The sequence below is a fragment of the Streptomyces sp. NPDC055400 genome (assembly GCF_053644375.1).
Genome location: NZ_JBSHLM010000002.1, coordinates 736,076 through 791,663 on the forward strand (window position 1 = coordinate 736,076; position 55,588 = coordinate 791,663).

Here is a 55,588-nt window from a genome sequence, read left to right on the forward strand (position 1 = left end):
GCATCCGGCTGAGTCCCACCGCGCCCGTGGAGTAGATCTTCCGGCCGGTCAGCAGCCAGTTCTCGCCGTCACGGCGGGCGGTGGTGGCGGGCAGGCCGCCGCGGACGGGGCTGCCGAGCTCGGGTTCGACGCGCAGCGCGTTCACGAGGGCCGGGCCGTCGGCGGATGCGCGGAGCAGGTCGGTGTAGTGGGCAGCCGGCCAGCCGGGGGTGCGAGCCTCGGTGGCGTGCGTGAACAGGGTCATGGCGGTGATGAGGGCGACGGCGGGGTCGCCTGCGCCGAGGGCGCCCAGGATGTGGACGGTGTCGGCGAGCCCGGCTCCGGGGCCGCCGTGCCGGGTGGCGACGGTGGCGGTGAGCAGGCCGGCCTCGTGGGCGAGTGCGAAGCCCTCGGCCGGGAAGGTGGCGTCGCGGTCGTGCTCCTCGGCACGCGCGGCGAGCGCGCGGGTGACTGCCGGGAGCCGGTCGAGGTCGAGCGGCGGCAGGATGCCGGAGCGGTCGCCGGTGTCAGGCGGTTGCGGGCTTCTCGTGCTGGGGACGGTGCGGGTCACGGGGTCTCCGGCCGGTCGGTGTGTGCGGTGCGGGCAGTGCGTTCGAGCAGTGGCGGTGGGTTGCGCACCGTGACCGGCGGCGGCTCCCCCTCGTACCTCTCCATCTCGACCAGTGCTTGCTGCCCGGTGCACCCCTGGGTGAGGCGTGAGGTGGGGAGGTCGGCGGTCAGGGTGTTGGGGTTGCCGTGCACACACAGCGGCCGGCTGTCCGGGGTGTCCGGTGCGGGGTCGAACCACGCCCCGGTGGGCAGCCGCAGTACACCTCGGCGCAGGCCCTCGGTCCGTACGGCTCCGGCGAGTACCGCACCACGGTCGTTGAAGATCCGTACGAGATCGCCGTCGGCGATGCCCCGGGCGGCCGCGTCGGCGGGGTGCATCTCTACGGGTTCGCGGTCGGCGACCTTGGCGCCGAGGCTGAGTGCGCCCATGTCGTACTGACTGTGCAGGCGGGTGGTGGGCTGGTTGGCGATCAGGAGCAGGGGGTGACGTTCCGACGTGGGTGAGCCCGGCCATTCATCGGGTTCGAGCCAGGTGGGGTGTCCGGGGCAGTCGTCCAGACGCAGTGCGTCGAGGGTGGCCGAGGCGATCTCGATGCGGCCGCTCGGGGTGTCCAGCGGGTGGCGTTGCGGGTCGCGACGGAAGTCCTCGAAGAGGGTGAAGTGGCTCGGCCCGGAGGGGAGTCGGAGTTGACCGGTCGTCCAGAACGCGTCGAAGGCGGGCACGTCCGCCCCGTCGGCGCGCAGAGTGTCGCGCCAGTCGTCGTAGAGGTGCTCCAGCCACTGGCGGGGGGTGCGGCCCTCGGTGAAGCGTTCGGCGAAGCCGAGGCGTGCGGCGAGCCCGGCGAGGATCGCGTGGTCGTCGCGGGCCTCCCCCACCGGGTCGATGGCCTGGTGCATGGCGATCAGGTGGGTGTCGCGACGGCCGCCGCCGATGTCCTCGCGTTCGAGCGTGGTCGTGACGGGCAACACGATGTCGGCGTGCCGGGCCGTGGCTGTCCAGTGCGGTTCATGGACGACGACTGTGTCGGGGCGGCCGAACGCGTGGCGCAGCCGGCCGAGGTCCTGGTGGTGGTGGAAAGGATTGCCGCCGGCCCAGTGGACGAGCCTGATGTCGGGGTAGGTGCGGCGTTCCCCGTCGTAGTCGTAGCTCGCACCGGGGTGCAGCAGCAGATCGGCGATCCGGGCGCAGGGTATGAACTCGGATACGGGGTTGGGGCCTTGGGGAAGATGGGGCAGCCGTACCTGCGGGCCGTGGTCGCCCACGTCGCCCATCGAACCGTAGCCGTGGCCGAAGCCGCCGCCGGGCAGTCCGATCTGGCCGAGCAGCGCGGCGAGAGCGAGTCCGGCCCACACGGTCTGCTCGCCGTGCTGGACCCGTTGCAGGGACCAGGTCACGGTGATCAGGGTGCGGGAGGCCGCCATCCGGCGGGCAAGGTCACGGATGGACTGCGCGTCGATTCCGCAGATCGCGGTCGCCCAGTCGGCGTCCTTCGTGATGCCGTCGTGGCGTCCTTCCAGGTAGTGGGCGAAGGTCTCGAAACCGGTGGTGCAGCGGTCGAGGAAGGCACGGTCGTGCAGGTTCTCGGAGAGCAGGGTGTGGGCGAGGCCGAGCATGAGTGCGGTGTCGGTGGCGGGCACGACCGGGTACCAGGTGGTGTCGGGTCCCGGTGGCAGGTCGGCTCGGAGCGGGCTGACGAGGGCGACATGCGTGCCCGCGGCAGCCAGCGCGTCGAGATGCCCCGGGGTGGTGTGCCGCGTCACCCCGCCGGGTGTGACGTGCACGTTCTTGGCCGGTATGCCGCCGAACGCAACGATCAGCTCGGTGTGTTCGGCGATCGTCGGCCAGCTGGAAGCGGATCGCAGGACGGCGTCCGCTCCTGTCGCTCCGACCAGATGGGGCAGCAGAACGAGTGAGGCCCCGAGGCTGTAGGAATTGCGGGACGCGGTGTATCCGCCGTACTGGGAGAGAAAGCGGTGGAGTTGGCTCTGGGCGTGGTGGAACCGTCCGGCCGAAGCCCAGCCGTACGAGCCGCCGAAGACGGCCTGAGGTCCGTGTTCGTCCCGTACGCGGGCAAGTTCGGCGGCCACCAGGTCGAGGGCCTCGTCCCAGCCGACCTCGACGAACGGTTCGCGGCCACGCCGGTCCGTGGGACCGGGCCCGTGGTCGAGCCAGCCGCGCCGCACGGCGGGGCGACGTACCCGCGTGGGGTGGCGCAGTGCACCCTCGATGTTGCGCAACAGCGGGGACGGTGACGGGTCCTCGGGGTGTGGCAGGATCCCGAGCGAGCCGTCGTCGCCCGGGTGGACGCTGTAGGCGCCCCAGTGCGAGGTCGTCGTCCGGGCCGCCGCGGGGGGAGTTCTGCGGGACTCCCCGGGTACGGTGCGGACCGAAGGGGCGGGGCTCATGCGGGGACCGCGGCTTCCGCGGTGTCGAGGGCCGCCGTCCGGTCCGCGCCGGCGCGCACCAGATCGATCAGGGTGCCGTAGTCACGGGCATCGGCGAGCGGTGAGAAGCCGCGGATCAGGAGTGTGCTCACACCGAGGGAGACATAGTCGAGCAGGGATTCGGCGACCTGCTCGTAACTGCCCACCAATGCAGTGGAGTTGCCTGCGGCGCCGGTGGTCTTGGCGATGGCGGTCCAGAGCCGCTTGTCGTGCACCTCTCCCTGGGCCGCGTACTCCAGGAGCCGCTGGGAACCGCGCTGTTCGGCGTGGTCGAGGTTGAACACCTTGCGGGCCTCTTCTGCGCGCTCCTTGGTCAGCCGCAGGATCTCGCGGGCCCGGTCCCAGGCCTCGGCCTCGGTCGCGGCCGGGATCGGTCGGAGGCTGACGCTGAAGCGGGGGTCGCGGCCGTACGGCGCCGCCGCGGCCCGTACCTCCCGGATACGTTCGGCGATTCCTGCGAGGGGTTCGCCCCAAAAAGCGTAGACGTCGGCGTGTTTGCCGCCGACGCGAACGGCGTCCTCGGAGGCACCGCCGAAGTAGACGGGGATGGGCGAGGCCGGGCGCACGGCGGACAGACCGCCTGCGACCCGGTAGAAGTCGCCTTCGTGGTCGAAGGGTTCGGCGGCGGTCCACTCCTTGCGCACGACGTCCAGGAAGTCGTCGGTGCGGCGGTAGCGGGTCGGCTTGTCACTGAAGTCACCGTCGCGTGCCTGGTCGGCGTCGTCGCCACCGGTGATGACATGGAGCGCGACGCGGCCGGGATGGAATGCGTCGAGCGTGGCGAACTTCCGGGCCGCCAGGGTCGGGGCGACGAAGCCGGGGCGGTGTGCGAGAAGGACGCCGAGGCGGTCGGTGTGGCTGAGGATCTGGTCGGCGACGGTGAATCCGTCCGGGCTGGCGGAGGAGTGCGCGACCAGGACCCGGTCGAAGCCGGAGGCCTCGTGGGCCTGGGCGAGCGCCCGCAGGTAGGCGGGCTGGACAACGGGGCCGCGGGCGCTGCCCGCTTCGGTCTGAGCGGAGATGGCGTCACGCGTGGTGGCGGCGGGGGCCGGGGTGCTTGAGCCGCTCTCGCTGGTCTCCTGTGTCGCGGCGATGCCGATGAACTCGATGCTCATGGGTGGTTCTCCAAGAAGAAGTGGGAGGTGGCGGACGGGGCGGTCAGCCGAGCTGGTCGCGCCAGGTAGCGGTGTGGTGGCAGGCGACGGCATACGCGGCCGAGGCCGGTGTGTCCGTGACGGCGCCGGGCCGGGGTTCCGCACGGCAGGCGTCGTCGGCGAATCGGCAGTGCTGCGCGAAGACACAACCCTCGTCGTCCGGCCATGACCGTGTGCCGCCGGCACCGGCGGGCACGCGCAACTGGGACGGAAGCAGCCGGCTTTCGCGGCGGACGCTGGGCGCCGACGCGGTGAGCAGAGCGGTGTACGGGTGCCGGGGGTGGTCCAGCACCTCACCGATGGGGCCCTGTTCGACGAGCCGTCCGCGATAGAGGACAGCCACCCGGTCGGCGATGCCGGCCAGCGAGCTGAGGTCGTGCGAGATGACGACGACCGCGAGTCCGAGTTCACGGCGGAGCCGGTCGAGGAGGCTCAGCACGAGGTTCCGGTTGGATGCGTCGAGGGCGCTCACCGGTTCGTCGCTGAGCAGCAGACGCGGCCGGGTGACGATGGCGCGGGCCAGAGAGACGCGCTGGCGCTGTCCGCCGGAGATCTGGCCTGAAGTGCGCCCGCCCCATGCCTCGGCATCGAGCCCCACAAGGGTCAGCGCCTGGTCGGCCCGCTCGGCACGCCCCTGCCGGGTGAGCGCACCGACCGCGGCGAGTGGCTCGGCAACGATCTGCCGCACGGTCAGTTCCGGGTCCTGAGAGCGCAGCGGGTCCTGAAACATGTACTGCACGCGTCCCGAGCGCCGGAACTCCCGCAGGCCCGACCGGTCGAGCTGCGTCAGATCCTGGCCGTCGAAGACGATCCGCCCGGCGTCGGGCCGTACGAGGCCGACGGTGGCCCGGGCCAGGGTCGTCTTGCCGGATCCGGTCTCGCCAATGATGCCAAGGATCTCTCCGGGCCCGAGGGTGAGATCGATGCCGGCCAGAACTCGGGTCCGGCCGGCGCGGCGCAGGGAGGTGGCCCGGCGGCCGAAGGAGACGTTGAGACCCGCGAGTTCCAGGAGGGGTGCCGGTCCCTCGCTCTCGGGGGCGAGGCCCGGTGCCGCGGCGGGTGTTGTGTGAGTAGCGGCGCTCGGAGCCGTACGCGGAGCCGTAGGGGAACTCATGCGTGGGCCTCTTCCTTGACCTGCTCGTCGAGCAGTCCGGCGGGCCGCAGGCAGCGGGCCCGGCGATGGTCTCCCAGGGCGTGCAGGGCGACGGGGCCCGCTGTGCACTGCTGGGCGGCGTACGCGCAGCGGTCGGCGAACCGGCAGCCGGGCAGTTCCGCACCGGTCTCGGGCGGGCGTCCGGGGATGATCTCCAGGTCGCGTCGTTCCCAGGCGCCGATCGACGCGACGCGCAGCAGCGCCTCGGTGTACGGGTGGGCGGGTGTGGCGAGGACCTCGGCTGTGGGTCCGTCCTCGACGATCTCCCCCGCGTACATCACGAGAATCCGGTCGCAGCTCTCGGCGACGACGGCGAGGTCATGGGTGACCAGGAGCAGGGCCAGGCCCTGTTCCGTCCTGAGGCGGTTGAGGAGTTCGAGGATCTCGGCCTGGATGACGACGTCGAGGGCAGTGGTGGCCTCGTCGGCGATGAGCAGTTCGGGCGCGCAGGACACGGCGATGGCGATGAGGACCCGTTGGAGCATTCCGCCGGACAGCTCGTAGGGGTACTGGTGGTAGACCTCGTCGGGGCGGTGGAGTCCGACGGCCGTGAACAGCTCGATCGCGCGGCTGCGCGCTTCGGAGCGGGGCAGTCCGCTCCCGACCCGGAGCTGCTCGGAGAGCTGCCTGCCGACGGTGAGGGAGGGGTTGAGGTACGAGGCGGGGTCCTGGAATACGGCGCCGACGCGCTTGCCCCGTACAGCGTCCCACTGGGTACGGGTGAACGTGGTGAGGTCGTCCTGCTCACCCGTGACGCCGCCCAGGGTGATGCGGCCGGCCGGTATCTCGCATCCCGCGGCCAGCACGCCCAGTACGGAGCGGCAGGTCAGGCTCTTGCCGCTGCCCGACTCTCCGACCAGGCCGACGGCTTCGCCGCGCTCGAGGGTGAAAGACACCTCGCGGACGGCCCGGATTCCGGGGCCGACGGTGACGTCGAGCCCTTCGACGGTGAGGACCGCCGTGCGGGGTGCCGCCTTCGCGGATTCAGCCGGTTGTGACACGGTCCTCGACCTCCTTGGGGGCGACGGCAGGAGCAAGTGCGCTGCCGAGGGCGGCGGGCGGACTGAGCGCGGGGAGCGGTGCCTCGGCCGGGGAGGCTTGTTCCTGCCCGCCGGAGCTGTCACGGATCGCGTCCGCGAGGATGTTCAGCGCCCCGACGGTGATCATGATGGCGACGCCCGGGATCAGGGGGGCCCATGGCTGCTGGGCGAGATAGCCGAGGTCGGAGGCGAGCATGCCGCCCCAGGTCGGCGCGGGTGGCTGCACCCCTAGCCCGAGGAAGGTGAGGGAGGCGACGACGAGGAGCGCCTGTCCCACCGCCTGGGCGGTGGTGACGGCCACGGTCGGCAAGATCTTGCTCCAGACGTGGGTGCGCAGGATCCACCGGCGCGATGCCCCCATGAGCTCGGCGGCCTCCACGTACTGCGCCTGCTTGAGACCGAGGGCAGCAGCCCGCGTGACCCGGAAGTACAAGGGTGCGAAGAGCACGCCGAGAGCGAGCATCGCCTGGTGCATTCCGTTGCCGAGCGCGCCTACGACGGCAATGGCGAACACCGTGAACGGCATGATCATCAAGGTGTCGGCGGCGCGCTGGGCAGTCCACTCGACGGTCCTGCCGAGCCAGACGGACGCGACGCCGGGCACGATCCCGAGCAGCATCGCTGAGCCGACGGCCTCGATCGCGCCCGCGACCGAGAGTCCGGTGCCGGCCAGCAGTCGGCTGAGGACGTCGCGCCCCAGGTAGTCGGTGCCGAACGGATGTCGGCCACTGGGCCCTTGGAGCATGTCGGCCGGGTGCTGGGCGAGCGGGTCGTGCGGGGCGAGAGCGCCACCGGCGACGGCCAGCAGAGCGACCAGAGCGAGGACGGCGAGGGCGATGCGAGCCGATCGCAGCCGCCACGCGCGGCGCAGGGTCCTCATCGCGTGCCCCCCTCACCCGAGGACGCCGTGACGTCCCCGGCTCCGGTACGTGTTCCGGCCGGCCGTCGGGCCGCCGGATTCAGGGCGGCGAGTGCCGCGTTGACGGCGATGTTGGCCACGAGGACGACACAGATGGTAACGAGCAACGTGCCCTGGATAACCGGAATGTCGTGCTGCTCGGCTGATTGGAGGGAGAGCTGGGCTATCCCCGGCAGATTGAAGATCTTCTCGGTGACTACAGCGCCGCCGAGGATCAGAGGAACGCTCATGCCGAGGACGGAGAGCGCGGGGCCGGCGGCATTGCGCAGCACATGTCCGAACAGCACCCGCCGGGCCGAGAAGCCGCGCATCTGTGCGCCGGTCACGTAGTTCTCGCGCAAGGCGCCGACGAGCGAGGTACGCAGCTGGCGGGCGAGGGAGGCGGCGGCGTCCAGGCTGAGAGCGAACGCGGGAAGAATCGCATAACGCAGCCACTGCCCCGGGTTCTCGCCGATCGGGATGTACCCCCCGGTGGGCAGGGCGCCGAGCTGGACGGCGAACACGACGATGAGCACGATGCCGATGAGGAACGGCGGCAGGGTGGCAAGGACCGAGCAGATCAGTGTGACCGTACGGTCGATGCGCCCGCCGTTGTTGAGTGCGGCGGCGATGCCCGCGCCACCGCCGATGAACACGGCGAGCAGCAGCGCGAGCCCGGCGATGGACAGATCGACGGGCAGGGCCTCGGCGACGCTGTCGGCGACTGGTACGCCGGTGAACCAGGACACTCCCAGATCCCCGCCGATCGCATGGCTGAGCCAGCTCAGATACTGGGCGTACAGGGGGCGGTCCAGGCCGAACTGTGCCTCCATGCGGGCGATGTCGGCCGGTGTGGCAAGGTCGCCGAGGACGGCGGCCGCCGGGTTGGCCTCGGACAGGGCTCCGAGCGCGAAGGTGAGGAGCGAGGCCAGGAGGAAGACCGTGACGGTAGTGGTGAGTACCCGGCCGAGGGGGCGGGGTGCGGCGCCCAGCCGTCGGGTCAGCGGGTTGAGCCACGCCCCCTTGCGCGGTGGAGGCAGTACGGAGGTGGAGGCGGGGGCGGTCATGAGACCGTGACCCCCTCGAACCGCTGGACGACGGTGTAGGCGGGGATCGCCGAGACCTTGGGGTTGCGCGCGAGGATGCGCGGCACGGTGTAGAGAAAGACGTTCGGCATGGTTCTGACTGCGATACCGGTGGCCTTCTGGAGTGCTGCCGGGTACTCGGGGGCGTCGAGGGGGGTGCGGCGCACCTCGTCGAGTGCCTTCTCCAGTTCGGGAGACGTGGTGCGTCCGGGGTTCATCAGCCCTTCCTTGCCGAACAGCACCTGGAAGGCCTGGGTCGCGGCGTCGCGGCCCGCGAACTGGTCGACGTACAGCGCCTTGCTGCGCTGGACGTAGACGATCTGGGTGGCCTGGGCGGCGGGAATGGACTCGATCTTCGCGGTGATCCCGACCTTCCTCAGCTGGGCCTGGATCAGTTCCGGTACGCCTTCGGCCTTCTGGGCGGACAGGGTGATCTCCAGGCCGTTCGCGTGACCGGCCTTGGCGAGGAGTTCCTTCGCCTTCTCGGGGTCGTACGGGAAGAGTTTGTCGAGCGCGTCGTCATGGCCCGCGTATCCCTTGGGGAAGGGCTGGCGGGTGACTTCGCCGTGCCCGAACGCGGCGGTCTTGAGGAGTTCCTCGCGGTCGATGGCGTATTTGAGGGCGAGCGCGACATCGGGATCCGTGAAGGGCTCCTTGCCGATGTGCACATCGAGGACGGCCACCACCATCGATGGGATGACCTGTACCTCCAGGCCCGCGGCACGCGCCGCCTCGACCTGGCTACCGGGTATCTGCGCCACGTTGTACTGCCCGGACTTGAGCGAGGCGACGACCGTGGACGGCTCGGGCAGCGGATAGAGCTCGAAGTGCTCGACCTTGATCCGGTCCGCGTCCCAGTAGTTCGGGTTACGGCGCAGGACGGCCTTGGAGTTCTGGACGTAACTGACGAGCGTGTATGGGCCCGAGCCGGCGGGTTTCGTGGCGATGCTCGCGGCATCATTTTCGAAGACCTTGGGGTTGACGACCATGCCGGTCTTCCCCGCGAGGAGGGCGGGTATCTGGAAGTCCGGTTCCGTGAGCCGTAGTTCAACGGTCTGTGGATCGACGGCGGTGACCTGCCGCACGCCGGTGAGCTGGGAGGCGATGAGCGACTTCGGGTCGTCGCGGCCGCGCTCGATGCTCTTCTTCACGGCGGTGGCGTCGATCGATGTGCCGTCGCTGAACGTCGCTCCCTTGCGCAGGGTGAAGGTGACGAGCGTGCCTTCGGTGTTGTAGCGCCACGCAGTGGCGAGTGCGGGGACCGCGTCGCCCTGCTCGTCGAGTTTGGTCAGCCCGGCGTAGACGAGCGAGAGCGAGTGCACGTCCCAGCCGGCGGACGAGGTGAGCGGGTCCCAGGACGTGGGCAGTGCCCAGCCCCACTTGAGGGTGGAGGTGGCACCACCGGCCGCGGACGAGGAGCCGCCGCACGCGGAGAGGGTGAGTGCTGCGCCCGCACCGAGCGACAGTCCGAGGAAGGACCGCCGGTCCAGTGCGGTGCGAAGGGGTACGGTCCGGCGTTCGGCGTCAGGGGTACGAAGGTTCGACATCGGTGTACGCCACCTTTCTCGGCCGTGCCGGACCTCGGCGGGTACGCGGACGGGGCGGCCGTAAGCGCCAGGTCGAGGCAGGACGACCGGGCGAACGTGGTGTGGAAGGAAGGAAGTTGAGCAACCGGGGGAAAGTCCGGCTGGTCGGGCGACCGCTGGGCGGGCCATGGCGGCGTGCGGCGCTGCACGGGAAGCCGAGGCGCCGCGGGACACGGCGGAGAACGAGGTGCCATACGCCCGGTGCAGCCGTCAGGACGTCGCAAAGACTGCCCGGCACCGGGAAGGGATCGGCGTGTCAGCGGCTCAGGCTCAGTGGCTGGTCCGCCACCGGGCCAGGCCTGACTGGGCACCATGCGTCCGGCGGCATTTCACCGTGATTGACGACGCCGAAGTCACCTGCCGAGCCGGAGCGCCGCGGGCCCCACGAGGGGCCGCGTCGGCGGTCGGGTCAGCGACAGAGTGCGCTGGAGGTGCGTCGATAGTCCACGTAACGGCAGACCACGCCGGGGTGCATCAGATGCATGCCCGTCATCTTCTTGCCCCCGCCTCCCCCTGTCAATGGACACCTCAAGGTGTCTCATTCGTCGAGACCCTGCCGACCTGCACTTTCACTCAGACTGATGGCTCAACTCGGCGATGGCCGGGTAAGAGTTGGCCTCATCGGGGTGCAACCACAGCGGTCCGTTTCCTGTGTCGAGCCGGGCGGCTCCGGCCGGTGGCTGCGACGCCCCGGTGAGCACGGCGAGTTCGGGTCCGGTCAGGGTCCGCCACTGTTCCAGTGCGTCTCGGGCGGACATCCGGGCCGGACCCGGCAGCGGCGCAGCCGCCGCCGTACGGGCCGCTTCGAAGTAGGACTCCACCGGCTGCCAGCCCGGGACGCAGATCTGACCGCCCGGGCCGTCGAACAGGACCGTCGGCAGGGCGTAACGCCGCCCGTCGCTCAGCTCCTTGGCCCGTCCCGGGTGGGGACCGGTCCCTTCAAGTTCCAGCACCTGCGCGATCGGCCGGCGCGTCTGTGCCCGGTCGGCGCGTACCGCGTCCCAGGTGCTGGCAGCCGCCATGCCGTCGAGGAGCCGGTCGAGGTCGAGGCCGGGGACCCCGAGTACGACATCGCGCACACCGGCGTACGAGTCGGCGGGCGTCCCGAGGACGAAGGTGCTCTCGCGCAGCCGACGCAGGACATGCTCCGCCAGGTCAGCACCCTGTTCGGACGAGGCTTTCGCAGCGAGCGAGGCGGGCCAGCTGGAACGGGTCAGCCGGTGCAGCCGCCGGGCGTACGGGGCACGGGTGTGCACCGCGACGTCGGCGATGAACCGCTCGTACCAGCGGGCCTCGGCGTCAGGATCTGGAGCCGGGTCGTCGTTGTCGTCGAAAAGGATCCCGAACACCCTGCGCCAGCGCACACGCGGGCCGAGGGAGTACCGCAGGAGGCGGAAGGCAGGCTCGGAACCCCAGGCCCAGGGGCAGGCAGGATCGGTGAATTCGGTGACGGCGAGATGGGCGGCGGGATCGGTGGCCTCCTGGACGCCGACATGGGCGCCGGCTTTGGTGGTGTCCTGGCCGCCGGCATGGACAACGCAGCCATCGGGGCCGAACGGTCCCCTCGCGCCCGTCATGCCGAGACCACCGAAGCAGGCGCCGACGTCTGGGCCGCCTCGGCCAACTCGGCGATGGTCATCCGCCCGAGCACCGCCTGCGCCGCGGCCTCCAGCGACCGCCACAGCTCCGGCACCAGACGCGCGGAGCCAGGGTAGTCGAGCGAGTCGGGCCGCTCTCCCCGCAGCGTCAGGAACTCGCCGTCGACCGCGGTCATGACCTGCGCGACCGTGATCGTCGTCGCGTCGCGGCCTATCCAGTAGCCGCCCTCGCAGCCACGCTGACTGCGCACAAGGCCGGCCTGACGCATGTCCCGGAACACCGATTTGAGGAACCGGAAGGGGATGTCCTGTGCGGACGCAATGCCTTCACAGGTAAGCGGCCTACCGCTGTCCGCGGCCAGTTCGACGAGCGCCCGCACCGCGTAGTCCGCCTTCGCCGAGATCTGCATCTGCACCGTCTCCCCGAGGATTGCATTCAGCATCATGGGCCGCCGGCAGCCGCGAACGGGCTGCTCGGCCGCAATGGACACATCTTGACATCCATTCGCCGGGCTCTCTACGGTCGGCGCCAGAACCTGGTGCCCGCCGCCGTGGCGATCCTCCGGCGGAACCCGGCCTCCGCATCGACGAGCAGGATTCTCATGGCCCCGCACACCACGCCGCAGCCCGACGACGCTCCAGCCGCCAAGCACGACGCCTTCCACCCCAACCTCCCCGATCACGGCCACGGTCCCGGCGACGCGGACAGCAAACTCCCCCTGCACGCCCGGCTCCACCACATCCGGGCCGACGCGCTCGACGGTGACACGGCACAGACGGGCGGGATGCGGCGCTTCGCCGCGATCAGCGGATCGAGCGTGGGATCCCAGCGGATCTGGATGGGACAGACCCATGTCGCGGCGCAGACCGCCTCGTCCAATCATCACCACGGGGCGTCCGAGACCGCGATCCATGTGGTGAAAGGCCACCCGGAATTCGTGTTCCTGGACGACTCGAGCGGTACGCCACAGGAGATCCGCATCCGCACGTCCCCGGGCGACTACATCTTCGTACCGCCGTTCGTCCCCCACCGTGAGGAGAACCCGAGCCCCGGCGAGGAGGCGGTCGTGGTGATCGCACGCTCCACCCAAGAGGCGATCGTGGTCAATCTGCCAGAGCTGTACGTACTCAGCGACGAGCCCGGAGAGGAATGACCGGACCGGCACGCGGCCAACCTCCGCCCGACCAACTGGTCTGAGTCTTCCGGCTCGTCCACTTCTGGGTCCATGGGTCGCAGCATCACGCCGTTCCATGCGGCCCACCCCACGCCACCCGCCCTCTGATTGGCCAGCCCTCTGCAGGCAGTGCGGCATCGAGCTGAAGCACCTGGCGGCGAATCCCTCCGACACCTCAACGGGTCGCCCCTGCACATCGGCGACCCGGTGGTGCCGGCCGCTGTGCGTTGGGAACAGGTGAAGACACTCCGTGAGGGCGGTATGAGCCGTCCGTCTGCCTGGAACTCGGATCCGCTTCCCGGCGCTGCCGAACCGCGGTCGGCGCGCTCATCAACACCGTACTCATGTAGGACGACTGGCGCTGGGTTCCTCAAAGGCAATACACATAACGGCCGCGTACGCGTTGCGGCAACCAGGCCAGCAGGTCCCGCCTTCGACCGGGAGCCCAGGCCTGAGTCGGGATCACGCACGGACGGCGACGGCAGGAGGTCCGGCGACGGCCAGCCGAACCACCTCAGCATCGACTTGTGCCCGCAGTGTGGCCGCCAGGGAATCCCGCTCGGTATCAGCAAGATGCCCCTGACACCCGGTGTAGCCGAGCACGTGAATGCTGCGACAGCCCACAGAATCGTCCGGGACAGCTCCGTGACCGCAGTGAGGCCCAAACGGCGGCTCCGGCGATGCTGTGGTCACACACCAAAGGACGATCAAGTACGGCCGACAGTTGCCGTTCCCGGACCCCTGTCGGCGACAGGCGACCACGGTCGGCGGGCCGGGGCCCGGCTATCGCGCCCCGCATCATGTCTGGCCTCCGGATAACCTGTGTCAACAGTGAGGCGAGAGGCTGGCCTTGGCGAAAGAGTGCAGGCCGCACGGATCCCTGCACTCTGATGCGCACCCGCCCGCCGATGCCGTCTTGCCCCTCGCGGCGGGCGGGAGTTCAGCCCCGCGGCTTGGGCGGGCAGACGACGTGGCTGTGGTTGATGACGCCGGCGCCGGATGCGGCGTGATGGCTCTGGGTGCGGTACGGCTCGTCAGCCTTGATGGCTTGCTGGCAGCGGCAGCAGATCACAGCTTGCCCTTCCATCGGTTCCAGAGGGCGCGGCCGTCGGCACACAGGGGGTGCTCATGGCAGTCGCGGCAGATCTGCATGTGCTTCATGAGGAGCACATAGGCCTGCTGACAGCGGGCCTCCATTGCGGCGATCGCCGCGGACACGGGATCGGGGGTGCTCACCAGGCGGGCCCGAGGCCGTACCGGTGGGTGACCGCCCGGGGGCAGTCGTACAGGCCGCGTTCCGGACCGCTGACCGAGAACGCGACGCCGACGCGGATGGGCGCATGCGCGAGGTCGCCGCACGGGCAGACAAGTGGTTCGGGTTCGGGGCCTTCGCTGGAAGGCTGGTCCGTAGGCTGTGTCATAGCGACGCCCCTGCGGCGTGGTCCGTTCCCCGAGTCGTGACAGCGGCTGCGGGGGCTTTGTGTGTGGCAAGCCAGTCCACCATGCCATAGAAAGCTATAGCTTGCCTGGTGTACTACCGATCGCCGCGGAGGATCATGGCTGTCTATGGTGCGCGGTATGGAGTTCGCTGTAGATCGCCCCAGGTGGAGGCAGGTCCACGAGGTGATCGTGGAGCGGATCGAGTCAGGCGTGTACGCGCCGCGCACACGGGTGCCGTCGACCGTCGCACTGACCGAGGAGTTCGGTGTCGCCAACGTGACCGCGCAGAAGGTGCTGCGGCAGCTGCGCGAGGACGGACTGATCTACACGGAGGTCGGCATGGGGTCATTCGTCGCCGACCGGCAGCCTTGATAGAACTATGCCGCTTCCGCTGACTCCTGGGCTCTGTCAGACCCGGATCCCAGAATTGATCCATGCCTGCCGCTCCCCCAGCCCGCGGTGTATCGCGGTCTGCTGACGAGCTGAACGAGGCGGTCCGGCGCCTGTGCCCGCACCCGGCGATGCGCCTCACCCGCGAGCAGCGCGCCGAGTACGAGCGGCTCGTCACTTCATGTCGTCGATCATGTTCTTCGTGGTGTCGTGCTTCTTCTCCTATCACGCCGGCGCTGGGTTCTCCTCGCTTGACACCATTGCGACGGCCTTGCTCGACGCGGTACGTCAGCCGGGCCTTCGCCAATGTCTGCCGCCGGCACGGCATCCGCTGCAGCATGGGGCGCGTCGGCTCAAGTTACGACAACGCCCCGGCCGAATCGTTCTTCCAGGGCCTGATCCGGGAGTTGCTCTACGAGCGACGCCTCACCTCGAAGGCTCAGCCACGGCTGGAGCTGTTCCGCTGGCTGGCCTACTACAACCGGCGCCGCCGCCACTCCGCCCTCGGCTACCTCACACCAGCCGAGTTCGAACAACAACTGACCTCGTCACGTATGCGGTCACTCGTCGCATGAAACTCGGTGTCCACTCCCGAGGTTGAGCCTCAGTCCCGCTCGGCGGCGATGAATGCGTTGTTGTCCCGTCCTGCGAAACGACCGATGGGGATGTGAACGATGCGGGCGGTGCGGTGGCCGATGCACCGGCCGACGGCCAGCGCGAGGACGCGGCAAGGACGGTGATCACAGGTAGCTCCCATTGGGGGTGTGGATGTCGGTGGCGTGGGCGCCGACGACGCGGCGGTGCAGGCGCGGGCGGTGTGGAGGCTGGGTGCCATCGGTGCTGTCCTTCCGGAGCGCCCCCCGCCCCGCCGTGGGTCAGCGGAAGCTCAGCGCGAGACAGAAGTCGACGCGGTCGTGCAGGGTGGCGAGGCTGTGCCCGGTGAGCTCTTCGACGCGCCGTAGCCGGTAGCGCAACGTATTGACGTGGACGTGGAGTTGCTCGGCACAGCGCTGCCAGGAGCCCGAGGCGTCGAGGAACGTGGCGAGCGTCGTCACCAGGTCGCTGCCGTGCTCGGCGTCGTAGCGTTCGAGGACGCCGAGCAGGCGGTCGCGGTAGAGGCGGCGGACGTCCTCGGGGACCGCGGCGATCAGCAGTAGGTGCGAGGAGAGCTCGCCACTGCCCGCGGTGCGCACGGTGCCGGTGCCGAGCGTGGCGACGCGGTGCGCGTGCCGGGCTTCCTCGACCGAGCGGCGCAGCCCGGCCCCGCCGGTCGCTGAGGGGCCGGTACCAAGGGCGGCACGACCAGAGCCGAGGAGCGGCGCGAGGCGTTCAGCGGCGTCGACCGCGCCCGGGTCGCCGTCCGGTACGAGCATCAGGTAAGCCCCGTCGTCGACGGGGATCGGCACCGAGCAGCCGGGGATCCGATCGGCAACGTCCTCCAGGACGGTGGCGGCGAGTTCGGGCCCGTAAGGGCTGCCAGTGGTACTCATACACAGGGCACTCAAGGGAGCGCCGGTATCGAGGCCGAGGCTGCTGAGGCGAGCCTCGGCGGGCTCCTCCTTTCCGGCGGCTAGCAGGTCGATCGCCTCGCGCAGGAAGCGGGCCTCGATGCGTCGGCGTTCTTGGACGGCGGCCTTGTCGAGGGCGAGCAGGGCGCACACCTCGCCCGCGGCGTCGGCCACGCCGGGCGCCCAGTCGCGCCAGTCGCCGGACGCGGCCAGGTATCCGGCGGGCGGGCGGTGCGCGGCGGGTGACTGGACGGGGAAGAGGCTGAGCCGGCCGCCGCCGGTGAGGGTGGGCACTGCGGGGAAGCCGCCCGCGGCCAGTGCGTCCCGGTGGGCGCGCGCGAGCTGTTCCGGTCGCACGCCGGGGACGCCGCCCGCGAGGAGCCGGCCGGTCGCCGACAGCACGGCGCACCACACGCCGGTGGCGCGGGCGAACACGTCGATGAGGCCGGCGGCGCCCTCGCCCGAGGCCATGCTGGTGACGAGGCCGCGGTGCAGCCCGGCAGACGGGATGCGGTGCTCTCCACCGCCGAGCACCGTCTCGGTGAGCGCCGCGAACGACACTTCGTCGTCGACCGTGAGCAGCGGCAGACCCTGCCGGGCGCAGGCCTCGCCGAGTGCGTCGGGCAGCACGCCGACCCCCGCCGTGCCCGCGACGAGGGCGGCGACGCCCGCAGCGGACAGCGCGGCGACGAAGACATCGGCGTCGCGCGGCTCGCGATACCAGGTGGTGCTGGTCAGGACAAGTTCGCCGCCGTCGAGATAGCGCCCCGGGTCGGGCAGATCGGTGGTGTAGACGCCGCGGATGCGCAGCCCTTCCGAGGCTGGGACAACGACGGGGCACAGCCCGAGGCGCGGCATCGCAAGGAGATCGTTCAGCTGCACCGGTCGGCCTCCTCGGCTCCGCCCGGCGGCTGCGCGGGCGGCATTTGTTACAGGCATGCACGCCGGTGTGCACGGGGTTTGGAGAATAGTACGGGCCGCTGCCGCGCAGGTGGGGCGCCGTCTGGAGACGCGTGCAATCCCAGTGGGGGCACGTCGGCGGTTCACTGGGTTCCACGCGCAGCCCATGGCGCCGTCGAGGCCCCGGGAGCGCGGATCGAGCCGCATGAACCTTCCTGTACCGCCGTCTTTCCCTCCGCTCCCTCCGTTCCCTCCGTGAGGAGTCCGTCATGCGCGCCGACCCCGAACGTCCCCTCTACATCGAGGAGTTGGGTGCCGAACCGGTACCCCTCAACCGTCGTCATGGCCACCCGTGGTCTCTGTTCACGCTGTGGTTCGGCGCGAATGTGCAGTTCACGACGCTGAGCGTGGGCGCGCTGTCGACGTCGGTGTTCGGCCTGGACTTCGGCCCCGCCGTCCTGGCGATCGTCACGGGTACGCTGCTCAGCTCGGCACTCGTCGGCCTGTTCTCCACGCGGGGCCCGCTGACCGGAGTGCTCCAACTCGTGCAGTCCCGCAGCCCGTTCGGGCGGCTGGGCAATCTGCCGTCGGCCGCGTTCACGGTCGTCAACGGTGTCGGCTGGTGCGTCGTCGACTCCCTCCTCGGCATCTTCATCCTGCGCGATCTGACCGGGATGGGGTTCGGCCCGGCGCTCGCGGTGATGGCGCTCGCGCAGATGGGCGTGGCGGTGGTCGGCTACCGGCTGATCCACACGGTGGAGCGGGGTCTCGCCGTCCTCCTGGTGATCGTGTTCGCGGTGATGTCGGTGTACGGCTTCGGCGAGGTGCGGGCGCAGGCGCCCATCGCGCCCGCCGACGGCTCGACTGCCGCCTTCGTCCTGGTGGTTGCGGTGACGGCAGCACGGGTCCTCGGCTGGTCCGCGTACGCCTCCGACTACAGCCGCTATCTGTCAGCGACGAGCCGCCCGCGACGGGTGTTCCTCGCAGCAGGCGGCGGCAGCGCGGTGGCCGGGGTGTGGATCGGTACGCTCGGCGCCGCCCTCGGCACGGCGGGGGCGCTTGACGACCCGAGCGGCATGGTGAGCGGCCTGCTGCCGCATGCGCTCGGCACGGTCGTTCTGCTCTCCCTGCTCCTGTCCACGCTCGCGTCGACGGTGATCGACCTGTACTCGGGCGCGATGGCCGCGCTCGTCGCCGGGTTCACGATCCCGCGCTGGGTGTCGGTCCTCGTCGTCGGCGGCCTGGGCACGGCGCTCGCCTGGTACGCGGGGCACGGCGACTTCGCGACCCACCTCAACGACTTCCTGCTGATGACGGGTTACTGGCTCGCGCCGTGGGCCGCCGTGATGATCGCGGCGTACTGGGGTCCGGGGCGGCACACCGTCGCAGACCCGTACGACACCGGGCACCGCTTCGGATGGGGCCTGCCGTGTGTGCTGCTGGCGCTCGCTGTCGAGATCCCGTTCATGAACCAGTCGCTGTACACAGGCCCGCTGGCGGCGGCACATCCGGCGCTCGGACCGTTCGGGCTGTTCGTGGGGTTCATGGTGGCGGGTCTCGCGTACGCGGTGCTCTGCACCGTCCGTACCCCCGCACACCCCACCGCGAAGATCGGACACCCCTTCGTTTCCGATGAGTTGAGGAGTGACGCATGACCTTGACGACCGCACCCGACGTACCCACCGCCGAGGACGAGGCCTTCCTGCGCCGGGCGATCGTGCGGGCCGCTGCGGCCCGCGCCGCCGGCAACCACCCGTTCGGCGCGCTCCTCGTCCTCAACGGCGAGGAGGTCCTGGAGGCGGGCAACACGGTTGTCTCCGACCAGGACGCGACCGGACATGCCGAGACGAACCTGGTGCGGCTCGCCTCAGGCACGTACGACCGCACGGACCTGGCACGCGCCACGCTGTACACGTCGACGGAGCCGTGCGCGATGTGCGCCGGCGCCGTCTACTGGAGCGGCATCGGCCGGATCGCGTACGCCCTCGGCGAGGACGAACTCCTCGCGCTGACCGGGGCGAACCCCGAGAACCCGACGATGGCGCTCCCCTGCCGCGAGGTGCTGGCGCGGGGCCAGCGCCCGGTAGAGGTGGTCGGCCCGTGCCTCCACGAGGAGGCGACGGGAGTGCATGTCGGGTTCTGGAGCTGACCCTCCCTGTTTCGCGGTGCGGCCGCACATCTCAGGGGCGCGGGGAACTGCGCGCCCAGCCACAACGCACCCTCACCACACCACAAGGAGCCACCCCACCATGCCAAGCCAGCGCACGCTCATCGCCAACGGCATCGTCATCCCCTGTGACGGCACCCGAACCGTCCACGACCCCGGATCCGTTCTCGTCGAAGACACTCGCATCGTGGCGATCGGCCACCCCGACACCTTCACCGGCATCGACGCCCACGTCGTCGACGCCACGGGCCACGCCGTCATTCCCGGCCTGCACAACACCCACCTCCACTCGGGCCTGCTGCGCGGCACCGCCGAGTCCAAGTCGCTGTGGGACTGGCTGCGCGACTACGTCGACCCGGCCCACAAGGCACTCACCCCAGAGATCGCCGAGGCCGCCTCCCGGCTCTGCTACACCGAGTCGCTGCGCGCGGGCACGACGTCCGTGATGGACATGTGGCGCCACATGGAGGGCTCGGCGCACGCTGCCGCGCAGATCGGGATCCGCGCGACCCTCGTTCCGTACGTCGCCGACCTGCCCGGCTACGACTACTTCGAGACGCTCGACACGAACCGCCGGCTCCTCACCGACTACCGCGCCTACGCCCACGACCGGGTCCGCTCCTGGGTGGGCCTGGAGCACCTCTTCTACTGCAGCGAGGACGCGTTCCGAGCGGCCGCCGCGCTCGCCGAGGAGTTCGACACAGGACTGCACACACACTCCTCCGAGACGACATGGGAAGTCGAGGAATCCATAAGGCAGTTCGGGCGACGACCCATCGAGGAGTTCCACCACCGCGGCGTCCTCGGCCCACGCACAGTGGTCGCCCACTGCGTCTGGCTCGACGACGCCGAGATCGGCCTCCTCGCCTCGACCGGTACGAGCGTCGCACATTGCCCGTGCTCGAACATGAAGCTGTCGTCGGGCCCGGCCCGGGTCGCCGAAATGCGCGCCAAGGGCATCGCAGTGGGCCTCGGCAGCGACGGCGAGAAGGAGAACAACAACCTCGACCTGCTGGAGGAGATGAAGTTCGCCTCGCTCCTGCAGAAGGTGACGTCCCTCGACCCGACGACGGGCGACCCGTGGGACATCCTGGCGATGGCCACGCTCGACGGTGCGCGCGCCCTCGGCCTGGACGCCGTCACCGGTTCGCTGGAGCCGGGCAAGAAGGCGGACGTCGTCACCGTGGACCTGCGCAAGCTGCACACCACACCCCTCCTCCACGGCGATGACTTCAACGCCGTCGCCCACCTGGTCTTCTCTGCCGCTTCGGCCGACGTCGACCACGTGTGGGTGGACGGCGAACTGCTCGTGGACGGCGGCAAGGTGCTCAGCGTGGACCCGGAGAAGGTGCGCCTGGAGGCGCAGCGTGCTGCGGAGGACCTGTTCCGGCGCCGTGCATCTCTCACGCAGTGAGACGTCTGTCGCCGGACCTCAATCTGTCGAGCCCCGGGTTGCGAGCGCGTACGAGGAGCTGCTGCTGCGGGAGTCGGCGCGCGGGGTGTTCGCCGCCGTCGACCCGAACATCCGCCCCGGCCTCATCCCCGACCCCGCGGCCTACCGCGCTCGCTTCGAGGGCTGGCTGCCGCACCTGGACCTGCTCAAGCTCTCGGAGGAGGACGCCAGCTGGCTCGGCGGCTCGGTGGAGAAGTGGCTGAGCCAGGTCCCGGCTGCGGTGGTGGTCACCCGTGGCGGGGACGGGCTCACGGCCTACACCCGTGACGGCGGCGAGCACTCCGTACCCGGTGAGCGAGTCGCCGTCGTGGACACGATCGGCGCCGGCGACACCGTTTTTCGGTGCCTTGGCCACCCGGCCCCCGTTGGACCCTGAGCTCGCGCTCGACGAGGAGGCGCGGGGAGCTGCTTTTCCGGCCCTGTCGGACGAGACCCTGCCGGAGATCCGACGGCAGATCGCCGAGGGTTCCCCCGGGTTGGATTCGAAGGCTCTGACGGCGGGCGGCAGAGTGCGGGTGGAGGAGCGCCAGGTACCCGGGCCGGACGGCGCGCCGGACATCACTGTGCTGATTCTCAGCCCTGTCGAGGACCGAGGTCCCAAGGGAGGCATCCTCAGCCTCCACGGCGGCGGGATGATCAAGGGGGGAGCCTCGCGAAGCGCTGTGCCTGTGCGGCTCCGCGAGGCCTACGGGCCGGACGCCCTACAGGGCCCGGGTGACGAGCAGGGCAACATCGTCGTGGTCGTCGGGGTGGCGCAGGCCGTGCAGCAGGAGGTCGCAGGTTTCTTCGAGGGGTCGATCGGGAGTGTCGAGGAAGCTGAGGAGGAAGTTCAGGCGGTCGTCTATGGGGTGATGCCGGGTTTCGACGAGGCCGTCGGTGTAGAGGACCAGCAGGTCGTCGGTGCTGAGTTCGACGGTGGTGGTCTCGAAGGGGATGCCGCCGACGCCGAGGGGGGCTCCGGGGGGCAGTTCGAGCAGTGCGGGGGTGTGGCCCGGGCGGGCCAGGGCGGGCGGCATGTGTCCCGCGTTGGCGATGTGGCACTCCTTTGTATGGGGGTCGTACACGGCGTAGATGCAGGTGACGATGTAGTGCTCCAGGTCGCAGGTGATCTTGTCCAGGTGCTGGAGCAGGACGCCCGGGGCGAGGTCGAGTTCCGCGTAGGCGCAGGTGGCGGTGCGCAGTCGGCCCATGGTGGCCGCGGCGTCGATGCCGTTGCCCATGACGTCGCCGATGACCAGGGCGGTCCTGTCGCCGGTCAGGGGAATGATGTCGTACCAATCGCCGCCGACCTCGCTGGTGGCCTGGGCGGGTTGGTAGCGGGAGGCAATCTTCAGGCCGGTGTGGTGAGGTGGGTGGTCGGGCAGCAGGCTGCGCTGGAGCGTGAGGGCGGTGTTGCGCACGCTCTGGAACCAGCGGGCGTTGTCGATGGCCACGGCGGCACGGCCGGCCAGCTCACTGGCCAGGGTGACGTCGTCCTCCTCGAAGGGACGCGGGTTGCGGGTGCGCTTGAGGTCGAGGGCGCCGAGCACCTCGCCGTGGGCGATCAGTGGCACGGCGAGGTAGGAATGGACGCCGGCGCGGGCCAGAAGCGAGGTGGCCTCGGCGTTACGGGCGATGCGCGGCAGATCGTGGTCGCCGACATGGCTCACCAGGATCGGCCGACCGGTGTGGACGCACAGGGTGACCAGGCGGTCACTGTCATAGGCCGCGAGGTCACCGGGCGGGTCGGCGGCGCGCAGTGCCACGGTGGGGTGGGCCGCCTTGAGTGCAAGGGCGCGGAAGAGCTCCGGGCCGTCGCCGTGTCTGCGTGCGCGGCAGGCCAGGGCGGAGTCCAGGATGTCCACGGCGACCACGTCGGCGAGTTCGGGGGTGGCGATTTCGGCCAGTTCCTGGGCGGTCTGCTCCACCTCCAAGGTGGTTCCCACGCGGGTGGAGGCGTCAGCGATGAGGGCCAGGCGTCGTCGGGCCTGGTCGGCCTGGGCAGCCACACGGTGCCGCTCGGTGACGTCGACGACCGAGGTGGCCGCTCCCAGGACCCGCCCGCCGGGGTCCTCCAGCCGGTAGAAGGACAGGGACCAGGCGTGCTCGCGGTCGGGGTCGGCCGGGGGACGGCCCACGTGGTACTGGTCGAGCAGCGGAGTGCCGGTGGCGAGCACCTGACGTAGCGCGGACTCGATGGTGTCGACGTCAGGGAAGGGCAGGGTCTCTCTCAGACCGCGGCCGATGTGGTCATCGGCGGGGATGCCGTCGATACGCTCCAGAGCCGGGTTGACCAGGAGATAGTGCAGGTCGGGGTCCATGAGGGCGATGCCGATCGGTGACTGGCTGATCAACCGCTCACACAGCGCCAGGTCGGTCTCGACGCGCTGGAGCAGGTTGTGGTCGGCTGCGATGCCCAGAGCGTGGAGACCTCCGCGATCGTCCAGGAGCCGCATGTTCCGGAACTCCGTCAGCCGGATGCTGCCGTCCTTGTGACGGATGGGGAAGGTACCGGCCCAGCTCCGGCCGGTCTCCAGCACCTCCGCGAACAGGCGCGTGACAGCCTGCAGGTGCTCGGGATGGATGAACAGCCGTGCCGCGTACTTGCCGAGGGCCTCTTCCGAGGTGTAGCCGAAGAGTTCCTCGGCCTGTGGGGTCCAGAACACGAGGCGCCCGTCGGCGTCGACGACCAACGCGGCCACGCTCAGCACGTCCAGCAGTCCGGTCGGTCGAGGCGGCTCGGGTCCGTGCTCGTCGCCGTTGGACGGGAAGGGTTCGGCTGCCATCCCAGACCTCCTTGACCAGCCGGCAGGCCGTGCCCACCCGCATCGGCATCACCGCGCGCTCGGGGTACCGACCACCTGCACTTCCATGTTGCCCCCGGGCCAGCGCGTTGCCCAATGCGTGGTGCTCGTCGGCGGCGGAGGGCCGCGCCGGGCCCGGCCACCCTCTCGCCGGGATCGTGCACATCGGGCGGAGTAGCAGGAACATGGTCGTGTAGGGGATGAGGCCCATGGCTTCTGCGCGAAACGGTTCCGATGCGCCCACGCCCGCGGGACCGCTCGATCACTTCGACGCGTCCACCGACGCGGCCGCGGTGGTGTCCACGGACGGCGTCGTGGTCGGCTGGACCCGGGGCGCCGAAGAACTCCTCGGCCGCCCGGCACGAGAGGTGGTCGGCGGCTCGGCCGCGCGTCTGCTGGCGATGCCCGGAGACCCGGCACGGGTGGCCGGCATCGCGGAGCGATGCCGCGGCGGCATGGGGTGGAGCGGTCTCATCCCTGTACGACACCGCGACGGCAGCAGCATCGACGTCGATCTGCGTGTCTCCGCGTCCTTCCGTGTCGGCTCGGACGAGTGCTTCCTGATCTCGGCACGGGAGCGGAAGCAGCACTGGACGGTGAGCCAGTCCGTCCTCGACGGCTTCCAGACCCGCTCGCCGGTCGGCATGGCCGTGATGGATATGGACCTGCGCTACGTGTGGCTGAACGACACCTTGGAACGCTTCGGCGGTGTGCCCCGAGAGCAGCGGCTGGGTCGTCGGCTGAGCGACCTTTTTCCCGGGCTGCAGGCGGACACCATCGAGGGACTGATGCGCAAAGTCCTGACGACCGGCGTCCCGGTGACCGACTACGAGTACGCGGGATGGAGTTGGGCCGATCCACACCGCCAACACGCCTACTCCACGTCCTTCTTCCCCCTGCTGGACGCCGACAACTCCGTCACGGGTGTCGGCTACATGGTCTCGGACGTCACCGAGCGGTGGAACGCCCGCCAGCTTCTGTCGCTGGTCAACGAAGCGGGGACCAGGATCGGCAGGACTCTCGACGTCATGGAGACGGCTCAGGAACTCGCCGACTTCGCCGTTCCCTACTTCGCGGACTTCGTCATCGTCGATCTCCTGGAGCCCGTCCTCAGCACCGAGGGGCACGGAGCGTGGCTGACCGATGCGGGACCGGCCTCCGCCACGCCGGTGCTGCGCCGCGCCGGAATGAGCTCGGTACGAGAGGGCTGCCCGGAGGCCGTGGCGCGGATCGGGGAGAGGGCGGACTTCCTCCCCCCGCCGCACGACGCGGATCTGCTCGTCAACGGCGAGCCGATCCTCATCCCGGTTCTCGCCCCCTCCGAGGACCTGTGGGTCGCCGAACAGTCCGAGAGGGCGGCAAAAATCCGCGAGTTCGGACTGCACTCCCTCATCTGCGTGCCGATGCGGGCCCGGAACACCGCCCTGGGCCTCACCACGTTCGTACGGTCGCTCAATACCATCTCGTTCCAGCCCGACGACGTCCTGCTGGCACAGGATCTGGTGGCACGAGCGGCGCTGTGCGTCGACAACGCCCGCCGATACACCAGGGAACACACGGCAGCGATCACTCTTCAGCGCAGTCTGCTGCCCCATGCCCTGACAGGAGGAACGGCGCTGGAAGTGGCCTCCTCGTATCTGCCGGCGGACCCCACCGACGGGGTCGGCGGCGACTGGTTCGACGTGATCCCGCTGTCCGGCGCTCGTGCGGCCCTCGTCGTCGGCGATGTGGTGGGTCACGGCATCACCGCGGCGGCAGCCATGGGCCGAATACGCACCGCGGTGCAGACACTCGCGGACATGGAATTGCCCCCCGACGAACTGCTGGCCCATCTCGACGACCTCGTACTCCGGTTGAGCGAGGAGCAGCCCGTCGGCGAGGGGGCCGAGGCGGCCAACCGGAGTTCGACCGCCTTCCTCGGAGCGACCTGCCTGTACGCCGTCTACGATCCGGTCACCAGGCGCTGCACGATGGCCCGGGCCGGACATCCGCCACCCGTCGTCGTCGGACCCGACGGGCACGTCTCCTTCCCGGAACCCCCCGCCGGCCCTCCGCTCGGACTGGGCGGCGTGGCGTTCGAGGCCACCGAGATCGAACTCGCCGAGAACAGCCTGCTCGGTCTCTACACCAACGGCCTCATCGAGGGAGTCGACCACGACATGGAGCTGGGCATGTCCCGGCTCGGCGACGTGCTGGCCCAGCCGGACTGCGACCTCGCCGGCCTGTGCACGTCCGCGGTACAGCACCTCGTGCCCGTGCCTCAACCCGACGACATCGCCCTCCTCCTGACACGCACGCACTCACTGGGTGCCGACCACGTCGTCTCATGGGACGTTCCCGTGGACCCCGCCGCCGTCGCCGATGTCCGAGCCCGGGCGACTCGCCAGGTGGCAGCCTGGGGTCTCGGGGAACTGGCCATGACCACGGAACTCATCGTGAGCGAGCTCGTCACCAACGCGATTCGCTACGCCGAACCGCCTATACGCCTGCGGCTCCTCCGCGACGCCCGCCTGTCCTGCGAGGTCGCCGACGGAAGCAGCACCGCTCCGCGGCTGAGACATGCGCGAAGCACGGACGAAGGCGGCCGCGGTCTCTTCCTGGTGGCCCAGCTCGCCCATCGCTGGGGTGCCCGGTACACGAAGGGCGGAAAGATCATCTGGGCTGAACAGGAAATCCCGTTGGGCTGAACAGGAAATCCCGTGAAGAACGCAAGGAGAGACATGCCGTGCCGGGACGTGAGTCCGCCCGACCGACCGGATCTCCGGACGCCCATGACCACCGGGCCCGGGCATTCTCCACACGGTCATCGCAGTGTGCCGCACACCGGTGATCTGCGTGTCGAGGCCTGGGCACCGACCCGCGAGGAGTGCATCGCCGAGGCAGTGCGAGGCATGGTCGGCAGCTTCGCCGAACTGCCCGCGGATGCCTCCTGCGTGGCGCGGGAGTGTGTGGTGGCGGCCGGAGACGACGGCCGGCTCCTGGTCGCCGTGCTTGAGGAGGTCATCTACCGCATGGATGCGTCGGGCGAACTCCCTGTGGACGTCACGGTGACGCCGGAGCCCGGTGACGTACGCGTGCGATTCACGATGGCCGACAGCTCGACGGCCATGCAGACCGGTGCCGTACCCAAGGCCGTCGCGCTGCACGGCCTGCGACTGGCCCATCACGCGCACGGGTGGGCGTGCCGAGTGACGCTCGATGTGTGACCCCGTCCCGGCGTCTCGCGCCGGAACGCCTCGCAGAGGAGGCCGAACCGACATGGACATCCGGCTTGTGGCAGACGGACCCTGGCGGTTCCGCATCGAACAGACCGGCGCCATGCGCGTACCCGGAGTCGTCCTCGCTCCACGGGAGCTGCTGCCGGACGAGCCCGGCGACCAGGCCCTTCAGCAGGTGGCTCATGTGGCTACGCTCCCCGGCATCGTCCGTGCCTCGTACGCCATGCCCGACATCCACTGGGGCTACGGCTTCCCCATCGGCGGCGTGGCCGCCACCGAAGTCGCGGGCGGCGGCGTCATTTCGCCGGGCGGGGTGGGCTTCGACATCTCCTGCGGGGTACGCCTGCTCACCGCGCACGTCGACCACACCACCCTGCTGCACAGGCTGCCCGCGCTGATGGACCGGCTGGACGGACTGATCCCACGCGGGCTCGGGCCCGGCGGACTGTGGCACCTGACGGGCCGGGCACAGCTGCACGAGATCCTGAGCGGCGGATCCCGTTACGCGGTCGAGCAGGGCCACGGGGTGCCACGCGACCTGGAGCGGTGCGAGGACTACGGAGCCGTCGGCGACGCCGATCCCACCCAGGTCGGCGAACGCGCGCTGGACCGCGGCGCCGGGCAGGTCGGCAGTCTGGGCTCGGCCAATCACTTCCTGGAGATCCAGGCAGTCGACACCGTCTACGACGAGACATGCGCGCGGGCGTTCGGCCTGCGCCCAGGCCTGGTGTGCGTCATGATCCACTGCGGCTCACGCGGCCTGGGCCACCAGATCTGCTCCGACCACGTACGGGCCATGGACTCCGTGATGCGGCACTACGGCATCGACGTACCCGACCCGCAACTGGCCTGCGCACCCGTCGACTCGGCCGAAGGCCGCGCCTACCTCGGCGCGATGGCCGCCGCCGCGAACTACGCCCGCGCCAACCGCCAGCTGCTCGCCGACGCCGCCCGCCGTGCCTTCCTGCAGCTGACCGGCTCGGACCTGGATCTGCTGTACGACGTCTCGCACAACCTGGCCAAGCTGGAAACCCACCCCCACCATGACGGTGCCCGGGCGCTGCTGTGCGTCCATCGCAAAGGCGCCACCCGGGCCCTGCCGCCGGGCCACGCCGACCTGCCGGACGCCCTGCGCCGCTTCGGTCAGCCGGTGTTCGTGCCCGGCACGATGGGTACCGCCTCGTACGTCATGACCGGCAGCACCGGCAACCGGGCGTATGACTCCTGCTGCCACGGCGCGGGCCGCGTCTGGAGCCGGCACCGTGCCCACCGCGAGACGTCCGTCCGGCAGCTGCGCCACGAGCTGGCCGGTGCGGGGGTCGCGGTGCGCCCCGCTTCCTGGCGCAGCGTGATCGAGGAAGCGCCCGAGGCGTACAAGGACGTCGACACCGTTGTCCGGGCAAGCGAACACAACGACATGGGCCGCCTTGTAGCGCGCCTGGTGCCGCTGGGCGTGCTCAAGGGCTAGCAGAGGGCCGCCTCGCACATGGCCGACAGGCGGGCCGCTCGCCGTCGGAGAAGTGCACAGCACGTGTTCTCGGGTCGCGGTCCTTGCGGCGAGCGGTCACCTCAAGCCGGGCCGGGCCCTCGTGCACGACTCGATCGTCGGTACCCGCTTCCACGCCCGGATCGTCGCGGAAGCGACCGTCCACGGCCGTCCCGCCGTCGTACCGGAGGTCACAGGTCGGTCTCGGTCAGCCGTCGATGGTCACCAGCACCCGGCCACGTCCACCCGCATCGACTCGATCGTGAGCCTCGGCGATGTGGTCGAGCGGATACCTGTCTCCCACGTGCACCGTCAGGGCGCCTGCCGCTGCCGCCACGGTGAGATCACGTGCGGCCCGTCGTTTGGCTTCGGCGGGAAAGTCGTCGCTGCCGAGCAGGCGCAGGGTGACATTGTTGAACAGCAGGGGCCAGAAGGGGAGTTCGGTGCGGTCGGCATGGGTGCCGTAGGCGGCGATGACTCCGCCGAGGGCTACCACAGCGTTGTCCAGGTCGGCGTTGGCGGAGAGCGACACCTCGATGATCCTGTCCACGCCGTCGGGCGCGTACGAGCGAATGGCGGACGCCGCATCGTCGGTGTCCAGGGCCACCGTGTGGGGGACGACAGCCGGGTCGACGTGGTGGAGATCGCTGCTGCGGCGCACGGTGCCGATCACGGTGGCGCCTGCCCAGTGGGCGAGTTGAGCAGCCATCGAGCCGACGCCACCGAGGACACCGTGGACGAGGACCAGTTGGCCGTCGACCGGGCCGTCGGAGAACACAGCGCGGTGGGCGGTGATGCCGGGGACACCAAGGCTGGCGCCGAGCTCGTCGCCGACGTGATCAGGCAGAGGGACGGCCAACTGCTCGGGCACGACGGCGTATTGGGCGGCCGTGCCGAAGGGGCCTATGTACACCCGGTCCTTCAGTTCAAAGTCCATGATTCCTGTCTTCTCTTCTCTTCGTTCGTGCTGGCCGCGCTGTCTACAACATGGCTTTCTGGGGTTGTGTGGCGACCACGATGACGGTGGTGGTGCCGGCGGCCAGGGCGGCCTTGAACTCCCGCTCCAGGTCTTCGGTGGTCTTCACGTCGACCGCGTGGCATCCGAATCCGCGGGCGACGGAGGCGATGTCGAGCCCGGGCAGGTCGAGTCCGGGGACGCCCGGGGTTTCCTCGAGTACGGCGAACGATTTGACTGCACGGAGTACTGGAATGAGCCGTCGCCGATCAGACCGACCACCGGCCGTTCGCCCCCCCCCGGTCCCGGTCGCCCAGTGCGACACCCACGGCGGCGGGGGTGCCCCAGCCGATGCCTCCGCCGGCGGTGGCGAAGAACGATCCGCTTCGAGTGGTGGGGAGCCACTCGATCTGCTGCGCCATCGTGGAAGTCGATTCGTTCACGATGACCGCGTCGGTCGGCCGGACCCTGCTCAGCGCGGCGTAGACCTCCGGCGGAGTGAGCGGGCTGTTCGGCGCCTGCGGCAGCTCACGGGGGCGCGGCATCGGCTGCGGAGCGGTCCGCGCCGATCCCTCCGTGACCATGTCCACCAACAGCTCGATCGCCGTCGCGGGGTCGCCCAGGAGGCTGTCGCCGACGCGCGCCGCGGCGGCAACCGCCGGGTTGCCGCTGATCTGCAGCAGCTCGGTGCCTGCGGGGAGGTAGTCGCCAGGCACGTAGGGGTAGTACCGGAACACCTCGGCACCGATCACGATCACCAGGTCGTGACCGGTCAGCCGGTCGCTGATGGTCTTGACCGACATGCCGAGCGGGCCCGCGAAGAGGGGGTGGTTTTCGGGGAAGGAAGCGCTGTCCAGCAGCGGGGATCCGTACACGGTCGCACGCAGTTTCTCCGCCAGGGCGACGGCCCCGTCCCATCCGCCGGCGCGTAGCCGTCGACGGCCATGAGCAAGTCGGCCTCGGCGAGCAGGGCCCGCAGGACGTGGACGACTCCGGCCTCGCCGCCGTAATCGAGGCCGTATGCGTAGGGGCGGCCGACGCTGACGGCGGTGGCACCCAGGGCGATGGCCTTGATGATGTCGGCTCCCGTGCGGACACCGGAGTCGAAGAGGACGGGCGTGCCGTCGGCGGCTTCGACCACGCCCGGCAGGGCGTCGAGGGCGGGCAGGCCGCCGTTGGCCTGGCGTCCGCCGTGGTTGGAGCAGTAGATGCCGTCCACGCCGGCGTCCTTGGCGCGACGGGCATCGTCAGGGTGGCAGATGCCCTTCAGGATCAGCGGCAGGCCGGTGATCGAGCGCAGCCAGGGCAGATCGTTCCACGTGAGCGGGTTGCCGAAGACCCTCACCCATTCGGCGACCACGGCCTTCGGGTCGTCCTCCGGGCTTCGGGCGAGGCGGGAGCGGAAGACGGGGTCGCTGGTGTAGTTGGTCAGACAGTTCCCGCGTAGCTGAGGGAAGTTGCTGGTGGCGAGATCGCGGGGGCGCCACCCGGTGATCCAGGCGTCCAGGGTGACCACGATGCCCTTGAACCCGGCCTTCTCGGCACGGTGGACCAGGCTCTCGGCCAGCTCGCGGTCGGTCGGGGTGTAGATGGCGACGCTATGGGGCAGCAGCCCTTTTTAGCCCTCCGGGCTCGGCCATGCCGCTGACCAGGAATCCGGCCTGGCCACAACAGGGCTCGTATCGCGGGGCCGTCGACGCGCGTGCTCGGCGCACCGTTCCGGGCCGAGCGCCCTGAGCCATCGGCACGACGTCCCGCCTGAGCGGGTTGCGCGATTCACCAATACATGCCCCGTACACGGCCCACCAAGGTGAGTGGCTCCATCACGTACCCCACTATGGGAAGAGACGCATGTGCACGGACCGGAGCGGAGGTGTGCTGCGATGTCGAGCGGTGCCTTGCTCGCGCGGATCACCGACGACGGGCGGATCGTCGAGTGGTCCACGCGGGCGGCGGACCTGCTAGGCCGGTCCGGGGTGGAGGCTGAGGGCCGCACTGTGGCCGAGCTGATGGGCGGGGAGGTCGGTGCCACGGGACGCGGGGCCTTGCTGACCGCTCTCGGCGCGGTGTCCGTGCAGCCGATGATCTCCGGGAACTCACTCATCTGGGAGGTACACGACGAGCAGGACGACACCGCGGCCCGGGACCGGGCGGTCCTGCGGTCGCTGTTCGTCCACTCTCCGGTCGACCTGAACGTCCTGGACCGGGATCTGCGCATTGTGTGGTCCCAGAGCGGCACGCGCGAAGCGCCGCAGAGGGCGGATGGTGCCCCGACCGGCCAGGACTTTCCTGAAGCCCTGGGCCTTGAGGATCCCGAGAAGGAGCGCGCGGTGGCACGCCGGGTCCTCATGACCGGAGAGCCGGCGCTCCGGCGCATCGTGCGGGCCACGCCAGGCAACGGCACGAGCCGCCCCCTGAACTACTCCCTGTCGTACGTGCGCCTCGAGAGAGAGGGAGGGGACGCCGAGGTGCTGGGGCTCGTCGCCTCGACGCTCGACGTGACCGAGCACGAGCGGGCATTGCAGCGGCTCAAGCTCCTGAAGAAGGTACGCAACACCGTGGGCGAGCGGCTCGAAGTGGTCGCCGTGTGCCAGGAGTTGGTGGACGCGGTCGTACCGGCGTTCACGGGCATCGTGGTGGTCGAGGTCATCGAGGACGTCATTCGGGGCGAGGAGCCGCCGCTGGCTCCGGTGGACCACGACGTGCCGCTGCGACGAGCCGCGTTCAAGGGGCTGGTGTCGGCACACGCGGTGGGAGACGTGCGCCGACTGCCGGAGGGCACCCCCTACTCCCTCGTTTTGAACGACCTGCGGCCCAGGCTCGTCACCGTCACGAAGGACAGCCCCTGGTTGTCGGCGGACCCTGCACGGGCCGGCGCCATCGCCCAGTCGGACGCGCACTCCCTGATCGTCGCGCCGCTCAGCGTGCGCGGCCAAGCGCTGGGTGTAGTGAGTTTCTACCGACACCGGGACGAGGAACCCTTCGATGAGGACGATGTGGCGCTGACGTCGGACCTCTGCGCCCACGCGGCGCTATGCATCGACAACGCCCGCCGCTTCACCCGGGAGCGGACCATCGCCGCGACCGTGAAGCGCAGACTTCTGCCGCAACTGACTTCGACACCGTCCTCGATGGACGTGGCGTCCATGCACATCCCGGGGCCAGGGGGCGGAGGCGCGTGGTTCGACGTGATCGAGATGGCCGGCGGCCGCACCGCATTGGTGCTCGGGGACGTGGCCGGCCGAGGTGTCGCCACCGCGACCACGATGGGACAACTCCGGACGGTCATCCACGCCCTGGCCGCGCTCGACCTCGAGCCGAACGAACTGATGGCACGGCTCAGCGACACCGCCACGCAACTGGCCTCCGAGCGGGCGGCGCTCCCCGCCGGGGACCCACTGCACCGTGAGCCACTGACCGCCGGCTGCCTCATCGCGGTCTACGACTCGGTCGACCACACCTGCACCCTCGTACGCGCCGGCCTGCCCGAGCCGTACCTGGTCCGCCCTGAGGGCGGCGCGGAGCCCGTGTCCGTGCCGGGAGGCCCGGTGCTGGCCGGCACCGACCAGGCGCCCTTTCCCGCGACGGAGCTTCCCCTGCCGGCCGGCAGCGTCCTCGCGGTCGGCAACGAGGAGGTGCTGCACAGCGAGCCGCACTTGCGTGCCGTGCTGAGCGAGGGAGCGGAGCTGCCGCTGCACGAACTGAGCGACGCGCTCGCCTACACGCTGCGGGACCACCACGAGACCGAGAAACTGCTCCTCCTGGCGCGCGCCAGAGGCCTGCCCCCCGACCGCGTGTTGACGCTACCCCTGGTCGAGGACCTCGCGTCCGTACCAGAGGCCCGTGCGGCGGTACGCCGCCAACTCGACGCATGGGGCATCGGCGCGGATGATGCGTTCACGACGGAGCTCATCGCGAGCGAGCTGGTCGCCAACGCACTTCGCTACGGCGCCCCACCGTATCGGTTGCGCCTCATTCTCGACGGGCATCTGACCTGCGAAGTTCGCGACGCGGGTGACAGTGTGCCCCACCTGAAGCACGCCCGCGCCATCGACGAGGGCGGCCGCGGCCTCTTCATCGTCGCGAGCGTCGCCGACGGTTGGGGAATCCGGTACCACGCCCAGGGCAAGACGGTCTGGGCACAGCAGAGCATGGCTGTGGCGGGCTAGCTTGCCGAAAAAACATCCGACCTGATGGGAGCCGGTGTGGGGGGCAGATGACCTCGGTGAAGGTCACCAGACTGCGCCTGGTGGTCCATCCCGACACCGTATTGCGCCGGCACCCCACCCTGGTCGCTCGCCGCCACGCGGCGGCCTCCCGCCCCAAGCGTCGGGGAAGGCCGCGCACCGTGCGCTCTGTCCGGGACCTGGTCTTGCGTCTGGCGAAGGAGAATCCCCATTGGGGCTACAGGAGAGTGCACGGTGAACTCGTCGTCCTGGGCGTGCAAGTCGCCGCGTCCACCGTCTGGCAGATCCTCAAAGAGGCCGGAATCGACCCGGCACCCGAACGGGCCTGCAACACCTGGGCCGACTTCCTGCGCTCCCAGGAATCCATGACCAGGTCCGGAAGTTGGTTGCCCTGTTCGACTCCGTCCTTGCTGATGCGGGGATTGAGGTCGTGCTCAGCGTGTTCGGTTGCCGAGGATGAACTCGGTCATGGAGCGGTGTGTGCAGACCTGCCGGCGCGAACTGCTGGAACGGGACCTTGATTTGGAACCAGCGACACCTTCCCCACGCGCAGCGGGAGTTCGAGCAGGTCTACATCGCTCATCGGCCACATCAAGTCATCGCGAACGCCCGCCCGCTGCACCCGTTACCCGCGCCGATCACCGATCCAGACCAGATTGCCAGCCCGGACATACGAAGACGCGAGCGCCTCGGCGGCATCTTCCACGAGTACCGACATGTCGCACGACCTGGACGGATGAGATTTCCGGCAAGCGCACCGTCGAGCGCGCGGCGGCGAGAACACCCCTGTGGCGTGGACGGATCTTGCGGATGCACTCGGTTTGCCCGGCATCCGCGGTTGATCAGGCCCGCGGTCTCCGCATCCTCCGGATTCGGCGGATCCCAACCACAGGAATGCCCACACCCCAGTGGACCGTCGTCCGCGCCCGCGGCCCCGGGGCGACGTTCGCACATCGGGGGGCTGTGTCGCTCGAACGCTCCACCTGGGTAGCGCACAGGCGCCACCACGTGCTTGCTGGGAGCGAGCTAAGTGATGTGGGAGTCCCAGGAGTGGAGAGGTAATGCGGTCTCGGTTCAAGCTGCCCGAACTGGCCACTGCCTTCGTTGTCGTCATCGCCCTCCTGGTCGGTGGCTGTTCCGGCGAGCAGCCGCCGGAACGGGAACCGGCGCAGCCGATGGCCGTCCCCCTGCAGTCGCCTGCGGTTGCGCAGGGCGCGCCGCTGAAGGAGCCGGCGCAAATCGTGAGCCGCAACGGGGTCCTGCGGGTGGAACTCGTCGTGGAGAGGCGAAAGGTCGAGGTGGGCGGCCACAAGCTGTGGGCCCTCACCTACAACGGCAGTTACATGCCTCCCACGCTGCGCATCCGGCCCGGGGACAAGGTGGACCTGTCGATGAAGAACTCGCTGAACGAGTTCACCAATCTGCATGTTCATGGACTTCATGTGTCACCGAGCGGCAACTCCGACAACATCTTCGTCCACATCCATCCCGGCCAGACGTTTCACTACGCTTACCAGTTTCCGAACACCCTGCGGCCCGGCACCTACTGGTACCACTCACATGCACACTCGATCTCGGCACCGCAGGTAGCCGGGGGCATGTCGGGCGTCCTGATCGTCGACGGGCTGCAGCAGTACCTGCCGGCGAAGTTGCGCCACATCACCGAGCACGTCATCGGGCTCAAGGACTTCCAGGTCCAGGGTGATGCGGTCAGGACCCAGAACCTGCACATCGGCACGTCCACCAATCGCACCGTCAACGGACAGCTGAACCCGACCATCCGCATCCGGCCGGGTGAGACCCAGCTGTGGCGACTGGCCAACATCAGCGCCAACATCTACTACAACATCCGCCTGCAGGGTCAGCGGTTCCATGTGATCGCCCACGACGGCACCCCCGTCGACCGGATCTGGACGTCCGACTCGCTCCTGCTCGCGGCAGGCGCGCGCTTCGACGTGCTCGTACAAGGCGGTCCGACCGGGCGTACCCAGCTGCAGACGCTCGCGTACAACACCGGGCCGGCCGGCAACAAGTTCCCGCAGGCGACCCTGGCAACCCTGGTCTCCGAAGGACCTTCCGCGCACCCGGCAGCCCTGCCCACCTCAGCCTTCGCGCCGGTCGCGGACCTGAGCCACTCGGCGATCGCCGCCCGGCGCACCCTCGTGTTCTCCGAGAACAAGGACGGCAGCAAGTTCTACATCAACGGCAAGCAGTTCGATCCGAACCGGGTGGACGTCCGGGCCAAGCTGAACACGGTCGAGGAGTGGACCGTGCGCAACGACAGCAACGAGGAACACTCGTTCCACGTACACGTCAACAAATTCCAGTTGATGAGCATCAACGGCCGACCGCACAACGGCCACGGCTTGCAGGACACGGCGAGCGTGCCCGCCAAGGGGAAGATCGTCGTCCGGACCCACTTCAGGGACTACACCGGCAAGACCGTGCTTCACTGCCACATCCTCAACCATGAGGACGCGGGCATGATGGCGGTGCTGGAGATCGTCAAGTGACGTGCCGACGCCCGTAGCGCCGGGGCGAAGCGGTCAGCATCGGCGCCGAAGTCGGGGGGCGAGATCTCCGTGACGACGGCCCGCCACAACGTCAGGCGCGCGCCCGTCATTTACGGGCTCGCCTCGTCCCGCATCGCGCGTTCGGTGCCCCTCGGAACGTAAGCATCGTGCACCGTTCGGAAACTCATCACCCCTGGTCAAGCTGTATATCTGTACTCGTTGATCACGCCACCGAGCATTCGGGTGCGTAGAACCCGACGAGGGGACGGGACGACCATGGGCGTCGAGTGCGCCCGAGCAAGGGGAGTGAGCTGCCGGCGAGCCTGGTGGGGCCGATGACCGTTGCGATGCCGGGCGTACGCATCGAGGACATGCCAGGCATGGAACTCATTCCTGATCAAGAGGTGGTCGAGGACCTCGCGCCGCAGGGTGCCGATGACCCGTTCACAGTGGGCGTTCATCCGAGGAGCCCGCGGCGTGCTCCGCACAGCTTGGATGTCGGCGGCCGAGAAGACCGCGTCCAAGAAGCCGGTGTACTTCGCGTCCCAGTCTCAAAGCAAGCGCCAGGACGGCATCCTCCACGAGTACGAACATGCCACTTGACCTGGACGGACAAGGTTTTCGGCAAGGGCAGGGTGTCGCCCTGACGGACACATTGGCGGTCTGCGGCTGCGCTATACCGAGGTAGACCCGGCCGGAGCAGTGCTGGGGTATCCAGTCGCCCTCGCTACCGAACCAGCCCAGGGAAAACAGCACACGCAGGCCATCCTCTGCCGCACACGTGACCAGGACTCCGCGAGAGCCGATACTGCCGTGAGTGCGCGGTTGAGAGCGCCGGTCCACAACTACACGCCCACCTGATACTCCGTTACTAGAGTCAGCAGCAAGTCAGCAACAGCCCCGCCAGAACCCGCTTCCAGCCGCCACGGACCGCCAAGATCGAAAACCTTCCAAACTCACCTTGACCAGGGAAAACACTGGTCAGCGGCTCAGACGATACGCTCACTTGGAGGCACCCATGAAGATGCTCATCAACGTGGCCGAGACCGTGGTCGCCGACGCGTTGCGGGGAATGGCCGCGGCCCATCCGGAGCTGCTCGTCGATGTCGACAACCGGGTGATCGCGCGCCGGGACGCTCCCGTCGAGGGGAAGGTCGCGATCGTCTCCGGTGGCGGGTCGGGGCACGAGCCCTTGCACGGGGGGTTCGTGGGGCACGGGATGCTGTCGGCCGCCTGTCCCGGCGAGGTGTTCACGTCGCCGGTGCCCGACCAGATGGTGCGGGCCGCGGCCGCCGTGGACAGCGGCGCCGGGGTGCTCTTCGTGGTGAAGAACTACACGGGTGACGTGCTGAACTTCGACATGGCCGCGGAACTCGCCGAGGACGAGGGGATCCAGGTCGCCAAGGTCCTCGTCAACGACGACGTGGCCGTCACCGACAGCCTGTACACCGCGGGCCGGCGCGGCACGGGCGCGACCCTGTTCGTCGAGAAGATCGCGGGCGCGGCGGCCGAGGAGGGACAGCCGCTGGAGCGCGTGGAGGCGATCGCACGCCAGGTCAACGCGAATGCGCGCAGCTTCGGCGTGGCCCTCAGCGCCTGCGCCACGCCCGCCAAGGGCAGCCCGACCTTCGATCTGCCGCCCGGCGAGCTGGAGATGGGCGTCGGCATCCACGGTGAGCCGGGCCGCGAGCGGCGCGCCATGATGACGTCCGGCGAGATCGCCGACTTCTCCGTGGACGCCGTTCTCGAAGACCTGCAGCCGAGCGACCCGGTACTCGTCCTCGTCAACGGCATGGGCGCGACCCCGCTGCTCGAGCTGTACGGGTTCAACGCCGAGGTCCAGCGCGTGCTGACCGAGCGCGGTGTGCCGGTGGCGCGCACGCTCGTCGGGAACTACGTCACGTCGCTCGACATGGCCGGTGCCTCCGTCACCCTGTGCCAGGTCGACGAGGAGATGCTGCGCCTGTGGGACGCGCCCGTGAGCACGGCGGGCCTGCGCTGGGGCATGTGAGGCAGCCTGTCGTCCGAACCATCACCACCACGCAAGGAGATGACGTGCTCGACGCCGATTTCTTCCGACGCTGGCTCGACGCGGCCACCGCGGCCGTCGACCGGGAGGCGGCCCGGCTCACCGAACTCGACTCGCCGATCGGCGACGCCGACCACGGCAGCAATCTGCAGCGCGGCTTCGTCGCCGTGAGCGCGGCCCTGGAGAAGGAGGCACCGGCGACCCCAGGCGGTGCGCTCACCCTCGCCGGGCGTCAGCTGATCTCGACGGTGGGCGGCGCCTCGGGCCCGCTGTACGGGACGCTCCTGCGCCGTACGGGCAAGGCGCTCGGGGACGCCCCCGAGGTGAGTGAGGCGGAGTTCGCGGCGGCGCTGCGGACCGGCGTGGACGCCGTCATGACGCTGGGCGGGGCGGCGCCGGGCGACAAGACCATGATCGACGCGCTGGTGCCCGCGGTCGACGCGCTCGACACCTCCTTCGACGCGGCCGCCACCGCCGCCGAGCAGGGCGCGCTCGCGACGACGCCCATGCAGGCGCGCAAGGGGCGGGCGAGCTATCTGGGCGAGCGCAGCATAGGGCATCAGGACCCGGGCGCCACGTCGTCGGCGCTGCTGATCGGGGCCCTGGCCGAGGCGGCCCGCGATGAGTGATCCCGGGAGCGCAGGCAGTGGTCAGGAGAAGGCCGTCGGAATCGTGCTCGTGTCGCACAGCCGCGCCGTCGCCGAGTCGGTGGCGGAGCTTGCGAAGGGGCTCGCGGGCGGCGGCGCGGTCGTCCCCGTGGCACCGGCGGGCGGCACCGAGGACGGCGGGCTCGGCACCAGCGCCGAGCTGATCTGCGGCGCCGCGCGGTCAGTTGACCGGGGTGCGGGCATCGCGGTGCTCGCCGATCTGGGCAGCGCGGTACTCACCGTGAAGGCGCTGCTGGCCGAGGGCGATGAACTCCCGGACGGGGCACGCCTGGTGGACGCCCCCTTCGTCGAGGGGGCCGTGGCCGCGGTGGTCACGGCGTCGGCGGGGGCGGATCTGGACGCGGTCGAGGCGGCGGCCGTCGAGGCGTACACGTACCGGAAGGTGTGAGCGGTCCGGGGCGGCGGCTGGTCCGTCGCCCCGACCCGTCGCGTTCCTCCCGTGACCCAACTCACCCTGACTCTCGCCCAGTTGGTGACGACGAGCTTCTTCGCCTGCACCTCGCCCGGACCGTGCGGTCCACCGCTCCGGGCCCGGACGTGCACGACGTGCGCCTCTTGATGCGACCCCGCCACTCATGGCATACAGGTCTGTACCAATACTTCCGAACGGAAGGCCCGCCCGTGCGACGCACCCCCGGACGCACCCCTCTGGCGTACGCGGCCTGCGCCGCCGCGCTCCTGTTCGCCACCTCGTGCGGCCTGCTCGGCGACGACACCCGCCAGGGTCCCGCACTCACGGCCCCCGCCGGCGTCACGGCGCAGGCGGGCAGCGCCACCTCCGTGCACGTCATGTGGAGCCGCCCCGAGGGGGACGCCGACGTCAAGGGCTACACGGTGTACCGGGGCGCCACCAAGGTGAAGGAGGTTCCGGGCGAACAGCACATGGTGGACGTCGTCGGACTGCGCCCGCTCTCCGCGTACACCTTCTCCGTCCGGGCCGAGGACACCGATGGCACGCTCGGGCCCCTCAGCGCGAAGGTTCCCGTCACCACCCCGGCCGCCGTGGCCGAGGACCGGTCGGCCCCGACCCGGCCGGGAGCGCTGCGCGGCCGGGCGGACGGCGGCCGCGCCGCTTCGCTGTCGTGGGGTGCGTCGAAGGACGACAAGGGCGTCGTCTCGTACGACATCTACCAGGGCGCCTCGAAGATCCACAGTGTCGGCGGGGGCGAGACCCGGGCGCTGATCACCGGGCTGCGGCCGGGCACCGCCTACGCGTTCACCGTGAAGGCGCGCGACGCCGCCGACAACACCTCACCCGCGGGCCCGGCCCTGAGGCTCACCACCGCGAAGGGCTCCGACGAGGGTCCCGGCACCGCGCCCACCGACTTCAGCGCCGCGTCCCGCCGGGCCGGCGGAGCGTACTACATCGACCTGTCGTGGACGCCGCCGCGCACGGGCGGCACCGTGCCCGCGTACCGCATCTATCTCGACGGCAAGCAGGCGACCACGCTCGTCTGGGGCGACGCCCCGCCCAAGGGCACGGCGCGGAACAGTTTCTACGTGGGCAAGGAGGCCGGCGTCCGGCACCGGGTGCGGATCCGCGCCCAGCTGCCCGACGGGACATGGGGCGCCTACTCCGTCGAACGGAGCGTCAGCACCGGGTCCTGAGCCAAGGTTCTTGCAGCCGAGGCAGCGGCTGGTTCCCGGGCAGGCGTGGGGCACACCACCGGATCCGGGTCCGCGGCATCTCTGTGTCCAGGACCGGGACGCGCCCTTGTCCGCTCCCCTCGAAGCGTCCTACCGTCTCCGGAGCCGCGCGGGAGCGGCCGCACCATCTACACATCCGCCTTGGGGGCAGTGTGAGTTCGGGGCCGGTCGGTGTCGCCGTCGTCGGAGCGGGCGTCATCAGCGAGCAGTATCTGCGGACGCTGTCCGCCTTTCCCGACCTGCGGGTGGTGGGCGTCGCCGACCTCGACGCGGACCGCGCCACGGCGGTCGCGCGCGAGCACGGCGTACCGGTCGCCGGCGATGTGGCGACGGTGCTCGCCGTTCCCGAGGTCGAGCTCGTCGTGAACCTCACCGTGCCGGCCGCCCACGCGCAGGTCGCGACGCTGGCTCTGCGGGCCGGTAAGCACGTGTACGGCGAGAAGCCGATCGCCCTGGCCCCCGGCGAGGCGGAGAAGGTGCTCGCCGAGGCGACGGAGCGGGGGCTGCTCGTGGGGAACGCGCCGGACACGTTCCTCGGCGCGGGGCTCCAGTCGGCGCTGCGGGCGGTCGGTGCCGGGCACATCGGTGAACCGGTGGCGGCGACGACTGCGGTGCAGGGTCTCGGACCGGAGCGGTGGCACCCCGATCCGGCATTCTTCTACCAGCCGGGCGCGGGCCCGCTCTTCGACCTCGGGCCCTACTACCTGACGTCCCTGGTAACGCTGTTCGGCGGGGTGTCTCGGGTGGCGGCCTCGGCGGCACGAGCGCGCGAGGAGCGCGTCGTCGGCTCGGGGCCGAGGGCGGGGCAGGTGTTCCCGGTGGCGGTGGCGACGCATGTGTCGGCGCTCGTCGAGTTCGCTTCGGGGGTGCGGGCGACGTCGGTGTTCAGCTTCGACTCGGCGCTGCCGCGCATCCAGTTCGAGGTCACCGGCACGGAGGGCGTCCTCGCGGTCCCGGACCCCAACACCTTCCGCGGGCCGCTGAAGGTGCGGGCCAACGGGGCGGACGACTGGCGCGAGCTGCCGGTCGCGGGGCGCACGGACGGGCGGGGGCTCGGCGTGCTCGACCTGGCGCGCACGATCCGCCGGGGCGGCGCGCCGCGTGCGTCGGGGACGCTGGCCCTGCACGTCCTGCAGACGATGACGGCGATCACGCGCTCGGCCGAACACGCCGAGTTCACCCACGTCGCCACCTGTCCCGCGGCGCCGCCGCCCGTACCGGCCGACTGGGACCCGGAGGCGGCGACGCTCGTCTAGACGAGAAGCCCTAGGACGCGTCGAGGCCGAGTTCCTCCAGGGTCTGTTCGAGCCAGCGTGCCCAGAACGTCTCCAGGTCGATGCCCGCGCGCAGCACGACGTGTCGCAGCCGGTCCTCGACGGCGTCGAGGCCGGGCGGGAAGTCGCGCTTCTCGATCTCCTCGTACTCCGTCAACTGCCGCCGGTGCAGGTCGAGATGGCGGCGCAGGTCGGCCTCGATGCCGTCCGTGCCGACGACGGCGGCGGCGCGCAGGCGCAGGAGCAGCGGGTCGCGCAGCGGTTTGGGGTCCTGGCTCGCGGCGGTCCAGCGGGCCAGTTCGGCGCGGCCCTCGGGCAGGACCTCGTACTCCTTCTTCTGGCCGCGCGCGGGCGTCGGCGCGGGCAGGGCCCTGATGTACCCCTCGCGTTCCAGGCGGCCCAGCTCGCGGTAGATCTGCTGGTGCGTGGCCGACCAGAAGTAGCCGATCGACTTGTCGAAGCGGCGCGTCAGTTCGAGGCCCGACGACGGCTTCTCCAGGAGGGCCGTGAGGATCGCGTGCGGGAGTGACATGGCTGCACCTTATGCGGAGGCGGTCACGCGGCCGGCGGGCCCGGCCACGTGACCGCCGGTCTCACAGCGCCGCGGCCAGCTCGGTGCCCTGGCGGATGGCGCGCTTGGCGTCCAGCTCGGCGGCCACGTCGGCGCCGCCGATCAGGTGTGCCTCGCGGCCGGCGGCGAGCAGGTCGTCGTACAGGCCGCGGCGCGGGTCCTGGCCGGTGCACAGGACGACGGTGTCGACGGGGATGACCGTGGAGCTGCCGTCGACGGTGACGTGCAGGCCCGCGTCGTCGATGCGGTCGTACGTGGCGCCCGCGACCATGGTGACGCCGCGGTGGCGCAGTTCGGTGCGGTGGATCCAGCCGGTGGTCTTGCCGAGTCCGGCGCCCACCTTCGAGGTCTTGCGCTGGAGAAGGTGGACGGCGCGCGGCGGGGCGGGGCGGTCGGGCTTCGCGAGGCCGCCGCGGCCCTGGTAGTCCATGTCGACGCCCCACTGCCGGAAGTACGTCGCCGGGTCCTGGCTCGCCTTGTCGCCACTGTCGGTGAGGTACTCGGCGACGTCGAAGCCGATGCCGCCCGCGCCGACGATCGCGACGCGCTCCCCGACGGGCGCGCCGTCGCGCAGGACGTCGAGGTAGCCGACGACGCTGGGGTGGTCGATTCCCTCGATCTCGGGGGTGCGCGGGGTGACGCCGGTGGCGACGACCACTTCGTCGTACGCGTCCGGGGTGAGGTCGGCGGCGGTGACGGGGGTGTTCAACCGGACGTCCACGCCGTGCAGTTCGAGCTGCGCGCGGTAGTAGCGCAGGGTCTCGTCGAACTCCTCCTTGCCGGGTACCTTGCGGGCGATGTTGAGCTGGCCGCCGACCTCGGACGCGGCGTCGAAGAGGGTGACGGCGTGGCCGCGTTCGGCGGCGGAGACGGCGCAGGCGAGGCCCGCGGGGCCCGCGCCGACGACGGCGACGCGCTTGCGCAGGCGGGTCGGCGCGAGGACCAGCTCGGTCTCGTGGCAGGCGCGCGGGTTGACGAGGCAGGAGGTGATCTTGCCGCTGAACGTGTGGTCCAGGCATGCCTGATTGCAGCCGATGCAGGTGTTGATGGTCTCGGAGCGCTCGGCCTCGGCCTTCGCCACGAAGTCCGGGTCGGCGAGCAGGGGCCGCGCGAGGGACACCATGTCGGCGCAGCCGTCGGCGAGCAACTCCTCGGCGATCTCAGGGGTGTTGATGCGGTTCGTGGTGACGAGCGGGATGGAGACCTCGCCCATGACCTTCTTGGTGACGAAGGTGTACGCGCCGCGCGGCACCGAGGTGGCGATGGTCGGGATGCGGGCCTCGTGCCAGCCGATGCCGGTGTTGATGAGGGTGGCGCCGGCCGCCTCGATCTCCTTGGCGAGCTGCACGACCTCTTCGAGGGTGGAGCCGCCGGGCACGAGGTCGATCATCGAGAGCCGGTAGATGAGGATGAAGTCCGTGCCGACGCGCTCGCGGACACGGCGGACGATCTCGACGGGGAAGCGGATGCGGTTCTCGTACGAGCCGCCCCAGCGGTCGGCGCGCCGGTTCGTGGCGGCGACGATGAACTCGTTGATGAGGTAGCCCTCGGAGCCCATGATCTCCACGCCGTCGTAGCCCGCCCGCTGCGCGAGTTCGGCGGCGCGCGCGAAGTCCTCGACGGTCTGCTCGACCTCGGCGTCGGTGAGTTCGTGCGGCGGGAAGGGGCTGATCGGCGCCTGGAGCGGGCTGGGGGCGACGAGGTCCTCGTGGTACGCGTAGCGGCCGAAGTGGAGGATCTGCATCGCGATCTTCCCGCCCGCCGCGTGCACCGCGTCGGTGACCTGGCGGTGCTCGTCGGCCTCCGCCTCGGTGGTCAGCTTCGCGCCGCCGCCCCAGGGGCGTCCCGCCTCGTTGGGGGCGATGCCGCCGGTGACCATGAGGCCGACGCCGCCGCGGGCGCGGGCGGCGTAGAACTCCGCCATGCGCGCGAAGCCGTTCTCCGCCTCCTCGAGTCCCACGTGCATGGAGCCCATCAGGACCCGGTTGGGCAGCGTGGTGAATCCGAGGTCGAGCGGGGTGAGCAGGTGTGGGTATCGGCTCATGGTGGCCCTCCGTGCGCGGCGAACGTCGTCACAGTTGTAGACGACGACAGCTCGCTTTTGCAACAAGTTGCATAAGAGAGCTGCGCCACGGTGGGGCCCCGACCGGCCGCGCGGCCGGTCAGTCCGCGCCGACCTCCGCCACCCAGCCGTACGGCAGCTCCTCGCCGTCGACCGTCACGGCCTCGACGGAGCGGGTGAGCGGGTCGATCTCGACCTGCACCCCTTCGCCCTCGAAGCGCGGATAGCCGGACTCCCCGGACGACCCCGTGGCCTCGACGGACACCACACGCAGCGGGTTGCCGTGCACGGGGTGGCCGTCCTTGTCGGCGAGTTGGGGCTTGACCAGGACGGTGTAGCGGGCGGGCACATCACTGGGGTCGCTCATGCTCAGGAGGCTAGCTCCGGGCACGGGAACTCGCCTGCCCGCGGCACACCCCGCCCTTCGGTTGTAGAATGCAACGAGCAGCGGGGAGAGGACAGCACGTGACAGACCGCGAGACGGCAGTCGAGACCATTCAGCGCGAGATGACGTCCTTCGCGCGGCGTGCCAGAGCGATGGCCGGGCGGATGCACCCCGAGCTGTCCCTCGTGTCGTACACCCTGCTCAGCCACCTGGACGAGAAGGGCGGCTGCCGGGCGACGGACCTCGCCACGCACTACGCCCTCGACAAGTCGACGGTGAGCCGGCAGGTGTCCGCCCTTGAGCGGGCCGGGCTCGTGATGCGCAGGGTGGACCCGGACGACCACCGCGTCCAGGTCCTCCATCCGACCGAGGCGGGCGCCGACATCCTCGCCCAGGTCACCGTCAGCCGCCGCCAGGCGTTCCAGGAGCGGGTGGCGGACTGGCCCGAGGAGGATCTCGTCCGCTTCGCGGACTATCTGCTGCGCTACAACGCGCGGGTCCGGGAAGAGGCCTGAGCCACCCCGGGGCCCGCGCACGTCAGCGCTCAGCGGGCGGCGGCGTGGTCGAACTCCGGGACCCGGGCCGTCATGAACTTCGTGGTGCGCCGCAGCCGGAAGCCCAGGGACTCGTAGAGCCTGATGGCGTTCGTGTTGCCTGCTGACGTGTGCAGGAACGGGGTCTCGCCGCGGTCCTTGATCCCCGCCGCGACGGCAAGGACGAGGCGGGCCGCGAGCCCCTGGCCGCGGTGGTCCGGGTCGGTGCAGACGGCGCTGATCTCCGTCCAGCCCGGCGGGTGCAGGCGCTCCCCCGCCATCGCGACGAGCGCGCCCTGCCTGCGGATCCCGAGATACGTGCCGAGCTCGACGGTGCGGGGCAGGAACGGGCCGGGCTGGGTGCGCGCCACGAGGTCCAGCATCTCGGGCACGTCGGCCGCGCCGAGGAGCACGGCCTCCGCATCCGGCGCCGCGGCCACGCCGTCGTCGACGAGCTGCACGCCGTCCATGCTCATCGTGAGTTCCCAGCCCTCGGGCGGCGCCGTGCGCGTCCCCAGCAGCGGGACCGTCCCGCCCGGCCCGGCGAGCGCCGCGAGATCCGCCCAGTCCCCGGGTCCGGGCTCGTCCGGCAGCGCGAGCCACGGCGTCACGTCGAGGGGGTACCGCACGATCCGGCCCCGCCACTCGGCGAAGCGCGCGTGCGGGCCGGTGAGGGAGGCGTACGCGGGGTTGTCGAGCGGGTGGGCGGTGGCGACGGCCGGGACGGACATACGGCGGGCTCCCAGGAGGCGGCGGTGGACCTTCGGACGGGTGGAGCGGCCGTGCCGACCATGGCCGCTCTCTGATGAAAGCCCATGTCACCGCGGTCTCATTCCCTCGCCGGGGGAATGTTCACGAGTCCGCAACGATGCGCGTGGCGGGGTGGACGTTGCCGACGCGTGATCCTTCTTGGCATGCTGGCGCGATGTCCCCCGTACCCCTGAGTGACCACGTCGAGGAACTGCTCGCGGGCGAGCACCCCTTGCCGGTCGTGGAGGCGGGCGACCCCGTGCTCCGGTCCCCCGCGCAGACCTACGACGGTCAGCTCGCGCCCGCGCTCCTGGAGCGTCTGATCGCCGCGATGCGTGCGTCGATGCACGCCGCCCCCGGCGTCGGGCTCGCCGCACCGCAGATCGGCGTCCCGCTGCGGATCGCCGTCATCGAGGACGCGGCCGAGGTCCCCGACGAGGTGCGTCAGGCGCGCGGCCGGGTGCCGCAGCCGTTCCGCGTCCTGATCAACCCGTCGTACAAACCCGTGGGGGCCCACCGCGCCGCGTTCTTCGAGGGCTGCCTGAGCGTGCCCGGCCTCCAGGCCGTGGTCTCCCGGCATCAGCACGTGCGGCTGCGGGGGCTCGACGAGCGGGGCCACGCCGTGGACGAGGAGTTCACGGGGTGGCCCGCCCGGATCGTGCAGCACGAGACGGACCATCTGCACGGCACGCTCTATCTCGACCGGGCGGAGCTGCGCTCGCTGTCCACCCGCAACGCGATGGCCGAGCGCTGGACACAGCCCACCGCGGAACTGGCCGCAGGAGCGCTCGGCTTCTCGATTCCCTGACGGATCCCCCTGACGGATCCCGCCTCAGACGAGGTCGGGCATCTCGCCCTCGGTCGTGCTCAGGTCGATCACCGAGAAAGCGGCGCCCTGCGGGTCCGTCACCGCCGCGAAGCGGCCGAACGGGGTGTCCATCGGGCCGTAGTGGAGCTTTCCGCCGAGCCTGGTCACCGTGGCGACCGCCGCGTCGCAGTCGTCGACCGCGAAGTAGACGTTGACGTACGACGGGACCTGCGGCGGGAAGTCCTCGGTCATCTTGAAGCGGCCGAGCTGCGGCTGTCCGCCGAGCTGCCAGATGTTGAAGTCGACGTTCTCGTCGGCCATCTTCCGGACCTCGTAGGGGAAGGCGGCCTCGAAGAACCCGTCCGTCTTGTCGGTGTCGCGTGTGGTCACCTCGGCCCAGGCGTACGAACCGGGCTCCCCCACCTTCTCGAACCCGTCGTGCGTGCCCGGCTGCCAGAGGCTGAAGAACACGCCGGCCGGGTCCTGGACGCTGACCATCGTGCCGAAGTCGCCGACCTCCATGGGCTCCATCAGCAGGGTGCCGCCGGCCTCCTTGACGCGGGCCGCCGTGGCGTTGACATCGGGCGTGGCCAGGTACAGGTTCCAGGCCGGCGGAGTGCCCTCCATGCCCGGCATCTGCGGCGAGAGCGCGCCGACCCGCTTGCCGTCCGACCTCGCCTGGGTGTAGTTGCCGTACTCCTCCTGCCCCTCCTCGAACGTCCAGCCGAGAAGCTCGCCGTAGAAGCGCTTGGCGGCCTCCAGGTCGGGGAACATGGCGTCGGCCCAGACGGGCGCGCCCTCCGGTCGTGCGGCCATGGCGCGAACCCTTCTTCCGAGTGGTGGTGCCGGGGGTGAGATGTTCCGGGCGACGCTGGTCCGTTTCGTCCCGGTTCCCCCGATGCACGCTAGTCGTGCACGAGCTGCCGCGCGATACCGAACTCCGTTCGCACAAGCCTTACGGAGCCGTGACGCATCGGCGAGGAGAGCCCTCCCGGCGCCCCGCCCCGCATAGCGTGGGCGGCATGCGTGTACTGGTCACCGGCGGTGCCGGGTTCATCGGGTCAGCGGTCGTGGACACTCTCCTCGCGCGAGGACATGAGGTCGTCGTGCTCGACGTCCGGCCGCCCGGCCCGGACGAACCGCGTCCTTGGGCCGTCGCGGACGTACGCGACCCCACCGCCGTGGAGTCGGCCCTCGCCGGCATCGACGCCGTGTGCCATCAGGCGGCGAAGGTCGGGCTCGGCAAGGACTTCGCCGACGCCCCCGACTACGTCTCCCGCAACGGCCTCGGCACGGCCGTGCTGCTCGCCGCGATGGCCTCGGCGGGGGTGAGGGATCTGGTGCTCGCCGGGTCGATGGTCGTGTACGGAGAGGGGCGGTACGAGTGCGAGCGCCACGGAGTCGTGCGCCCGGGGCCGCGCGCCGAGGCCGACCTGCGCGACGGCCGCTTCGAGCCCGCGTGCCCGCGGTGCGGCGCCGCGCTGAGCCCCGGCCTCGTCGGCGAGGACGCCCCCACGGACCCCCGCAACGTGTACGCGACGACGAAGCTCGCCCAGGAACACCTCGCGTCGTCCTGGGCGCGGGCCACCGGGGGCCGCGCGGTGTCGCTGCGCTACCACAACGTGTACGGGCCCGGGATGCCGCGCGACACCCCGTACGCGGGCGTCGCGTCGTTCTTCCGGTCGGCCCTGGCCCGGGGCGAGGCCCCGCGCGTCTTCGAGGACGGCCGCCAGCGGCGGGACTTCGTGCACGTGCACGACGTGGCCGCGGCCAACGCGCTCGCGCTCGAGACGATGAGCGACCGGCCGTCCGACACGTGCGTCGCGTACAACACGGGCAGCGGGGACCCGCACACGGTGGGCGAGATGGCCCACGCCCTCGCCGCCGCGTACGGCGGGCCGATGCCGGTCGTGACGGGCGAGTACCGGCTCGGCGACGTACGGCACATCACGGCGGACCCGGCCCGGCTCAGGGCCGAGCTGGGGTGGCGCGCCGAGGTGGGGTTCGAGGAGGGGATGACGGAGTTCGCCAAGGCCGAGCTGGGGTGAGGCGAGTGAGGTGACGGTCCCGGCGACGTGGCACCTGCGGGCTACACCCCCGCCGCCGGGAGCGTCACCTCGAAGCAGCAGCCGCCCGCCACATTGCGCACGGCCGCGCTGCCCCTGTGGGCCTCGACGATTCCTCTGACGATGGCGAGTCCGAGGCCCGCGCCCGACGGAGGTGTACGGGCGTGGCTGCCGCGCCACCCCGTGTCGAAGACGCGGGGCAGATCCTGCTCAGGGATGCCGCCGCAGCCGTCCGTGACCGTGAGGACCACGCCGTCCGTGGAGCCGGCCGCCGCCACGGCGACCGTGCCGTCGGCCGGGGTGCGACGGATCGCGTTGACGAGGAGGTTGCCGAGGACGCGGCTCATCTCCTTGCCGTCGACCTCGACCGGAATCTTGTCGACGCGGTCGCCGACGAGGCGTACGCCGTGTTCGCGGGCGAGCGGGTCGGCGCCCGCGAGCGCGTCGCCCACCAGGTCGTGGAGGGAGACCCTGGACGGGCTCAGGACGAGGGTCCCCGCGTGGATGCGCGACAGTTCGAAGAGGTCGCCCACCATGTCGTTCATGCGCTCGACCTCGGTGCGGATCTGGCGCAGATAACGGTCCGGGTCGGCCGCCACGCCATCCTCCAGGGCCTCGGACATCGCGCGGAGCCCGGCGAGCGGGGTGCGCAGATCGTGCGAGATCCAGGCGACGAGCTCGCGACGCGAGGTCTCCAGGGCGCGCTCACGGTCTCTGGACACGGCCAGCTTGGCGCTGGTGGCCTCCAACTCCCTTGAGAGCGCGGCCAGTTCCGCCGTCGCGGGGACGAGGGGCGCCGCGAAGCTGCCGCCGTCACCGAAGGAGCGGGCGGCGAGGGTGAGCGCCTTGCTGCGGGCCACGACCCAGCGGCCGAGGAGCAGCGCGGTCGCAAGCGACACGGTGGCGGCCATCGCGGCGACGGTCGTCACGACGGACAGGTCGTGCGGGGACAGGAACATCGCCCAGGCCACGACGAGCGTCCCGGCGAGCATCGCCGTCACGGCGACGGCGGCGACGACCGTGAGCGACACCGTCAGGGAGCGGCGGCGCAGCACGAACAGGGCGAGCGCGCCCAGCAGGCCGGCGCCGACGGCGCCGAGGAACGCGTAGAGGGCGATGAGGAGCATGTCATGCACGGCGTTCGGTCCAGTCTTCCGGCGCCCGGTCGGGCCGAGGGGCTTGCGGGGCACGATCGAGCCCAGGGGCGTCGCTGTGCGGGCCCGGGTCCAGGCGGTAGCCGACGCCCCAGACCGTCTGGATGAGGCGCGGTGCCGCCGGATCGTCCTCGACCTTGCCGCGCAGCCGGCGGACGTGGACCGTGACGGTCGACAGGTCGCCGAAGTCCCAGCCCCACACCTGCTGCATGAGCTCCTCGCGGGAGAAGGCGCGGCCCGGGTGGCGCAGGAAGAAGGCGAGGAGGTCGAACTCCCTTATCGTCAGAGCGAGTTCGTCCCCCGACTTGGTGGCGCGACGGGCCGAAGGGTCGACGGTGAGGGTGGCCGCGCGCAGCGGTCCCGCCGGCTTGGGCGCCGTCGCCGCGCGGGCCCGGCGCAGCACCGACTCGACGCGCAGGACCAGCTCGCGCGGGCTGAACGGCTTGGTCACGTAGTCGTCCGCGCCGACCTCGAGGCCGAGGATGCGCTCGTCCTCGTCGCCGCGCGCCGTCAGCATGATCACGGGGACGGGGCCGCGTGCCCGGAGCCTGCGGCACACCTCCAGGCCGTCCATGCCGGGCAGCATCAGGTCAAGGACGACCAGGTCGGGCCCGTGCGCGTCGGCGCGGTCGAGGGCGGCCGGGCCGTCGGCTGCGCGGTCGACGTCGTAGCCGGCGCGGTCCAGGTAGCCCGCGACGACCTCGGCGACGGTCGGGTCGTCGTCGACGACCAGGACACGGCCGAGCGGTGGTGTCTGCATTCCATCAGCGTCGCACCCGGTGACTCCGATCGGAGTCACCGGAGGGGCCGTCCGCGTCCGACGTCCGCGTTTCGTAAGGAACTGAGGGCCTAAATGTCCGGTTTGGATTCGTAGGGTGACACTGTGATCCCCCCTGACTTCCCCTCCCTCCGCGACCTGGCCCCCTCGGTCGATGTCGTGCTGCCCTGCCTCGACGAGGCCGCCGCGCTGCCGTGGGTGCTGGCCCGCATCCCGGACGGCTGGCGGGCACTCGTCGTGGACAACGGGTCCACCGACGGCTCCCCCGACATCGCCCGTTCCCTGGGCGCGACCGTGGTGACCGAGCCCCGGCGCGGCTTCGGAGCCGCCTGCCACGCGGGCCTGCTGGCGTCCGACGCGGAAGTGGTCTGCTTCTGCGACTGCGACGCGTCGCTCGATCCGGCGCTCCTGGCGACGTTCGTCGAGGACGTCGTCGAGGGCCGGGCCGATCTCGTGCTCGGCCGGCGCAGGCCGCAGGGCCGTGGCGCCTTCCCCGTGCACGCGCGCGCCGGGAACCTCGCGCTGGCGGGGATGCTGCGCCGGCGCACCGGGCTGCGGCTGCACGACTTGGGCCCCCTGCGGGCCGCGCGCCGCACGTCCCTCCTCGGCCTCGACCTCACGGACCGCCGTAGCGGCTACCCCCTCCAGATGGTCGTCCGGGCCGCCGACGCGGGCTGGCACATCGAGGAGCGCCCGGTGCCCTACCGGCCCCGTACGGGAAAGTCCAAGGTCACGGGCACCTGGCGGGGCACCTGGCAGGCGGTACGCGACATGCGCGGGGTCCTCGCGGAGAAGCCGCGGACGGCACACCCCGCGCGCGGAGAGGCGGCGTCGCGGTGAGCGCCGACGGATCGCCCGCGGCGCGTCGGCACGACACCACGCTCCTCGTCATCGCCAAGTCCCCTGTGCCGGGGCGGGTCAAGACGCGGCTCACGCCGCCGTTCACGCCCGAGGAGGCCGCGCGCCTGGCCGAGGCCTCGCTCGTCGACACACTCCACACAGCGCTCGCCACGCCCGCACGGCGTCGCGTGCTGGTGCTCGACGGGGCGCCCGGAGCGTGGCTCCCGCCCGGGATCGACGTGGTCCCGCAGTGCGACGGCGGCCTGGACGAGCGGCTCGCGGCGGCGTTCGCCGGGTGTACCGGGCCGGCCGTCCTGATCGGGATGGACACGCCTCAGGTGACGCCCACGCTGCTCGCTCCCGCGCTCGGGCCCGACGCCTGGCGGGGCTGCGACGCATGGTTCGGGCCCGCCGACGACGGCGGGTTCTGGGCGCTCGGGCTCGCCGAGCCCGACCCGGAGCTGCTGCGGGGTGTGCCGATGTCGACGGCGCGCACGGGTGCGGCCCAGCGGGCCCGGCTCACGGATGCCGGGCTGCGCGTACGGGACCTGCCGGTGCTGCGGGACGTCGACACCGCTCACGACGCCGCCCTGGTGGCGGCCGACGCGCCGGACGGGCGGTTCGCCGCCGAGCACGCGCGGCTGACGCGGGCGGTCCGCTCATGACCTCGACGCGCGAGGCGGCACCGGCCTGGTGTTCGGATCCCTACACCGACGCCCTGCGCAACGAGCGCGGCCCCCTCTTCCTGCGGCGCGCCGACGGATGGCTGCTGCCGCTCGAGGTGGAGCGCTGGTGCGCGGTCGCCGACACGGCCGACCTCTCGGCGCTGCGCCGCTGCGAGGGCGCGGTCCTCGACATCGGCTGCGGCCCCGGCCGCATCGTCGCCGCGCTCGCCGCGGCAAGGCACCGCGCGCTCGGCATCGACGTGAGCGAGGCCGCGGTCGCGCGGACGGTCCGCCTCGGCGGCGCCGCTCTGCAGCGGTCCGTCTTCGACCCCCTGCCCGGCGAGGGCCGTTGGGGGACGGCGCTCCTCCTCGACGGCAACATCGGGATCGGCGGCGACCCCCGGGCCCTGCTGTCCCGTGCCGCCGAACTCATCGCCCCAGGGGGGCTGTTGATCGCGGAGACGGCACCGCTCGACATAGACGAGCGGATGGAGGTGCGGGTGGACGACGGACAGGGCGCCGCGGGCTCGCTGTTCCCCTGGGCCCGGGTGGGCACGCGCGCGCTGCTGCGCGACGCGCGCCCACTCGGCTGGCGGCCGGTCGCTCAGTGGTCCGACGGCGGGCGTTCCTTCGTCTCCTTGCGCCGCTGACGCTCCCGTTCGCGCTCCCGCGCCCGCGCCCGTTCCTCACGGCGCGCCCTGCGCGCCTGCCTCCAGGGCGACGCGGGAGCAAGGAACGTAACGGACACGAACCACAGGGCCGACGCGGCGAACAGCGCTGCCGTGACCAGCAGCCACCGCGGCAGGAACGCGTCCCCCGAATGCCCCGTCACGAGGACGTAGTGGTCCTCCCGCGCCCGCGTGATCAGCGGGAACCACACCAGGAACAGCAGCCCTGACAGGAACGCGGGGACGCGCACGTAGATCATCGCCGTGCGGCTCCGGTCGCCGAGCGCCGTCTGCGCCGCGCGGTCGGCGAGCGAGTACACCGGCACGAGCAGCAGGTCGTGGACGAGGGCCGCGCCGACGAACCAGATCACCACGGCCCACACGTCGCCTTGGAGCAGCCGCACGCCCGCGTATCCCGCGAGGGCGAACGAGGCTGCCAGGAGCAGGAGTTGCAGCGGGCTCTCGCCGTACCAACGGCTCAGTCGGTTCATCACAGCGCTCCGAACGTCATGCGGGCGACCCACTTCGTGTTCAGGACGCCCGGCGCCGCGGGGACGATGACGCGGGCCGGGTAGCCGTGGTCGGCGGTGAGGTCGGCTCCGTTGACGCGCAGGGCCAGCAGGGAGCGCGGGTCCTGGACCTGGTTGTGCCGCAGGGCCGCCTTGCGGAACGCGCCGCGCTGTTGCAGGGATTCGACGAATACGTCGGTGTCGCCGTCGGTCCCGGCGAGGACGGCGAGGTCGCGCAGCCGTACGCCGCTCCACTGCAGGTCGTCCGTGGACCAGCCTTCGACGCAGGCGATGGGCAACGACGAGGTGTGCTGCGGGAGCCGGAGGAGATCGTCACGGGTGAGCCGGTGGACGGTGCCTTGCGGACCGGTGACCACGAGCCGCCACGGCTCACCCGTGTCGGCGGTACGGATGCCCGCCACTGCGGCGGTCTTGTTGATCTGGAAGCGTCCCGGGCCCGTGCCCGGGTCGGCGCCGCCGTGCGGGGCGAACAGAGCGGTGCGGCGCCACGCCCCGCCGATGCTCTGGCCGGCCGTCGTGACGAGCAGCAGGAGGGATCCCCCGCCGACCATGGCGAGCGCCCCGCGCCGCGACACGGTGGGCTCGGCGGGCCTCGCCGCCACCAGGTCCCCCGTCTCGGGCAGGCCGGCCCTGCGCTCGCGCAGCACACGCAGCGCCTGCGGTACACGCAGCACGGCGTGCACGATGAACGCACCGATGAACACCCAGGCGCCGTAGAAGTGCAGCGTGTAGAAGGAGCCGGGGAACAGGTAGTCGAGCTGCACGTTGAGGATGCCGGTCACGAACTCGAAGAGCGCGCCGCCCACGAGCAGGAGCAGCGAGAGACGCTCCAGGGCGTGGCCGATGGAGCGTACGGGTGGCAGCTCGAACAGTTTGGGCACCACCGACCACAGCTTGGCGAGCAGCACGGGCACGAGCGTGATGCCCACGGTGACGTGCAGTCCCTGGGTGAGGCGGTACAGCCAGTGCGGGTCGGTGGGCCAGGAGAACAGATAGAAGCCGAGCAGCCCCTTGCCGGGCGTCTTGTCGTTGACCGCCGCGAGGTTCGGGTTGTACGCGGCGTAGGACAGGAGGCCGGTCACGAAGAGCAGGGTGATCCCGACGAGCAGGACGAGGCCGAGTACCGCGGTGAAGCGGGGGCCGCGCAGGGGGCTGCGCCACGGATCGGGGAGAGTGCGGGGGAAGTCGCCCATGTGGTTCCTTCAGGCTCTGCGCGGCGGGGGCCCGCCGACCTGTTCCGACCGTATTGCGCACAGGCCGCCGATCGGCGCAGGAAGATCTGACGGTTCGGTGACGCCGCCCCGCGGTGCCGACCGATCGGCGGTGCGGGCGCTTAGCGTTCCGGATGTGAAGGTCGAAGCTCCCCCCGCCGCCCCCAGCACCGCGCCGCCCTCCACCGGGACGCGCCGTGACCTGATGGCCGCCGCTGCCGCGGTGGCCCTGGTCACGGCGGCCGTCCTCGTGGGCCGGTACATCGAGGACCACTACGGCACTCTGCACGTCAACTGGGCTCCCTTGTACGCCCATTGGGAACCACACGTAAGCCCCGGGACCCCGGCGGCGATCTCGGTCGCCGTACTGGTCGTCGCGTACGGGCCGGTGGTGGCCGCCCGGCTGCGGTGGCGGCTGCTGCTGCCCGCCGTGTGGGCCGCGTCGGCGGCGTGGACGTTCTCGCTCGCGCTGATCGACGGCTGGCAGCGGGGCATCGCCGGGCGCCTCACCACCTCGTACGAGTATCTGCGGGTCATCGACCGGTTCGACGACGTCGGCGCGACGCTGCGGGATTTCACGCGCCACATCCTGCTGCAGTCCCCCGGCCACTGGCCTCCCCATGTCGCGGGGCATCCGCCCGCGGCGACCCTGACCTTCGTGGGCCTGGACCGGATCGGGCTCGGCGGGGGTGCGTGGGCCGGGGTGTGGTGCATCACGGTGGGGTGCACGGCGGCGCTCGCCGTCCTCGTCACCGTCCGCGCGCTCGCCGACGAGCGGACGGCGCGGCGCGCCGCTCCGTTCCTGGCGCTCGCGCCGGCCGCGGTCTGGACCGGCACATCGGCCGACGGCTACTTCGCGGCGGTCGCCGCGTGGTCGGTGGCGCTCCTGGCGGTGGCGGCCACCCGCGGCAGCCGCTGGGCGGCCCTCGGCAGCGGACTGCTGTTCGGGCTCACCTGCTATCTGTCGTACGGGCTGACGCTGATCGCCCTCGTCGCGGCGGCCGTGCTGCTCACGGCGCGGACCGTGCGGCCGCTGCCGCTGTTCGCCGTGGGAGCGGCCGTCGTGCCCGTCGCGTTCACGCTCGTCGGGTTCAACTGGTGGGAGGCGTACCGCCTGCTGACGGAGCGTTACTACCAGGGTGCGGGCGGGATCCGGCCGTACGGCTACTGGGTGTGGGGCAACCTCGCGTGCACCGTGCTGATCGTCGGGCTTGCCACGGCGGCGGGGCTGCGCCGGGTGCCTGGACATGTCCTGCGTGACCGGGC

48 protein-coding genes and 7 pseudogenes (2 of these 55 cut by a window edge) are annotated in these 55,588 nt (G+C 70.9%); 27 read left to right on the forward strand and 28 right to left on the reverse strand.

Features of this window, described 5'->3' with window-relative positions:
• The 10 genes from ACWIGU_RS07755 to ACWIGU_RS07800 form a co-directional block, all read right to left on the reverse strand.
• Window positions 1–550, reverse strand: the start of a protein-coding gene (locus ACWIGU_RS07755; RefSeq protein WP_454398470.1) for an acyl-CoA dehydrogenase family protein. The gene continues 710 nt to the left of window position 1, outside the view; only the first 550 of its 1,260 coding nucleotides appear in the window; the start codon lies at window positions 548–550; the stop codon falls past the left edge of the window.
• Window positions 547–2,955, reverse strand: a complete 2,409-nt coding sequence (locus ACWIGU_RS07760) for a molybdopterin-dependent oxidoreductase (RefSeq protein ID WP_454398472.1) — start codon at window positions 2,953–2,955, stop codon at window positions 547–549. The genes ACWIGU_RS07755 and ACWIGU_RS07760 overlap by 4 nt, the downstream gene beginning before the upstream one ends.
• Window positions 2,952–4,109: an LLM class flavin-dependent oxidoreductase gene (locus ACWIGU_RS07765; RefSeq protein ID WP_454398474.1), complete on the reverse strand. Its 1,158-nt coding sequence runs from the start codon at window positions 4,107–4,109 to the stop codon at window positions 2,952–2,954. The genes ACWIGU_RS07760 and ACWIGU_RS07765 overlap by 4 nt, the downstream gene beginning before the upstream one ends.
• A gap of 43 nt (window positions 4,110–4,152) precedes the next feature.
• A complete protein-coding gene (locus ACWIGU_RS07770) occupies window positions 4,153–5,262 on the reverse strand; it encodes an ABC transporter ATP-binding protein (protein ID WP_454398476.1) in 1,110 nt (369 codons plus the stop codon).
• A complete protein-coding gene (locus tag ACWIGU_RS07775) occupies window positions 5,259–6,302 on the reverse strand; it encodes an ABC transporter ATP-binding protein (RefSeq protein ID WP_454398478.1) in 1,044 nt (347 codons plus the stop codon). The genes ACWIGU_RS07770 and ACWIGU_RS07775 overlap by 4 nt, the downstream gene beginning before the upstream one ends.
• Window positions 6,286–7,221, reverse strand: a complete 936-nt coding sequence (locus ACWIGU_RS07780) for an ABC transporter permease (protein ID WP_454398480.1) — start codon at window positions 7,219–7,221, stop codon at window positions 6,286–6,288. Before ACWIGU_RS07780 ends, ACWIGU_RS07775 begins: the two co-directional genes overlap by 17 nt.
• Window positions 7,218–8,306, reverse strand: a complete 1,089-nt coding sequence (locus ACWIGU_RS07785; protein ID WP_454398482.1) for an ABC transporter permease — start codon at window positions 8,304–8,306, stop codon at window positions 7,218–7,220. The genes ACWIGU_RS07780 and ACWIGU_RS07785 overlap by 4 nt, the downstream gene beginning before the upstream one ends.
• Window positions 8,303–9,871 (reverse strand): ABC transporter substrate-binding protein, encoded by a 1,569-nt coding sequence (locus ACWIGU_RS07790; protein WP_454398484.1) that lies wholly within the window; start codon window positions 9,869–9,871, stop codon window positions 8,303–8,305. Before ACWIGU_RS07790 ends, ACWIGU_RS07785 begins: the two co-directional genes overlap by 4 nt.
• A 608-nt stretch (window positions 9,872–10,479) precedes the next feature.
• Entirely contained in the window at window positions 10,480–11,487 is a 1,008-nt protein-coding gene (locus ACWIGU_RS07795; RefSeq protein ID WP_454398486.1) for a DsbA family oxidoreductase, read from the reverse strand.
• Window positions 11,484–11,918, reverse strand: a complete 435-nt coding sequence (locus tag ACWIGU_RS07800) for an RrF2 family transcriptional regulator (RefSeq protein WP_454398639.1) — start codon at window positions 11,916–11,918, stop codon at window positions 11,484–11,486. Before ACWIGU_RS07800 ends, ACWIGU_RS07795 begins: the two co-directional genes overlap by 4 nt.
• A 192-nt stretch (window positions 11,919–12,110) precedes the next feature.
• Here ACWIGU_RS07800 and ACWIGU_RS07805 point away from each other — a divergent pair, with 192 nt between their 5' ends.
• Window positions 12,111–12,662: a cupin domain-containing protein gene (locus ACWIGU_RS07805; protein WP_454398641.1), complete on the forward strand. Its 552-nt coding sequence runs from the start codon at window positions 12,111–12,113 to the stop codon at window positions 12,660–12,662.
• Between the two features lie 1,089 nt (window positions 12,663–13,751).
• On the opposite strand, the gene ACWIGU_RS07810 is transcribed toward ACWIGU_RS07805, so the two are convergent.
• On the reverse strand, window positions 13,752–13,919 hold the full coding sequence (locus ACWIGU_RS07810; RefSeq protein ID WP_454398488.1) for a hypothetical protein: 168 nt from the start codon (window positions 13,917–13,919) through the stop codon (window positions 13,752–13,754).
• A complete protein-coding gene (locus ACWIGU_RS07815) occupies window positions 13,916–14,104 on the reverse strand; it encodes a hypothetical protein (protein ID WP_454398490.1) in 189 nt (62 codons plus the stop codon). Before ACWIGU_RS07815 ends, ACWIGU_RS07810 begins: the two co-directional genes overlap by 4 nt.
• 157 nt (window positions 14,105–14,261) lie before the next feature.
• On the opposite strand from ACWIGU_RS07815, the gene ACWIGU_RS07820 reads away from it, so the two are divergent.
• Together ACWIGU_RS07820 and ACWIGU_RS07825 are read left to right on the forward strand one after the other, a co-directional pair.
• Window positions 14,262–14,495 carry a GntR family transcriptional regulator gene (locus ACWIGU_RS07820; RefSeq protein ID WP_454398492.1) on the forward strand — a complete coding sequence of 78 codons (234 nt, stop codon included), beginning with the start codon at window positions 14,262–14,264 and terminating at the stop codon, window positions 14,493–14,495.
• A 296-nt stretch (window positions 14,496–14,791) separates the two neighbouring features.
• Window positions 14,792–15,088 (forward strand): annotated as a pseudogene (locus ACWIGU_RS07825) (integrase core domain-containing protein); the annotation flags it as partial.
• Window positions 15,089–15,388: 300 nt separating this feature from the next.
• On the opposite strand, the gene ACWIGU_RS07830 reads toward ACWIGU_RS07825, so the two are convergent.
• A complete protein-coding gene (locus tag ACWIGU_RS07830; protein WP_454398494.1) occupies window positions 15,389–16,903 on the reverse strand; it encodes a PucR family transcriptional regulator ligand-binding domain-containing protein in 1,515 nt (504 codons plus the stop codon).
• 287 nt (window positions 16,904–17,190) lie between these two features.
• On the opposite strand from ACWIGU_RS07830, the gene ACWIGU_RS07835 reads away from it, so the two are divergent.
• From ACWIGU_RS07835 to ACWIGU_RS07850, 4 genes and pseudogenes are all read left to right on the forward strand, one after another.
• Entirely contained in the window at window positions 17,191–18,576 is a 1,386-nt protein-coding gene (locus ACWIGU_RS07835) for a purine-cytosine permease family protein (protein WP_454398496.1), read from the forward strand.
• Window positions 18,573–19,070, forward strand: coding sequence for a nucleoside deaminase (locus ACWIGU_RS07840; protein ID WP_454398498.1), 498 nt, complete (start codon window positions 18,573–18,575; stop codon window positions 19,068–19,070). Before ACWIGU_RS07835 ends, ACWIGU_RS07840 begins: the two co-directional genes overlap by 4 nt.
• Window positions 19,071–19,170: 100 nt before the next feature.
• Window positions 19,171–20,502, forward strand: a complete 1,332-nt coding sequence (locus tag ACWIGU_RS07845) for an amidohydrolase family protein (RefSeq protein WP_454398500.1) — start codon at window positions 19,171–19,173, stop codon at window positions 20,500–20,502.
• Window positions 20,503–20,542: 40 nt separating this feature from the next.
• A pseudogene (locus tag ACWIGU_RS07850) lies at window positions 20,543–20,896 on the forward strand (PfkB family carbohydrate kinase); the annotation flags it as partial.
• A 346-nt stretch (window positions 20,897–21,242) separates the two neighbouring features.
• Here the strand turns inward: ACWIGU_RS07850 and ACWIGU_RS07855 are convergent.
• Window positions 21,243–23,306: a SpoIIE family protein phosphatase gene (locus ACWIGU_RS07855; RefSeq protein WP_454398502.1), complete on the reverse strand. Its 2,064-nt coding sequence runs from the start codon at window positions 23,304–23,306 to the stop codon at window positions 21,243–21,245.
• A 227-nt stretch (window positions 23,307–23,533) separates the two neighbouring features.
• Between ACWIGU_RS07855 and ACWIGU_RS07860 the strand changes: the two genes are divergently transcribed.
• From ACWIGU_RS07860 to ACWIGU_RS07875, 4 genes and pseudogenes are all read left to right on the forward strand, one after another.
• Window positions 23,534–26,011 carry a SpoIIE family protein phosphatase gene (locus ACWIGU_RS07860; protein WP_454398504.1) on the forward strand — a complete coding sequence of 826 codons (2,478 nt, stop codon included), beginning with the start codon at window positions 23,534–23,536 and terminating at the stop codon, window positions 26,009–26,011.
• Window positions 26,012–26,137: 126 nt separating this feature from the next.
• Complete coding sequence (locus tag ACWIGU_RS07865) at window positions 26,138–26,530, forward strand: archease (RefSeq protein WP_454398506.1); 393 nt, start codon at window positions 26,138–26,140, stop codon at window positions 26,528–26,530.
• Between the two features lie 52 nt (window positions 26,531–26,582).
• Window positions 26,583–28,010: an RtcB family protein gene (locus tag ACWIGU_RS07870; protein WP_454398508.1), complete on the forward strand. Its 1,428-nt coding sequence runs from the start codon at window positions 26,583–26,585 to the stop codon at window positions 28,008–28,010.
• Window positions 28,011–28,062: 52 nt separating this feature from the next.
• Window positions 28,063–28,224: pseudogene (locus tag ACWIGU_RS07875) on the forward strand (proline racemase family protein); the annotation flags it as partial.
• A gap of 12 nt (window positions 28,225–28,236) precedes the next feature.
• On the opposite strand, the pseudogene ACWIGU_RS07880 reads toward ACWIGU_RS07875, so the two are convergent.
• From ACWIGU_RS07880 to ACWIGU_RS07895, 4 genes and pseudogenes are all read right to left on the reverse strand, one after another.
• Window positions 28,237–28,929, reverse strand: a pseudogene (locus tag ACWIGU_RS07880) (zinc-binding dehydrogenase); the annotation flags it as partial.
• Window positions 28,930–29,008: 79 nt separating this feature from the next.
• A complete protein-coding gene (locus ACWIGU_RS07885) occupies window positions 29,009–29,308 on the reverse strand; it encodes a thiamine pyrophosphate-dependent enzyme (protein ID WP_454398510.1) in 300 nt (99 codons plus the stop codon).
• Window positions 29,253–30,005 carry a hypothetical protein gene (locus ACWIGU_RS07890; protein WP_454398643.1) on the reverse strand — a complete coding sequence of 251 codons (753 nt, stop codon included), beginning with the start codon at window positions 30,003–30,005 and terminating at the stop codon, window positions 29,253–29,255. The genes ACWIGU_RS07885 and ACWIGU_RS07890 overlap by 56 nt, the downstream gene beginning before the upstream one ends.
• Window positions 29,888–30,574 (reverse strand): annotated as a pseudogene (locus ACWIGU_RS07895) (alpha-hydroxy-acid oxidizing protein); the annotation flags it as partial. The pseudogene ACWIGU_RS07895 and the gene ACWIGU_RS07890, both read right to left, overlap by 118 nt.
• 292 nt (window positions 30,575–30,866) lie before the next feature.
• Here ACWIGU_RS07895 and ACWIGU_RS07900 point away from each other — a divergent pair.
• The 3 genes and pseudogenes from ACWIGU_RS07900 (at window position 30,867) to ACWIGU_RS07910 (ending at window position 35,683) form a co-directional block, all read left to right on the forward strand.
• Window positions 30,867–33,152 (forward strand): SpoIIE family protein phosphatase, encoded by a 2,286-nt coding sequence (locus ACWIGU_RS07900; RefSeq protein ID WP_454398512.1) that lies wholly within the window; start codon window positions 30,867–30,869, stop codon window positions 33,150–33,152.
• Window positions 33,153–33,199: 47 nt separating this feature from the next.
• A pseudogene (locus tag ACWIGU_RS07905) lies at window positions 33,200–33,894 on the forward strand (integrase); the annotation flags it as partial.
• 337 nt (window positions 33,895–34,231) lie between these two features.
• Window positions 34,232–35,683, forward strand: a complete 1,452-nt coding sequence (locus tag ACWIGU_RS07910; protein WP_454398514.1) for a multicopper oxidase family protein — start codon at window positions 34,232–34,234, stop codon at window positions 35,681–35,683.
• A 197-nt stretch (window positions 35,684–35,880) separates the two neighbouring features.
• On the opposite strand, the gene ACWIGU_RS07915 is transcribed toward ACWIGU_RS07910, so the two are convergent.
• Window positions 35,881–36,144: an integrase core domain-containing protein gene (locus tag ACWIGU_RS07915; RefSeq protein ID WP_454398645.1), complete on the reverse strand. Its 264-nt coding sequence runs from the start codon at window positions 36,142–36,144 to the stop codon at window positions 35,881–35,883.
• A 16-nt stretch (window positions 36,145–36,160) separates the two neighbouring features.
• Between ACWIGU_RS07915 and ACWIGU_RS07920 the strand changes: the two genes are divergently transcribed.
• From ACWIGU_RS07920 to ACWIGU_RS07945, 6 genes are all read left to right on the forward strand, one after another.
• The gene (locus ACWIGU_RS07920) at window positions 36,161–36,286 is read left to right on the forward strand and encodes a hypothetical protein (RefSeq protein ID WP_454398652.1); all 126 of its coding nucleotides are present in this window, start codon (window positions 36,161–36,163) and stop codon (window positions 36,284–36,286) included.
• Window positions 36,287–36,701: 415 nt separating this feature from the next.
• A complete protein-coding gene (gene dhaK, locus ACWIGU_RS07925; protein WP_454398516.1) occupies window positions 36,702–37,694 on the forward strand; it encodes a dihydroxyacetone kinase subunit DhaK in 993 nt (330 codons plus the stop codon).
• 44 nt (window positions 37,695–37,738) lie between these two features.
• Window positions 37,739–38,341 carry a dihydroxyacetone kinase subunit DhaL gene (gene dhaL / locus ACWIGU_RS07930; RefSeq protein WP_454398517.1) on the forward strand — a complete coding sequence of 201 codons (603 nt, stop codon included), beginning with the start codon at window positions 37,739–37,741 and terminating at the stop codon, window positions 38,339–38,341.
• The gene (locus tag ACWIGU_RS07935; RefSeq protein WP_454398519.1) at window positions 38,334–38,768 is read left to right on the forward strand and encodes a PTS-dependent dihydroxyacetone kinase phosphotransferase subunit DhaM; all 435 of its coding nucleotides are present in this window, start codon (window positions 38,334–38,336) and stop codon (window positions 38,766–38,768) included. The genes dhaL and ACWIGU_RS07935 overlap by 8 nt, the downstream gene beginning before the upstream one ends.
• A gap of 233 nt (window positions 38,769–39,001) precedes the next feature.
• Window positions 39,002–39,988 carry a fibronectin type III domain-containing protein gene (locus tag ACWIGU_RS07940; protein WP_454398521.1) on the forward strand — a complete coding sequence of 329 codons (987 nt, stop codon included), beginning with the start codon at window positions 39,002–39,004 and terminating at the stop codon, window positions 39,986–39,988.
• Between the two features lie 191 nt (window positions 39,989–40,179).
• Window positions 40,180–41,283 carry a Gfo/Idh/MocA family protein gene (locus tag ACWIGU_RS07945; RefSeq protein WP_454398523.1) on the forward strand — a complete coding sequence of 368 codons (1,104 nt, stop codon included), beginning with the start codon at window positions 40,180–40,182 and terminating at the stop codon, window positions 41,281–41,283.
• A 10-nt stretch (window positions 41,284–41,293) separates the two neighbouring features.
• Here ACWIGU_RS07945 and ACWIGU_RS07950 read toward each other — a convergent pair whose 3' ends face one another.
• The 3 genes from ACWIGU_RS07950 to ACWIGU_RS07960 form a co-directional block, all read right to left on the reverse strand.
• The gene (locus ACWIGU_RS07950; RefSeq protein ID WP_454398525.1) at window positions 41,294–41,833 is read right to left on the reverse strand and encodes a PadR family transcriptional regulator; all 540 of its coding nucleotides are present in this window, start codon (window positions 41,831–41,833) and stop codon (window positions 41,294–41,296) included.
• Window positions 41,834–41,894: 61 nt separating this feature from the next.
• Entirely contained in the window at window positions 41,895–43,916 is a 2,022-nt protein-coding gene (locus ACWIGU_RS07955) for an oxidoreductase (RefSeq protein WP_454398527.1), read from the reverse strand.
• A gap of 118 nt (window positions 43,917–44,034) precedes the next feature.
• Window positions 44,035–44,301 carry a hypothetical protein gene (locus ACWIGU_RS07960; RefSeq protein WP_454398529.1) on the reverse strand — a complete coding sequence of 89 codons (267 nt, stop codon included), beginning with the start codon at window positions 44,299–44,301 and terminating at the stop codon, window positions 44,035–44,037.
• 68 nt (window positions 44,302–44,369) lie between these two features.
• Here ACWIGU_RS07960 and ACWIGU_RS07965 point away from each other — a divergent pair, with 68 nt between their 5' ends.
• On the forward strand, window positions 44,370–44,834 hold the full coding sequence (locus ACWIGU_RS07965; RefSeq protein ID WP_454398531.1) for a MarR family winged helix-turn-helix transcriptional regulator: 465 nt from the start codon (window positions 44,370–44,372) through the stop codon (window positions 44,832–44,834).
• A gap of 29 nt (window positions 44,835–44,863) precedes the next feature.
• On the opposite strand, the gene ACWIGU_RS07970 is transcribed toward ACWIGU_RS07965, so the two are convergent.
• A complete protein-coding gene (locus ACWIGU_RS07970; RefSeq protein WP_454398533.1) occupies window positions 44,864–45,583 on the reverse strand; it encodes a GNAT family N-acetyltransferase in 720 nt (239 codons plus the stop codon).
• A gap of 194 nt (window positions 45,584–45,777) precedes the next feature.
• On the opposite strand from ACWIGU_RS07970, the gene ACWIGU_RS07975 reads away from it, so the two are divergent.
• Window positions 45,778–46,410: a peptide deformylase gene (locus ACWIGU_RS07975; RefSeq protein ID WP_454398535.1), complete on the forward strand. Its 633-nt coding sequence runs from the start codon at window positions 45,778–45,780 to the stop codon at window positions 46,408–46,410.
• Window positions 46,411–46,434: 24 nt separating this feature from the next.
• Here the strand turns inward: ACWIGU_RS07975 and ACWIGU_RS07980 are convergent, their stop codons facing one another.
• The gene (locus ACWIGU_RS07980) at window positions 46,435–47,226 is read right to left on the reverse strand and encodes a VOC family protein (protein ID WP_454398537.1); all 792 of its coding nucleotides are present in this window, start codon (window positions 47,224–47,226) and stop codon (window positions 46,435–46,437) included.
• A gap of 206 nt (window positions 47,227–47,432) precedes the next feature.
• On the opposite strand from ACWIGU_RS07980, the gene ACWIGU_RS07985 reads away from it, so the two are divergent.
• Window positions 47,433–48,458 carry an NAD-dependent epimerase/dehydratase family protein gene (locus ACWIGU_RS07985; RefSeq protein ID WP_454398539.1) on the forward strand — a complete coding sequence of 342 codons (1,026 nt, stop codon included), beginning with the start codon at window positions 47,433–47,435 and terminating at the stop codon, window positions 48,456–48,458.
• Between the two features lie 41 nt (window positions 48,459–48,499).
• Here ACWIGU_RS07985 and ACWIGU_RS07990 read toward each other — a convergent pair whose 3' ends face one another.
• Window positions 48,500–49,612 (reverse strand): sensor histidine kinase, encoded by a 1,113-nt coding sequence (locus ACWIGU_RS07990; RefSeq protein ID WP_454398541.1) that lies wholly within the window; start codon window positions 49,610–49,612, stop codon window positions 48,500–48,502.
• Entirely contained in the window at window positions 49,605–50,390 is a 786-nt protein-coding gene (locus ACWIGU_RS07995) for a response regulator transcription factor (protein ID WP_454398543.1), read from the reverse strand. Before ACWIGU_RS07995 ends, ACWIGU_RS07990 begins: the two co-directional genes overlap by 8 nt.
• 123 nt (window positions 50,391–50,513) lie before the next feature.
• Here ACWIGU_RS07995 and ACWIGU_RS08000 point away from each other — a divergent pair, with 123 nt between their 5' ends.
• The 3 genes and pseudogenes from ACWIGU_RS08000 to ACWIGU_RS08010 form a co-directional block, all read left to right on the forward strand.
• Complete coding sequence (locus tag ACWIGU_RS08000) at window positions 50,514–51,248, forward strand: glycosyltransferase family 2 protein (protein ID WP_454398545.1); 735 nt, start codon at window positions 50,514–50,516, stop codon at window positions 51,246–51,248.
• Window positions 51,245–51,913 (forward strand): TIGR04282 family arsenosugar biosynthesis glycosyltransferase, encoded by a 669-nt coding sequence (locus tag ACWIGU_RS08005; RefSeq protein WP_454398547.1) that lies wholly within the window; start codon window positions 51,245–51,247, stop codon window positions 51,911–51,913. Before ACWIGU_RS08000 ends, ACWIGU_RS08005 begins: the two co-directional genes overlap by 4 nt.
• Window positions 51,910–52,560: pseudogene (locus tag ACWIGU_RS08010) on the forward strand (methyltransferase domain-containing protein); the annotation flags it as partial. The gene ACWIGU_RS08005 and the pseudogene ACWIGU_RS08010, both read left to right, overlap by 4 nt.
• Here the strand turns inward: ACWIGU_RS08010 and ACWIGU_RS08015 are convergent.
• Complete coding sequence (locus ACWIGU_RS08015) at window positions 52,518–53,072, reverse strand: hypothetical protein (RefSeq protein ID WP_454398549.1); 555 nt, start codon at window positions 53,070–53,072, stop codon at window positions 52,518–52,520. The pseudogene ACWIGU_RS08010 and the gene ACWIGU_RS08015 overlap by 43 nt on opposite strands.
• Complete coding sequence (locus ACWIGU_RS08020) at window positions 53,072–54,304, reverse strand: molybdopterin-dependent oxidoreductase (RefSeq protein WP_454398550.1); 1,233 nt, start codon at window positions 54,302–54,304, stop codon at window positions 53,072–53,074. The genes ACWIGU_RS08015 and ACWIGU_RS08020 overlap by 1 nt, the downstream gene beginning before the upstream one ends.
• Window positions 54,305–54,527: 223 nt before the next feature.
• On the opposite strand from ACWIGU_RS08020, the gene ACWIGU_RS08025 reads away from it, so the two are divergent.
• Window positions 54,528–55,588, forward strand: the 5' portion of a protein-coding gene (locus tag ACWIGU_RS08025) for a hypothetical protein (RefSeq protein ID WP_454398647.1). The gene runs 229 nt beyond the window's last position; only the first 1,061 of its 1,290 coding nucleotides appear in the window; it begins with the start codon at window positions 54,528–54,530; the stop codon falls past the right edge of the window.

Bases quoted from the DNA above. Each gene is read 5' to 3' on its own strand.
- ACWIGU_RS07965 (WP_454398531.1), top strand. From the start codon at position 44,370: ATGCAACGAGCAGCGGGGAGAGGACAGCACGTGACAGACCGCGAGACG.
- ACWIGU_RS07800 (WP_454398639.1), bottom strand. From the start codon at position 11,918: ATGCAGATCTCGGCGAAGGCGGACTACGCGGTGCGGGCGCTCGTCGAA.
- ACWIGU_RS08015 (WP_454398549.1), bottom strand. From the start codon at position 53,072: ATGAACCGACTGAGCCGTTGGTACGGCGAGAGCCCGCTGCAACTCCTG.
- ACWIGU_RS07820 (WP_454398492.1), top strand. From the start codon at position 14,262: ATGGAGTTCGCTGTAGATCGCCCCAGGTGGAGGCAGGTCCACGAGGTG.
- ACWIGU_RS07980 (WP_454398537.1), bottom strand. From the start codon at position 47,226: ATGGCCGCACGACCGGAGGGCGCGCCCGTCTGGGCCGACGCCATGTTC.
- dhaK (WP_454398516.1), top strand. From the start codon at position 36,702: ATGAAGATGCTCATCAACGTGGCCGAGACCGTGGTCGCCGACGCGTTG.
- ACWIGU_RS07790 (WP_454398484.1), bottom strand. From the start codon at position 9,871: ATGTCGAACCTTCGTACCCCTGACGCCGAACGCCGGACCGTACCCCTT.
- ACWIGU_RS07995 (WP_454398543.1), bottom strand. From the start codon at position 50,390: ATGCAGACACCACCGCTCGGCCGTGTCCTGGTCGTCGACGACGACCCG.
- ACWIGU_RS07860 (WP_454398504.1), top strand. From the start codon at position 23,534: ATGGCTTCTGCGCGAAACGGTTCCGATGCGCCCACGCCCGCGGGACCG.
- ACWIGU_RS07855 (WP_454398502.1), bottom strand. From the start codon at position 23,306: ATGGCAGCCGAACCCTTCCCGTCCAACGGCGACGAGCACGGACCCGAG.
- ACWIGU_RS07870 (WP_454398508.1), top strand. From the start codon at position 26,583: ATGGACATCCGGCTTGTGGCAGACGGACCCTGGCGGTTCCGCATCGAA.
- ACWIGU_RS07780 (WP_454398480.1), bottom strand. From the start codon at position 7,221: ATGAGGACCCTGCGCCGCGCGTGGCGGCTGCGATCGGCTCGCATCGCC.
- ACWIGU_RS07815 (WP_454398490.1), bottom strand. From the start codon at position 14,104: ATGACACAGCCTACGGACCAGCCTTCCAGCGAAGGCCCCGAACCCGAA.
- ACWIGU_RS07950 (WP_454398525.1), bottom strand. From the start codon at position 41,833: ATGTCACTCCCGCACGCGATCCTCACGGCCCTCCTGGAGAAGCCGTCG.
- ACWIGU_RS07960 (WP_454398529.1), bottom strand. From the start codon at position 44,301: ATGAGCGACCCCAGTGATGTGCCCGCCCGCTACACCGTCCTGGTCAAG.
- ACWIGU_RS07840 (WP_454398498.1), top strand. From the start codon at position 18,573: ATGACCTTGACGACCGCACCCGACGTACCCACCGCCGAGGACGAGGCC.
- ACWIGU_RS07900 (WP_454398512.1), top strand. From the start codon at position 30,867: ATGTCGAGCGGTGCCTTGCTCGCGCGGATCACCGACGACGGGCGGATC.
- ACWIGU_RS07915 (WP_454398645.1), bottom strand. From the start codon at position 36,144: ATGAACGCCCACTGTGAACGGGTCATCGGCACCCTGCGGCGCGAGGTC.
- ACWIGU_RS07935 (WP_454398519.1), top strand. From the start codon at position 38,334: ATGAGTGATCCCGGGAGCGCAGGCAGTGGTCAGGAGAAGGCCGTCGGA.
- ACWIGU_RS07770 (WP_454398476.1), bottom strand. From the start codon at position 5,262: ATGAGTTCCCCTACGGCTCCGCGTACGGCTCCGAGCGCCGCTACTCAC.
- ACWIGU_RS07970 (WP_454398533.1), bottom strand. From the start codon at position 45,583: ATGTCCGTCCCGGCCGTCGCCACCGCCCACCCGCTCGACAACCCCGCG.
- ACWIGU_RS07795 (WP_454398486.1), bottom strand. From the start codon at position 11,487: ATGACGGGCGCGAGGGGACCGTTCGGCCCCGATGGCTGCGTTGTCCAT.
- ACWIGU_RS07785 (WP_454398482.1), bottom strand. From the start codon at position 8,306: ATGACCGCCCCCGCCTCCACCTCCGTACTGCCTCCACCGCGCAAGGGG.
- ACWIGU_RS07760 (WP_454398472.1), bottom strand. From the start codon at position 2,955: ATGAGCCCCGCCCCTTCGGTCCGCACCGTACCCGGGGAGTCCCGCAGA.
- ACWIGU_RS07805 (WP_454398641.1), top strand. From the start codon at position 12,111: ATGGCCCCGCACACCACGCCGCAGCCCGACGACGCTCCAGCCGCCAAG.
- ACWIGU_RS07955 (WP_454398527.1), bottom strand. From the start codon at position 43,916: ATGAGCCGATACCCACACCTGCTCACCCCGCTCGACCTCGGATTCACC.
- ACWIGU_RS07910 (WP_454398514.1), top strand. From the start codon at position 34,232: ATGCGGTCTCGGTTCAAGCTGCCCGAACTGGCCACTGCCTTCGTTGTC.
- ACWIGU_RS07975 (WP_454398535.1), top strand. From the start codon at position 45,778: ATGTCCCCCGTACCCCTGAGTGACCACGTCGAGGAACTGCTCGCGGGC.
- ACWIGU_RS07845 (WP_454398500.1), top strand. From the start codon at position 19,171: ATGCCAAGCCAGCGCACGCTCATCGCCAACGGCATCGTCATCCCCTGT.
- ACWIGU_RS08020 (WP_454398550.1), bottom strand. From the start codon at position 54,304: ATGGGCGACTTCCCCCGCACTCTCCCCGATCCGTGGCGCAGCCCCCTG.
- ACWIGU_RS07765 (WP_454398474.1), bottom strand. From the start codon at position 4,109: ATGAGCATCGAGTTCATCGGCATCGCCGCGACACAGGAGACCAGCGAG.
- ACWIGU_RS07835 (WP_454398496.1), top strand. From the start codon at position 17,191: ATGCGCGCCGACCCCGAACGTCCCCTCTACATCGAGGAGTTGGGTGCC.
- ACWIGU_RS07985 (WP_454398539.1), top strand. From the start codon at position 47,433: ATGCGTGTACTGGTCACCGGCGGTGCCGGGTTCATCGGGTCAGCGGTC.